The sequence below is a fragment of the Billgrantia lactosivorans genome (genome assembly GCF_003254665.1).
Taxonomy (GTDB): Bacteria; Pseudomonadota; Gammaproteobacteria; order Pseudomonadales; family Halomonadaceae; genus Halomonas; species Halomonas lactosivorans.
This window is the reverse complement of sequence record NZ_QHGY01000002.1, coordinates 111,518-168,302: the sequence shown is the minus strand read 5'-3', so window position 1 is coordinate 168,302 and position 56,785 is coordinate 111,518. Positions and strand designations below refer to the sequence as shown.

At 68.3% G+C, this 56,785-nt stretch carries 48 protein-coding genes and 3 tRNA genes (1 of these 51 only partly in view); 19 read left to right on the top strand and 32 right to left on the bottom strand.

Annotation, left to right across the window (positions count from 1 at the left end; genetic code table 11):
* Positions 1-923, top strand: partial view of a tRNA dihydrouridine synthase gene (locus tag DIS04_RS06335; RefSeq protein WP_111412938.1) — the 3' portion only. Its footprint begins 40 nt before the window's first position; the window shows 923 of its 963 coding nt (coding positions 41-963); its start codon lies off the left edge, out of view; the stop codon is at positions 921-923.
* Between the two features lie 175 nt (positions 924-1,098).
* On the opposite strand, the gene DIS04_RS06330 is transcribed toward DIS04_RS06335, so the two are convergent.
* From DIS04_RS06330 to DIS04_RS06290, 9 genes are all read right to left on the bottom strand, one after another.
* Positions 1,099-1,175: transfer RNA gene (locus DIS04_RS06330), tRNA-Arg, on the bottom strand.
* A gap of 99 nt (positions 1,176-1,274) precedes the next feature.
* Positions 1,275-1,351 (bottom strand) — tRNA-Arg (locus DIS04_RS06325).
* A gap of 51 nt (positions 1,352-1,402) precedes the next feature.
* Positions 1,403-1,495: transfer RNA gene (locus DIS04_RS06320), tRNA-Ser, on the bottom strand.
* Between the two features lie 99 nt (positions 1,496-1,594).
* Entirely contained in the window at positions 1,595-1,795 is a 201-nt protein-coding gene (gene csrA, locus DIS04_RS06315; RefSeq protein WP_111412937.1) for a carbon storage regulator CsrA, read from the bottom strand.
* A gap of 231 nt (positions 1,796-2,026) precedes the next feature.
* Positions 2,027-3,277 (bottom strand): aspartate kinase, encoded by a 1,251-nt coding sequence (locus DIS04_RS06310; RefSeq protein WP_111412936.1) that lies wholly within the window; start codon positions 3,275-3,277, stop codon positions 2,027-2,029.
* A gap of 98 nt (positions 3,278-3,375) precedes the next feature.
* The gene (gene alaS / locus DIS04_RS06305; RefSeq protein WP_111412935.1) at positions 3,376-5,988 is read right to left on the bottom strand and encodes an alanine--tRNA ligase; all 2,613 of its coding nucleotides are present in this window, start codon (positions 5,986-5,988) and stop codon (positions 3,376-3,378) included.
* A 173-nt stretch (positions 5,989-6,161) separates the two neighbouring features.
* Entirely contained in the window at positions 6,162-6,644 is a 483-nt protein-coding gene (locus tag DIS04_RS06300) for a regulatory protein RecX (RefSeq protein WP_111412934.1), read from the bottom strand.
* 3 nt (positions 6,645-6,647) lie between these two features.
* Positions 6,648-7,709, bottom strand: coding sequence for a recombinase RecA (gene recA / locus DIS04_RS06295; protein WP_111412933.1), 1,062 nt, complete (start codon positions 7,707-7,709; stop codon positions 6,648-6,650).
* A gap of 126 nt (positions 7,710-7,835) precedes the next feature.
* A complete protein-coding gene (locus DIS04_RS06290) occupies positions 7,836-8,357 on the bottom strand; it encodes a CinA family protein (protein WP_111412932.1) in 522 nt (173 codons plus the stop codon).
* A gap of 177 nt (positions 8,358-8,534) precedes the next feature.
* Between DIS04_RS06290 and mutS the strand changes: the two genes are divergently transcribed.
* On the top strand, positions 8,535-11,123 hold the full coding sequence (mutS, locus tag DIS04_RS06285; RefSeq protein ID WP_111412931.1) for a DNA mismatch repair protein MutS: 2,589 nt from the start codon (positions 8,535-8,537) through the stop codon (positions 11,121-11,123).
* Between the two features lie 164 nt (positions 11,124-11,287).
* Positions 11,288-11,611 carry a ferredoxin FdxA gene (gene fdxA / locus DIS04_RS06280; RefSeq protein WP_111412930.1) on the top strand — a complete coding sequence of 108 codons (324 nt, stop codon included), beginning with the start codon at positions 11,288-11,290 and terminating at the stop codon, positions 11,609-11,611.
* A 494-nt stretch (positions 11,612-12,105) separates the two neighbouring features.
* On the opposite strand, the gene eno is transcribed toward fdxA, so the two are convergent.
* From eno to pilM, 13 genes are all read right to left on the bottom strand, one after another.
* Complete coding sequence (gene eno, locus DIS04_RS06275) at positions 12,106-13,398, bottom strand: phosphopyruvate hydratase (RefSeq protein ID WP_111412929.1); 1,293 nt, start codon at positions 13,396-13,398, stop codon at positions 12,106-12,108.
* 92 nt (positions 13,399-13,490) lie between these two features.
* Complete coding sequence (kdsA, locus tag DIS04_RS06270) at positions 13,491-14,357, bottom strand: 3-deoxy-8-phosphooctulonate synthase (RefSeq protein ID WP_111412928.1); 867 nt, start codon at positions 14,355-14,357, stop codon at positions 13,491-13,493.
* Between the two features lie 4 nt (positions 14,358-14,361).
* Positions 14,362-16,017, bottom strand: coding sequence for a CTP synthase (locus DIS04_RS06265; protein ID WP_111412927.1), 1,656 nt, complete (start codon positions 16,015-16,017; stop codon positions 14,362-14,364).
* 112 nt (positions 16,018-16,129) lie between these two features.
* Complete coding sequence (locus DIS04_RS06260) at positions 16,130-16,684, bottom strand: cupin domain-containing protein (RefSeq protein WP_111412926.1); 555 nt, start codon at positions 16,682-16,684, stop codon at positions 16,130-16,132.
* 137 nt (positions 16,685-16,821) lie between these two features.
* Positions 16,822-18,243: an FAD-dependent oxidoreductase gene (locus tag DIS04_RS06255; protein ID WP_111412925.1), complete on the bottom strand. Its 1,422-nt coding sequence runs from the start codon at positions 18,241-18,243 to the stop codon at positions 16,822-16,824.
* A gap of 24 nt (positions 18,244-18,267) precedes the next feature.
* Positions 18,268-22,719, bottom strand: a complete 4,452-nt coding sequence (gene gltB / locus DIS04_RS06250; protein WP_111412924.1) for a glutamate synthase large subunit — start codon at positions 22,717-22,719, stop codon at positions 18,268-18,270.
* A gap of 465 nt (positions 22,720-23,184) precedes the next feature.
* Positions 23,185-24,291 carry a 3-dehydroquinate synthase gene (gene aroB, locus DIS04_RS06245; RefSeq protein WP_422667608.1) on the bottom strand — a complete coding sequence of 369 codons (1,107 nt, stop codon included), beginning with the start codon at positions 24,289-24,291 and terminating at the stop codon, positions 23,185-23,187.
* Positions 24,292-24,300: 9 nt separating this feature from the next.
* Positions 24,301-24,843: a shikimate kinase AroK gene (gene aroK / locus DIS04_RS06240; protein ID WP_111412922.1), complete on the bottom strand. Its 543-nt coding sequence runs from the start codon at positions 24,841-24,843 to the stop codon at positions 24,301-24,303.
* Complete coding sequence (locus tag DIS04_RS06235) at positions 24,843-26,975, bottom strand: type IV pilus secretin PilQ (protein ID WP_111412921.1); 2,133 nt, start codon at positions 26,973-26,975, stop codon at positions 24,843-24,845. The genes aroK and DIS04_RS06235 overlap by 1 nt, the downstream gene beginning before the upstream one ends.
* A gap of 54 nt (positions 26,976-27,029) precedes the next feature.
* Positions 27,030-27,554 (bottom strand): pilus assembly protein PilP, encoded by a 525-nt coding sequence (locus DIS04_RS06230; protein WP_111412920.1) that lies wholly within the window; start codon positions 27,552-27,554, stop codon positions 27,030-27,032.
* A complete protein-coding gene (locus DIS04_RS06225) occupies positions 27,551-28,177 on the bottom strand; it encodes a type IV pilus inner membrane component PilO (RefSeq protein WP_111412919.1) in 627 nt (208 codons plus the stop codon). The genes DIS04_RS06230 and DIS04_RS06225 overlap by 4 nt, the downstream gene beginning before the upstream one ends.
* A complete protein-coding gene (locus DIS04_RS06220; protein WP_111412918.1) occupies positions 28,174-28,749 on the bottom strand; it encodes a PilN domain-containing protein in 576 nt (191 codons plus the stop codon). The genes DIS04_RS06225 and DIS04_RS06220 overlap by 4 nt, the downstream gene beginning before the upstream one ends.
* On the bottom strand, positions 28,746-29,807 hold the full coding sequence (gene pilM / locus DIS04_RS06215) for a type IV pilus assembly protein PilM (RefSeq protein ID WP_111412917.1): 1,062 nt from the start codon (positions 29,805-29,807) through the stop codon (positions 28,746-28,748). The genes DIS04_RS06220 and pilM overlap by 4 nt, the downstream gene beginning before the upstream one ends.
* Before the next feature lie 276 nt (positions 29,808-30,083).
* On the opposite strand from pilM, the gene DIS04_RS06210 reads away from it, so the two are divergent.
* Positions 30,084-32,612 carry a penicillin-binding protein 1A gene (locus tag DIS04_RS06210; protein ID WP_111412916.1) on the top strand — a complete coding sequence of 843 codons (2,529 nt, stop codon included), beginning with the start codon at positions 30,084-30,086 and terminating at the stop codon, positions 32,610-32,612.
* Between the two features lie 111 nt (positions 32,613-32,723).
* Positions 32,724-33,470: a DUF481 domain-containing protein gene (locus DIS04_RS06205; RefSeq protein ID WP_111412915.1), complete on the top strand. Its 747-nt coding sequence runs from the start codon at positions 32,724-32,726 to the stop codon at positions 33,468-33,470.
* 79 nt (positions 33,471-33,549) lie between these two features.
* Here the strand turns inward: DIS04_RS06205 and DIS04_RS06200 are convergent, their stop codons facing one another.
* Together DIS04_RS06200 and rpmE are read right to left on the bottom strand one after the other, a co-directional pair.
* Positions 33,550-34,821 carry a malic enzyme-like NAD(P)-binding protein gene (locus DIS04_RS06200; protein WP_111412914.1) on the bottom strand — a complete coding sequence of 424 codons (1,272 nt, stop codon included), beginning with the start codon at positions 34,819-34,821 and terminating at the stop codon, positions 33,550-33,552.
* 257 nt (positions 34,822-35,078) lie between these two features.
* Positions 35,079-35,294 carry a 50S ribosomal protein L31 gene (gene rpmE / locus DIS04_RS06195; RefSeq protein ID WP_111412913.1) on the bottom strand — a complete coding sequence of 72 codons (216 nt, stop codon included), beginning with the start codon at positions 35,292-35,294 and terminating at the stop codon, positions 35,079-35,081.
* A gap of 176 nt (positions 35,295-35,470) precedes the next feature.
* Between rpmE and DIS04_RS06190 the strand changes: the two genes are divergently transcribed.
* The 13 genes from DIS04_RS06190 (at position 35,471) to tatC (ending at position 47,881) form a co-directional block, all read left to right on the top strand.
* The gene (locus DIS04_RS06190) at positions 35,471-37,705 is read left to right on the top strand and encodes a primosomal protein N' (RefSeq protein ID WP_111412912.1); all 2,235 of its coding nucleotides are present in this window, start codon (positions 35,471-35,473) and stop codon (positions 37,703-37,705) included.
* Positions 37,706-37,843: 138 nt separating this feature from the next.
* On the top strand, positions 37,844-39,529 hold the full coding sequence (argS, locus tag DIS04_RS06185) for an arginine--tRNA ligase (protein WP_111412911.1): 1,686 nt from the start codon (positions 37,844-37,846) through the stop codon (positions 39,527-39,529).
* Positions 39,530-39,532: 3 nt separating this feature from the next.
* Positions 39,533-40,258 carry an SPOR domain-containing protein gene (locus DIS04_RS06180; protein ID WP_111412910.1) on the top strand — a complete coding sequence of 242 codons (726 nt, stop codon included), beginning with the start codon at positions 39,533-39,535 and terminating at the stop codon, positions 40,256-40,258.
* Between the two features lie 170 nt (positions 40,259-40,428).
* The gene (gene hslV / locus DIS04_RS06175; protein WP_111412909.1) at positions 40,429-40,947 is read left to right on the top strand and encodes an ATP-dependent protease subunit HslV; all 519 of its coding nucleotides are present in this window, start codon (positions 40,429-40,431) and stop codon (positions 40,945-40,947) included.
* Positions 40,948-40,958: 11 nt separating this feature from the next.
* Complete coding sequence (gene hslU, locus DIS04_RS06170; RefSeq protein ID WP_111412908.1) at positions 40,959-42,281, top strand: ATP-dependent protease ATPase subunit HslU; 1,323 nt, start codon at positions 40,959-40,961, stop codon at positions 42,279-42,281.
* A gap of 136 nt (positions 42,282-42,417) precedes the next feature.
* Positions 42,418-42,801 carry a gamma-butyrobetaine hydroxylase family protein gene (locus DIS04_RS06165; RefSeq protein ID WP_111412907.1) on the top strand — a complete coding sequence of 128 codons (384 nt, stop codon included), beginning with the start codon at positions 42,418-42,420 and terminating at the stop codon, positions 42,799-42,801.
* 149 nt (positions 42,802-42,950) lie between these two features.
* Positions 42,951-43,718 (top strand): bifunctional demethylmenaquinone methyltransferase/2-methoxy-6-polyprenyl-1,4-benzoquinol methylase UbiE, encoded by a 768-nt coding sequence (gene ubiE / locus DIS04_RS06160; RefSeq protein ID WP_111412906.1) that lies wholly within the window; start codon positions 42,951-42,953, stop codon positions 43,716-43,718.
* Between the two features lie 7 nt (positions 43,719-43,725).
* Positions 43,726-44,364, top strand: a complete 639-nt coding sequence (locus DIS04_RS06155; RefSeq protein WP_111412905.1) for a ubiquinone biosynthesis accessory factor UbiJ — start codon at positions 43,726-43,728, stop codon at positions 44,362-44,364.
* Positions 44,364-45,986 carry a ubiquinone biosynthesis regulatory protein kinase UbiB gene (gene ubiB / locus DIS04_RS06150; protein ID WP_111413302.1) on the top strand — a complete coding sequence of 541 codons (1,623 nt, stop codon included), beginning with the start codon at positions 44,364-44,366 and terminating at the stop codon, positions 45,984-45,986. Before DIS04_RS06155 ends, ubiB begins: the two co-directional genes overlap by 1 nt.
* Before the next feature lie 30 nt (positions 45,987-46,016).
* On the top strand, positions 46,017-46,352 hold the full coding sequence (locus DIS04_RS06145; RefSeq protein WP_111412904.1) for a phosphoribosyl-ATP diphosphatase: 336 nt from the start codon (positions 46,017-46,019) through the stop codon (positions 46,350-46,352).
* A 48-nt stretch (positions 46,353-46,400) separates the two neighbouring features.
* Complete coding sequence (gene tatA, locus DIS04_RS06140) at positions 46,401-46,670, top strand: Sec-independent protein translocase subunit TatA (RefSeq protein ID WP_111412903.1); 270 nt, start codon at positions 46,401-46,403, stop codon at positions 46,668-46,670.
* Positions 46,671-46,676: 6 nt separating this feature from the next.
* Positions 46,677-47,105, top strand: coding sequence for a Sec-independent protein translocase protein TatB (gene tatB / locus DIS04_RS06135; protein ID WP_111412902.1), 429 nt, complete (start codon positions 46,677-46,679; stop codon positions 47,103-47,105).
* A complete protein-coding gene (gene tatC / locus DIS04_RS06130) occupies positions 47,102-47,881 on the top strand; it encodes a twin-arginine translocase subunit TatC (RefSeq protein ID WP_111412901.1) in 780 nt (259 codons plus the stop codon). The genes tatB and tatC overlap by 4 nt, the downstream gene beginning before the upstream one ends.
* A 73-nt stretch (positions 47,882-47,954) precedes the next feature.
* On the opposite strand, the gene elbB is transcribed toward tatC, so the two are convergent.
* A complete protein-coding gene (gene elbB / locus DIS04_RS06125) occupies positions 47,955-48,617 on the bottom strand; it encodes an isoprenoid biosynthesis glyoxalase ElbB (RefSeq protein ID WP_111412900.1) in 663 nt (220 codons plus the stop codon).
* 242 nt (positions 48,618-48,859) lie between these two features.
* On the opposite strand from elbB, the gene hemB reads away from it, so the two are divergent.
* Complete coding sequence (hemB, locus tag DIS04_RS06120; protein WP_422667696.1) at positions 48,860-49,858, top strand: porphobilinogen synthase; 999 nt, start codon at positions 48,860-48,862, stop codon at positions 49,856-49,858.
* Here the strand turns inward: hemB and DIS04_RS06115 are convergent.
* The 7 genes from DIS04_RS06115 to rho form a co-directional block, all read right to left on the bottom strand.
* Positions 49,855-50,367 carry a DUF3087 family protein gene (locus DIS04_RS06115; protein ID WP_111412898.1) on the bottom strand — a complete coding sequence of 171 codons (513 nt, stop codon included), beginning with the start codon at positions 50,365-50,367 and terminating at the stop codon, positions 49,855-49,857. The genes hemB and DIS04_RS06115 overlap by 4 nt on opposite strands.
* Before the next feature lie 72 nt (positions 50,368-50,439).
* Positions 50,440-51,522 carry a 3-deoxy-7-phosphoheptulonate synthase gene (locus tag DIS04_RS06110; protein WP_111412897.1) on the bottom strand — a complete coding sequence of 361 codons (1,083 nt, stop codon included), beginning with the start codon at positions 51,520-51,522 and terminating at the stop codon, positions 50,440-50,442.
* A 484-nt stretch (positions 51,523-52,006) separates the two neighbouring features.
* Positions 52,007-52,132, bottom strand: a complete 126-nt coding sequence (locus DIS04_RS20830; protein ID WP_281270172.1) for a hypothetical protein — start codon at positions 52,130-52,132, stop codon at positions 52,007-52,009.
* A 37-nt stretch (positions 52,133-52,169) separates the two neighbouring features.
* Positions 52,170-52,883 carry a dihydromonapterin reductase gene (gene folM, locus DIS04_RS06105; protein ID WP_111412896.1) on the bottom strand — a complete coding sequence of 238 codons (714 nt, stop codon included), beginning with the start codon at positions 52,881-52,883 and terminating at the stop codon, positions 52,170-52,172.
* Positions 52,880-53,659: an NAD(P)H-flavin reductase gene (locus DIS04_RS06100; RefSeq protein ID WP_111412895.1), complete on the bottom strand. Its 780-nt coding sequence runs from the start codon at positions 53,657-53,659 to the stop codon at positions 52,880-52,882. The genes folM and DIS04_RS06100 overlap by 4 nt, the downstream gene beginning before the upstream one ends.
* Positions 53,656-55,155 carry a 4-hydroxy-3-polyprenylbenzoate decarboxylase gene (gene ubiD / locus DIS04_RS06095; protein ID WP_111412894.1) on the bottom strand — a complete coding sequence of 500 codons (1,500 nt, stop codon included), beginning with the start codon at positions 55,153-55,155 and terminating at the stop codon, positions 53,656-53,658. Before ubiD ends, DIS04_RS06100 begins: the two co-directional genes overlap by 4 nt.
* Positions 55,156-55,227: 72 nt before the next feature.
* Complete coding sequence (gene rho / locus DIS04_RS06090) at positions 55,228-56,487, bottom strand: transcription termination factor Rho (RefSeq protein ID WP_111412893.1); 1,260 nt, start codon at positions 56,485-56,487, stop codon at positions 55,228-55,230.
* Between the last annotated feature and the right edge of the window lie 298 nt (positions 56,488-56,785).

Here is a 56,785-nt window from a genome sequence, read left to right as displayed (position 1 = left end):
CCCGCCGCCCCGGCTTCGACTGGACGGTGACGGAATTCGTCCGCGTGGTCGATGCCCGGCTGCCGCCGCGGGTCTTCCGCCGCCACTGCCCCGAGCTCGACGAGGGGGTGACGACACCCTCCGGCGTTCCGGTGGCGCTGCAGCTGCTCGGCAGCGACCCGGCCGCCCTCGCGGCCAACGCCGAGCAGGCGCGCAAGCTCGGCGCCAGCACCATCGATCTCAATTTCGGCTGCCCGGCCAAGCTGGTCAACCGTCACGATGGCGGCGCCTCCCTGCTGCGCGACCCGCGCCGCGTGCAGGCGGCCGTGGCGGCCGTCCATGCGGCCGTGGGCGGCGAGATCCCGGTCACGGCCAAGATCCGCCTGGGCTTCTCCCACCGACGCCTGGCGCTCGACTGCGCCAAGGCCGCGGAGGACGGCGGCGCCTCTCAGCTCGTCGTGCACGCCCGTACCCGTGACGAGGGCTACCGCCCGCCGGCCCACTGGGAGTGGATCGGCCGCATTCGCCGTCATCTGGGCATTCCCGTCGTCGCCAACGGCGACATCTGGAGCCTGGAGGATTACTGGAAGGCGCGCACCTTGTCGGGCTGCCGTGACGTCATGCTCGGGCGTGGCGCCCTCGCCGACCCCTGGCTGGCCCCGCGCATTCGCCACTGGCTGTCGACCGGGGAGCAGCTGCCCGCCACGCCGTGGCAGGCACGGGCCGAGATATTGGCCGAATTTGCTGCATTGCAGCGTATCACACTTCCCGAGCGCGTTGTCGCGTCCCTGGTGAAGCAGTGGCTGAACCACATGCGTCAGCGCGACGTCGAGGCCGCCCGGCGCTTCCAGGCGGTGAAGCGCATCACCGAACTGGAGGCGTTGCTGAAGGGGCTCGGCGGCGCTGCGGTGGCGCGCGACCGCGGCCGCCTCGAACTCGCCTGATCGTCGCCGGGCTGCGGGCATAAAAAAGGGTGCCCATCGATTCACGAGGGCACCCAAACGATCGCGCGACCGGCATCATCCCGCGCCGGCTCGGCTAGTCGACATGTATGCCCCGATGGCAGGACGCCGGGGCCAAAGCAGAAGACCCGCCCTCGCATGAGGACGGGTCGCAATCTGGCGCGCCCGGGAGGATTCGAACCTCCGACCACCTGATTCGTAGTCAGGTACTCTATCCAGCTGAGCTACGGGCGCTGACGGCAAGCTTGTCGATCTTGCAGCGATGCCCTGTTCGAACCGCGTGACGAGAAACTATGCACCCTGACCCGAATGCTGTGCCTGCTTCGTCAACCGTGGCGCGCCCGGGAGGATTCGAACCTCCGACCACCTGATTCGTAGTCAGGTACTCTATCCAGCTGAGCTACGGGCGCATCTTAACGCTTAGAACTGCATCACGTTTCGAACAACGGCAACATGTCGCATGGCGGAGAGGGAGGGATTCGAACCCTCGATGGGGCTATAAACCCCATACTCCCTTAGCAGGGGAGCGCCTTCAGCCACTCGGCCACCTCTCCCTCAACGACACGGCGCATATCCTATCGTTTCCCCTCCCCTTTGTCCAGCGTATTCAAAGATTTGTTTCGCTACGCCAGACGACCGGTTGTGGAACGAACTCACGAGGAGGAGCTGCTTCCCCCCTCATCGTCGGACTTCTCACGCTGTATGCGCTGGTAGATCTCTTCTCGATGTACGGCGACATCCTTGGGCGCGTTGACGCCTATACGGACCTGGTTGCCCTTGACGCCAAGGACGGTCACGGTGATGTCATCACCGATCATCAGCGTTTCTCCGACTCGGCGGGTCAGGATGAGCATGACTGATCTCCTTCTCAGACGACTAGCAACGGGATGCGCGTCGATCCCCGACGCTTAGTTGCTGCTTGCATTATGTAACAGAATATCCGCTGTGCACCACCACCAACCCCACCATGACACCATGACAGCGTTGAAGGGAAGCCAGGCTGCTCATCGCAGCAGACTCCCCCAGCGTAGAACAGGCACCGCCTGCAAGTCGTCCGTACCTTGTTAATTTTCTTGTTGCTTGCCTTATTCGCTCTCGATATCGGCCTTGTCCAGGCCGAAAGCGGTATGCAGGGCACGCACGGCGAGTTCCATCTGCTTCTCGTCGATCACCACCGAGATCTTGATCTCGGAGGTGGAGACCATGCGGATGTTGATGTTCTCATCGGCGAGGACGCGGAACATCTTGGAGGCCACGCCCGCATGCGAGCGCATGCCGACACCGACCAGCGAGACCTTGGCGATGTTGTCGTCGCCGTTGACCTCGCCGCCGCCCAGGTCGGGAATCACCTGCTCCTCGAGGATCTTCAGGGTCTTCTTGTAGTCGCCCTTGGCCACGGTGAAGGTGAAGTCGGTGTAGTCGCCGGCCGGCGCCACGTTCTGCACGATCATGTCGACTTCGATGTTGGCGTCGGCGATCGGGCCGAGGATGCGCGAGGCCACGCCGGGCACATCGGGCGTGTTGAGCAGGGTCAGCTTGGCCTCGTTGGCGGTGAAGGCGATGCCGGAGATCAGCGGTTCTTCCATGGAGTCCTCGTCTTGGTCGGATTCAGCAACGATCAGGGTGCCGGGGCCGTCCTGGAAACTGGACAGCACGCGCAGCGGGACATTGTACTTGCCGGCGAACTCCACCGAGCGGATCTGCAGCACCTTGGAGCCGAGGCTGGCCAGCTCGAGCATCTCCTCGACGGTGATGGTGTCGAGGCGCTGTGCCTTGGAACAGACCCGCGGGTCGGTGGTATAGACGCCGTCGACGTCGGTGTAGATCTGGCATTCGTCGGCACCCAGCGCCGCGGCCAGCGCCACCCCGGTGGTATCGGAGCCGCCACGGCCCAGCGTGGTGATGTTGCCCTCCTCGTCGACGCCCTGGAAGCCGGCCACCACGACCACCTTGCCTTCGTCCAGGTCCTCGCGCATCTCGTCGGTCTCGATGCGCTGGATGCGCGCCTTGGTGTGGGCGCTGTCGGTGAGGATGCCGACCTGGGAGCCGGTGTAGGAGGTCGCGGGCACGCCGAGCTTGTGCAGGGCCAGCGCCAGCAGCGAAATGGTCACCTGCTCGCCGGTGGAGACCAGCATGTCCATCTCGCGCGGCGTGGGCTCGTCGTTGATCTCGTTGGCCATGCCGATCAGGCGGTTGGTCTCGCCGCTCATGGCGGAGACCACCACCACGACCTGGTGGCCGTCATCGCGGAAGCCCTTGACCTTCTCGGCCACGGCCTTGATGCGCTCCACCGAGCCCACCGAGGTGCCGCCGAACTTCTGTACGTAAAGTGCCATCTACGCTTTTCCCTCGCTTGTCGGGCGCTACGCGCCCGGATGAGTGAAAGTCCTCAGAGTCGAAGGGCCGGGACATCACGTCGCCGGCCCTGGAGACATCATGCGAGACGCTGCTCGACCCAGGCGGGAACGCTCTCCAGCGCCCCCGACAGCGCCGTCACGTCGCTGCCGCCGGCCTGGGCCATGTCGGCACGCCCGCCGCCCTTGCCGCCGACCTGGGCGGCCACGTGATTGACCAGCTCACCGGCCCTGACCCTGCCGGTCAGGTCGTCGGTGACGCCGGCGATCAGGCTCACCTTGCCGGCCGCCTCATCGGCCACGCCGAGCACCACGATGCCCGAGCCCAGCTTGTTCTTGAGCTGGTCGAGGACGCCGCGCAGTTCCTTCGCCGAGACGCCCTCGAGTCGGGTCGCCAGCACCTTGATGCCGCCGATCTCGCGGGCCTGGCTCAGCATGTCGCTGCCGGCGGCGCTGGCCAGCTTGGCCTTGAGCCGCTCGAGCTCCTTCTCCAGGCTGCGGTTGCGCTCGACCAGCGACTCGACGCGCTCCTCGACCTGCTCCGGCTTGGCCTTGAGGCGCTCGCCGATGCGCACCAGGCGCGCCTCCTGCTCGTGGAAGTGGGCCAGCGCCCCCTCCCCCGTGATTGCCTCGATGCGACGCACGCCCGACGCGATACCCTGCTCGCTGACGATGTGGAAGCAGCCGATATCGCCGCTGCGGGCGACGTGGGTGCCGCCGCACAGCTCGATCGAGAAGTCGTCGGCACCGATGGTCAGTACGCGCACGCTGTCGGCGTACTTGGCCTCGAACAGCGCCGCCGCCCCCTTGGCCTTGGCCTGGTCGAGGGTCATCTGCTCGATGCGGGTCGGTGCGTTGGCCAGCACCTGCTCGTTGACCAGGCGCTCCACCTCGGCGAGCTGCTCCGCCGTCATCGGCTCGAAGTGGCTGAAGTCGAAACGCAGGCGCTCGGCGGTGACCAGCGAGCCCTTCTGCTGCACGTGGTCGCCCAGCACCAGGCGCAGCGCCTTGTGCATCAGGTGGGTGGCGGAGTGGTTGCGCACGGTGGCGGCACGCAGGCCGGCATCGACCTCGGGGCGCACCTCGGCGCCCACGGCGAGGCGGCCCTCGAGCAGCACGCCGTGGTGCAGGTGGTGGCCGCCCTGCTTCTGGGTGTCGGTGACCTGGAAGCGGCCGCCGTCGAGATGCAGGTAGCCGGTGTCGCCCACCTGGCCGCCGGATTCGCCGTAGAACGGCGTGCGATCGAGCACCACGATGCCGCGCTGGTCGGGTTCGAGCGCCGCCAGGGCGTTGCCCTCGTTATCGACGATGGCGGTGACGGTGGCGCGGTCCTCGAGCCGGTCGTAGCCGGTGAAAGCGGTCTCGCCCTCGAGCTCCAGTGCCGCGCCCTGGCTGGCACCGAACTGACTGGCGGCACGGGCGCGCTCGCGCTGGGCCTCGAGCTCGCGCTCGAAGCCGGCTTCGTCCAGGCTGACGCCGCGCTCGCGGCAGACGTCGGCGGTCAGGTCGTAGGGGAAGCCGTAGGTGTCGTAGAGCTTGAACACCGTATCGCCCGGCAGCACGTCGCCCTGGAGGCCGGCAAGCGCTTCCTCGAGCAGGCCCATGCCGTGCTCCAGCGTGCGGGCGAACTGCTCCTCCTCCTTGAGCAGGATACGTTCGACCTGGCCGCGGGCTTCGCGCAGCTCGGGGTAGGCCTCGCCCATCTCGGCGTCCAGGGCCGCCACCAACTTGTGGAAGAACGGCTCCTTGGCGCCCAGCTTGTGGCCGTGACGAATGGCGCGACGGATGATCCGGCGCAGCACGTAGCCGCGCCCTTCGTTGGAGGGCAGCACGCCGTCGGCGACCAGGAAGGCGCAGGAGCGGATATGGTCGGCAATCACCCGCAACGAGGGCGTCGTGGTGTCGCCGTGGCCGGTGGCGTCGGCCGCCGCCTTCAACAGGTTCTGGAACAGGTCGATCTCGTAGTTGGAGTGGACGCCCTGCAGCACCGCCGCCACCCGCTCGAGGCCCATGCCGGTATCGATGGAGGGCTTGGGTAGCGGGTTCAGGTTGCCGGCCGCATCGCGGTCGAACTGCATGAACACCAGGTTCCAGATCTCGATGTAGCGATCGCCGTCCTCCTCGGGGGTTCCGGGAGGGCCGCCCCACACCTCGGGGCCATGATCGTAGAAGATCTCCGAGCAGGGCCCGCAGGGGCCGGTGTCGCCCATCTGCCAGAAGTTGTCCTTGGCGCCGATCCGCGCAATACGCTCGTGAGGCACGCCGATTTCGTCGGCCCAGATGTTGTAAGCCTCGTCGTCCTCGGTGAACACGGTGACCCACAGCTTTTCGGCGGGCAGACCCAGGCGCTGGGTGAGGAACTCCCAGGCGAAGCGGATGGCGTCGCGCTTGAAGTAGTCGCCGAAGCTGAAGTTGCCCAGCATCTCGAAGAAGGTGTGGTGGCGCGCGGTGTAGCCGACGTTGTCCAGGTCGTTGTGCTTGCCGCCGGCACGCACGCAGCGCTGGGACGAGGTGGCGCGCACGTAGGGCCGCGGGTCACGACCGAGGAAGACGTCCTTGAACGGCACCATGCCGGCATTGGTGAACAGCAGCGTCGGGTCGTTGCCCGGCACCAGGGAGCTCGACGGCACGATGGTGTGGCCGTGCTCCTCGAAGTAACTCAGAAAGGCCTGTCTGATGTCTGCGCTTTTCATGGCATATCCGTGGCGATGAGCGTGGTCACCCGACGGGCAGGCGCGTCCAGTACCGTGTCAACATGGCCGAATCGCACGCCTTGACGTGTCAGGAGCGCCACCAGGGCGTTCGCAAAGGGAGGCATTATAACGTAGTTGTCAAGCGACTGAAGGGTGGGCGCGCCCGCCCGCGCTCAGTCGGAGCGGGCGAGCCGCTCCAGGGCGTGACGGATCTGCTCGAAATCGAAGCCGCGAGAGGCCAGGAAGCGCTCGCGCCGGGCGCGCTCACGCGGGGTATCGCCAGGGCCGGAGAAGCGGCGCTCGAGCACTTCGCGAGCGAGCTCGAACCAGTCGACCTCGCCCTCCCGCTCGGCCCCGGCCAGCGCCGCCGCGATCAGGCCGCGTGCGATGCCGCGCCGCTCGAGCTCGGCGCGTACCTTGAGCGGCCCCTGGCCGCGCGCCACCCGCGAGCGCAGGAAGCTCTCGACGAAGCGGGTGTCGGACTGCAGGCCCTCGGCGGCCAGCGCATCGAGGCAGGCCTCGATCGCCTCGGGGGAATGGGCCCGTGCCGCCAGCCGTTGCCCCAGTTCGGCGCGCGCATACTCGCGCCGGGCCAGCAGGCGGATGGCGTCGTCCCGCGGCGACGGGGCAGGTGCGGCTTCGGCCCGGGCTGGCATGGCTTAGAGCAGGTCGTCCTCGCGCTCGGCGTCGGCGGCCACCGGCTCCTCGGCCTCCTCCTTGGGCGCCACCGTGGCCAACAGCTGGCCGCGGATCTGGCTCTCGATCTCCTCCATCACCGCCGGGTTATCCTCGAGGAACTGGGCGGCATTGGCCTTGCCCTGGCCGATCTTGTTGCCCTGATAGCTGTACCAGGCCCCGGCCTTGTCGATCAGGTTGCACTGCACGCCCAGGTCGACCACTTCGCCGGCGTGGTAGATGCCCTTGCCGTAGAGGATCTGGAACTCGGCCTGACGGAACGGCGGTGCCACCTTGTTCTTGACCACCTTGACCCGGGTCTCGTTGCCGACCACCTCGTCGCCCTGCTTCACCGAGCCGGTGCGACGGATGTCGAGGCGCACGCTGGCGTAGAACTTGAGCGCGTTGCCGCCGGTGGTGGTCTCGGGGCTGCCGAACATCACGCCGATCTTCATGCGGATCTGGTTGATGAACACCACCATGCAGTTGGCGTTCTTGATGTGCCCGGTGATCTTGCGCAGCGCCTGGGACATCAGGCGCGCCTGCAGGCCGACGTGGGAGTCGCCCATCTCGCCCTCGATCTCGGCGCGCGGGGTCAGCGCCGCCACCGAGTCGATGATGATCACGTCGACGCCGCCGGAGCGCACCAGCATGTCGCAGATCTCCAGCGCCTGCTCGCCGGTGTCGGGCTGGGACACCAGCAGGTCGTCGAGGTTGACGCCGAGCTTCTCGGCGTAGCTCGGGTCGAGCGCGTGCTCGGCGTCGATGAAGGCGCAGGTCTTGCCCTGGCGCTGGGCCTGGGCGATCACCGACAGGGTCAGGGTGGTCTTGCCCGACGACTCCGGCCCGAAGATCTCCACCACGCGACCGTAGGGCAGGCCGCCGATGCCGAGCGCGATGTCGAGCCCCAGCGAGCCGGTGGAGACCGACGGCATCACCACCCGCGGCGCATCGCCCAGGCGCATCACGGTGCCCTTGCCGAACTGGCGCTCGATCTGGGAAAGGGCGGCATTCAATGCCTTGGAACGGTTTTCATCCTGTGCCATGAGGCTCTCCTCGCAGAACTCGCAGACGCTTGCAGGTGCAGTTGGTAGGCGGCCACCGTGGGGAGCTCGCCCGGACACTGTATGGTTGGCCAGTAGTATGACGAAAAAAACGCCGCGCGCCTAGCACTACGAATGCGGCTCGGCTTCGAGATAGCGGATCAGCCCGACGATGGCCTCGCGTACCGCCCGTTCACGCACCGCGCGGCGGTCGCCGGGAAAGTGGAAGCGCTCGGCCCGCTGGCGCGCCTCGCTGCCCCAGGCCAGCCAGACGGTGCCCACCGGCTTCTCCGGTGTGCCGCCGTCGGGTCCGGCCACGCCGCTGATCGCCACGCCGAGCTTGGCCCCGCTGTCGCGGCAGGCGCCCGCCACCATGGCCTCCACCACCGCCTGGCTGACGGCGCCATGCTGGGCGATCGTTGCCTCGGGGACGCCGAGCAGGCGCGCCTTGGCCGCGTTGGAGTAGGTCACGTAGCCGGTCTCGAAATAGTCCGAGCTGCCGGCCACCGAGGTAATCGCGCTGGATACCCCGCCGCCGGTGCACGATTCGGCGGCGGTGACGCTGACGCCGTGCTCGTGACAGCGCCGCCCGAGCCGTTCGGCAAGGGTCGCGAGGTCGAGGTTGGCCAGGCTGGAAGCGCTATGAGGCATTGGTATCGCTCCTGATCGAGAGGGGGACTGCCTGCAACCATAGCGCATCCTTCCCGCCACGACAGGCCATCGGTTCGCCCCCCGTGCTCAGCGTTCCGTGCGGCGTGTCGACGCCGGCGGCGCGTGGTAACCTTGCCCTTTCGATGCCCACGCAACCGACGAGCCAGCCGAGAAAGCATGAACGACGCGGTCAAGACGGACGTGCCGAGCCATACGCCGATGATGGCCCAGTACCTCAGGATCAAGCGCGAGCACCCCGACGTGCTGCTGTTCTACCGAATGGGCGATTTCTACGAGCTGTTCTTCGACGACGCCCGGCGCGCCGCGGCCCTGCTCGACATCACCCTGACCCAGCGCGGGCAGTCCGCGGGCAAGCCGATCCCCATGGCCGGCGTGCCCTACCACAGCGCCGAGGGCTACCTGGCGAGGCTGGTGAAGGCCGGCGAGTCGGTGGCGATCTGCGAGCAGATCGGCGACCCGGCAACCAGCAAGGGGCCGGTGGAGCGCCGCGTGGTGCGTATCGTCACGCCCGGCACGCTGCACGACGAGGCGCTGCTCGACGCCCGTCGCGACAACCTGCTGGTGGCCGTGCACCCCGCCGGCGAGTGCTGGGGCATCGCCTGGCTGGAGCTCTCCAGCGGGCGCTTCAGCGTGCTCGAGGTGGAGGGCGACGGCGACATGCTGGCCGAGCTTCAGCGCCTCGATCCCGCCGAGCTGCTGATCGCCGAGAGCGTGTCGCTGCCGCCCGCGCTGGAAGGGCGCCAGGGGCTGCGCCGCCAGAGCGACTGGCTGTTCGACCTCGAGTCCGCCACCCGCCTGCTGTGCGACCAGTTCCAGGTGCAGGACCTGCGCGGCTTCGGCTGCGCCCACCTGGAGGCCGCCCTCACCGCCGCCGGGGTGCTGGTGGAGTACGCCCGCGACACCCAGCGTTCGCGCCTGCCCCACGTCACCGCGCTGGGCGTGGAGAGCCGCGACGAAGCCGTGGTGATCGATGCCGCCAGCCGGCGCAACCTGGAAATCGACGTCAACCTCGGCGGCGGGGGCGACAACACCCTGGCCAGCGTGCTCGACACCACCGCCACCGCCATGGGCTCGCGGCTGCTCAAGCGCTGGCTCAACCGCCCGCTGCGCGACCGTGGCCAGGTGCAGGGGCGCCAGGCGGCGGTTGCGTTGCTGCTCGAACGCGAGGGCTTCGTGGCCCTGCGCGAACTGCTCAAGGCGATCGGCGACGTCGAGCGCATCCTCGCCCGGGTGGCGCTCTACAGCGCAAGGCCCCGCGACCTCGCCCGCCTGCGCGATGCCCTGCTGGCGTTGCCGGAGCTCGAGCGCGAGCTGCAGGGCTACAGCGAAGGCACCGCGCTCGACGACCTGGCCCACCATATCCGCCCCTATCCGGAGCTGGCCGATACGCTGTCCCGGGGACTGGTCGACAACCCGCCGGTGGTGCTCCGCGACGGCGGCGTGATTCGCGAGGGCTTCGACGCCGAACTCGACGACTACCGCGGGCTCGCCGAGCACGCCGGCGACTACCTGCTGCAGCTCGAGGCCCGCGAGCGCGAGCGCACCGGCCTGGCCGGCCTCAAGGTGGGCTACAACCGCGTGCACGGCTACTACATCGAGATTCCCCGCGCCCAGGCCCGCGAGGCGCCGGTCGACTACATCCGGCGCCAGACCCTGAAGAACGCCGAGCGCTTCATCATTCCCGAGCTCAAGGAGTTCGAGGACAAGGCGCTGTCCGCCAAGTCGCGTGCGCTGGCCCGCGAGAAGCTGCTCTACGATGGCCTGCTCGACTCGCTCAATGCCGAGCTTGGCGCCCTGCAGGGCACCGCCCGTGCGCTGGCCGCGCTGGACGTGCTGGCGGCCTTCGCCGAACGTGCCCAGGCGCTCGGCTTCTCGCGCCCGCGGCTCGCCGAGGCGCCGGGCATCGAGATCCGCGGCGGGCGCCACCCGGTGGTGGAGCACGTCAGCGACGCCCCCTTCGTGCCCAACGACCTGGTGCTCGACGACAGCCGCCGCATGCTGGTCATCACCGGCCCCAACATGGGCGGCAAATCGACCTACATGCGCCAGGCGGCGCTGATCGTGCTGCTCGCCCATACCGGCAGCTTCGTGCCGGCGGACGAGGCCTGCATCGGTCCGGTGGACCGCATCTTCACGCGCATCGGCTCGTCGGACGACCTGGCCGGGGGCCGCTCGACCTTCATGGTGGAGATGACCGAGACCGCCAGCATCCTGCACAACGCCACCGACCACAGCCTGGTGCTGATGGACGAGATCGGTCGCGGCACCAGCACCTTCGATGGCCTGTCGCTGGCCTGGGCCAGCGCCGAGCACCTGACCGGCACGCGCGCCTTCACCCTGTTCGCCACCCACTACTTCGAGATGACGGCCTTGGCCGACCAGGCCGAGGGGGTGGCCAACGTGCACCTCACCGCCGCCGAGCACCGCGACGGCATCGTCTTCATGCACCGCGTGGAGGAGGGGCCGGCCAGCCAGAGCTACGGCCTGCAGGTGGCCCAACTGGCCGGCGTGCCGCAATCGGTCATCGCGCGGGCCCGCGACAAGCTGGCCCAGCTCGAGCAGCAGGAGGTCGACCAGAGCCATCGCGGCGTGCCCCGCCGGGGTGGCGGGCCGGCCCCCATGCAGAGCGACCTCTTTGCCACCGCGCCCCACCCGCTGCTCGACGAACTGGCCGGCCTCGACCCCGACGAATTGACGCCGCGTCGTGCGCTGGAGTTGATCTATGGCTGGCGCGAACGGCTCTAGGCGCCGCGCCGCTTGCTCAGGCCTTTGGGCATGTCTAGAATGTAGCGTTCAACGAAATACATTCTTATAAGAAGTTGTTTTTTTATAACTATCAGGATTAAGACTGATACCGAATATCACCAACCGGGAAGGGCACGACCCGGCTGCGAGGAGGGAGACAGGCAATGACTTTTGTCGTCACCGAAAACTGCATCAAGTGCAAGTACACCGACTGCGTCGAGGTCTGCCCGGTGGACTGTTTCTATGAGGGTCCCAACTTCCTGGTGATCCATCCCGACGAGTGCATCGACTGCGCCCTGTGCGAGCCGGAATGCCCCGCCGAGGCGATCTTCTCGGAGGACGAGCTGCCGGAGGGCCAGGAGGAATTCATCGCCATCAATGCGGAGCTCTCCGAGGTGTGGCCCAACATCGCGGAGAAGAAGGACCCGCCGGCCGACGCCGAGGAGTGGGACGGCAAGCCCGGCAAGCTGCAGTACCTGGAGCGCTGAGCCCGCTACCCGCCCCCACCCTCCTCTCTCGCGCCGAAAGCCTGCCAGCCTGCCTTCGGCGCGTGGCCCACGCCGCGCCCAAGGCAAAAAAAAGGCGACCCAAAGGTCGCCCGGCTCCCAGCATTTCCCTGGGCGGTTCCCTCCGCCCTCTCTCCTGTGGCAACGTCCGTGCCCGGAGGCGACTTCCTGTCACACCGGGCGTGCCACGAAAACAGCATCCCGTTGCATCCTGCCGGAGAGCCTCCCGCTCTGCCTTGTCCCATTCGCATTCTGGCATTTCCGCCAAGGGACGCAAGCGAGCCCCTGGCAACCCAACGCCTCCTCGCCGGTTGACTGCAAGCCAGGCAAAATCAATAAAATCATAGAGATAAAAAAGGCCGACCCCGAGAGGATCGGCCTTCCGACTCCTATGTTGGCTTAGATCGTCGCCTTTTTGTGGTCAATTTCCTACAAGAATGTCAGCGATATCGTCGGCCAGGTGGACAGGTACGCCCTTATTGCCCCTTGATCGCCGAGCGACCCGGATAGACGACGCGCTCGCCGAGCTGCTGCTCGATCACCAGTAGCCGGTTGTACTTGGCGACCCGGTCGGAGCGGCACAGCGAGCCGGTCTTGATCTGGCCAGCCGAGGTGCCCACCGCCAGGTCGGCGATGGTGGTGTCCTCGGTCTCGCCGCTGCGGTGGGAGATCACCGCGGTGAAGCCGGCGTCCTGGGCCATCCTGATGGCGTCCAGCGTTTCGGAAAGCGAGCCGATCTGGTTGAACTTGATCAGGATGGAGTTGCCGATCTGCTCGTCGATGCCGCGCTTGAGAATGCGCGTGTTGGTCACGAACAGGTCGTCGCCGACCAGTTGCACCTTGTCGCCGAGCTTGTCGGTCAGCGCCTTCCAGCCGTCCCAGTCGGACTCGTCCATGCCGTCCTCGATGGAGACGATGGGGTACCGATCGCACAGCTCGGCCAGGTAGTCGACGAAGCCCGCGGCATCGAAGGACTTGCCCTCGCCGGCGAGGCGGTACTGGCCGTCCTGGTAGAACTCGGAAGAGGCACAGTCGAGCGCCAGGGTGACGTCGCGGCCGAGCTCGTAGCCGGCATCGGCGACGGCCTGCTTGATCACCGCCAGCGCCTCGGCGTTGGACTCCAGGTTCGGCGCAAAGCCGCCCTCGTCGCCCACGGCGGTGGAGAGGCCCTTGGCGGAGAGCACCTTCTTCAGGGCGTGGAAGATCTCGGCGCCGACCCGCAGCGCCTCGCGGAAATTGGGCGCCCCCACCGGCTGGATCATGAACTCCTGGATGTCGACGTTGTTGTCGGCGTGCTCGCCACCGTTGAGGATGTTCATCATCGGTACCGGCATGCGGTACTGGCCCGGCTGGCCGTAGAGCTCGGCGATATGGGCGTAGAGCGGCATGCCCTTGGCGTTGGCCGCGGCCTTGGCCGCGGCCAGCGACACGGCGAGAATGGCGTTGGCGCCGAGGCTGGCCTTGTTGTCGGTGCCGTCGAGCTCGAGCATGGCGTTGTCGAGGCCACGCTGGTCGCGGGCATCCATGCCGACCAGGCGCTCGCGGATGGCGCCGTTGACGGCCTCCACCGCCTTCAACACGCCCTTGCCCAGGTAGCGCGACTTGTCGCCGTCGCGCAGTTCCAGGGCCTCGCGCGAGCCGGTGGAAGCGCCGCTCGGCGCGCAGGCCACGCCCACGGCGCCGCTCGCGAGGCGAACTTCGGCCTGCACGGTGGGGTTGCCGCGGGAGTCGAGTACCTCGAGGGCGTGGATGTCGACAATCTTGGTCATCGGTGTCGTCCTTTGGTTCTGTCAGCGTTGATTGAGTCGATCGGGGCTAATGTCTCTCTCGGCTTATAGCGCCACTGCCTGGGTAACCGCCGTTATTCGATGTTCAGTGCCGGGAAGCCCTTGACCAGCTCGTCGAGCGCCTTGAGCTGGGCCAGGAAGGGCTCGAGCTGGTCCAGCGGCAGCGCGCAGGGGCCGTCGCACAGGGCGCTGTCGGGGTCCGGGTGGGCTTCCAGGAAGAGCCCCGCCAGCCCCACGGCGACGCCGGCGCGTGCCAGCTCGGCGACCTGCTGGCGGCGCCCGCCGGCGCTGTCGGCGCGTCCGCCGGGGCGTTGCAGGGAGTGGGTGACGTCGAAGAAGACCGGGCAGCCGGTCTGCTTCATGTCGCCGAAGCCGAGCATGTCGACCACCAGGTTATTGTATCCGAAGCTCGAGCCGCGCTCGCACAGCAGCACGCGGTCGTTGCCGGCCTCCTCGCACTTGCGAATGATGTGGCGCATCTCGTGGGGGGCCAGGAACTGCGGCTTCTTGATGTTGATCACCGCGCCGGTCCGGGCCATGGCCACCACCAGGTCGGTCTGGCGCGCCAGGAATGCCGGCAGCTGGATGATGTCCGCCACCTCGGCCACCGGCTCGGCCTGCCAGGGCTCATGCACGTCGGTGATCACCGGCACGCCGAAGCGCTGCTTGATCTCGGCGAGAATCTCGAGCCCCTTCTCCAGGCCGGGGCCGCGGAACGAATGGATCGAGCTGCGGTTGGCCTTGTCGAAGCTGGCCTTGTACACGTAGGGCATGCCGAGCCGTCCGGTGACGTCGACATAGGTCTCGGCGACCTCGAGGGCCAGCTCGCGGGACTCCAGCACGTTCATGCCGCCGAGCAGCATCAGAGGCAAAGAATTGCCGGCGGTGAGGCCGGCAATGGAAACGTGACGTTCGGGTGCGGACGGGGCCTTCTCGGACATGGTCTCACTCCTGATGCGAGGTCAGTGCGCGAGTGCGCGCCGCCTTGTGCTCCAGCGCCGCATTGACGAAGCCGGTGAACAGCGGGTGGCCGTCGCGCGGGGTGGAGGTGAACTCGGGGTGGAACTGGCAGGCCACGAACCAGGGGTGATCGGGCAGCTCGACCATCTCCACCAGGGAGTTGTCGACGCTCTTGCCGGAGACCACCAGGCCGGCCTTCTGCAGCGCCTCGACGAACTGGTTGTTGACCTCGAAGCGGTGGCGGTGGCGCTCGACGATCTCCTCGCTGCCGTAGGCCTCGCGCGCCTTGGTGCCGGGCTCGAGACGGCAGACCTGGCCGCCGAGGCGCATGGTGCCGCCCAGGTCGGAGGCCTCGCTGCGCAGCTCGATCTTGCCCTCGGCGTTGATCCACTCGGTGATCAGGCCCACCACCGGGTGCTGGGTGTCGTGGGTGAATTCGGTGGAGTTGGCGTCCTCCCAGCCGGCTTTGTTCCGGGCGAACTCGATCACCGCGACCTGCATGCCGAGGCAGATGCCGAGGTAGGGGATGCCGTTCTCGCGGGCGTAGCGGGCGGTCTCGATCTTGCCCTCCACGCCGCGCTCGCCGAAGCCGCCCGGCACCAGGATGGCGTCCTTGCCGGCCAGCCGCTCGGTGCCGTGGCGCTCGATGTCCTCGGAATCGATGTAGTCGACGTTGACCTTGACCCGGGTCTGGATGCCGGCGTGGATCAGCGCCTCGTTGAGCGACTTGTAGGCGTCGAGCAGCTCCATGTACTTGCCGACCATGGCGATGTTGATCGACTTGAGCGGGTTGAGCTTGGCGTCGAGCACGCGGACCCATTCGGCGAGATCGGCCGGATCGGCCTCGAGGCGCAGCTTGTCGCAGACGATCTCGTCGAGGCCGTGCTCGTGGAGCATCAGCGGAATCCGGTAGATGGTGTCGGCATCCTGCAGCGGGATGACCGCGCGCTCCTCGACGTTGGTGAACAGCGCGATCTTGCGCCGCTCGGTCTCCTCGAGCTCGACCTCGCTGCGACAGATCAGGATGTCGGGCTGGATACCGATCGAGCGCAGCTCCTTGACGCTGTGCTGGGTCGGCTTGGTCTTGGTCTCGCCGGCGGTCTTGATGTAGGGCACCAGGGTCAGGTGCATGAAGATCGCCCGGCTCGCCCCCAGCTCGCTACGGATCTGGCGGATCGATTCGAGGAACGGCAGCGACTCGATGTCGCCCACGGTGCCACCGATCTCCACCAGCGCCACGTCGAAGCCCTCGCCGCCGGCATAGACCCGGCGCTTGATCTCGTCGGTGATGTGCGGAATCACCTGCACCGTGCCGCCCAGGTAGTCGCCGCGGCGCTCGCGGCGCAGCACGTGCTCGTAGACGCGCCCGGTGGTGAAGTTGTTGCCCTGGGTCATCTTGGTGCGGATGAAGCGCTCGTAGTGGCCCAGGTCGAGATCGGTCTCGGCGCCATCTTCGGTGACGAACACCTCGCCGTGCTGGAACGGGCTCATGGTGCCCGGATCCACGTTGATGTAGGGATCGAGCTTGAGCATGGTGACCTTGAGGCCGCGCGCCTCGAGAATCGCCGCCAGCGAGGCCGACGCGATGCCCTTGCCGAGAGAGGACACAACGCCGCCGGTCACGAAGATATATCGTGTCATGAAGAACCTGTCGAAACGTGATCATGAGGCGCGGCAGAAAGCCGCGCCAGGATGGGACGACAGCGTAGCAGATTACGACCAATGGCTCAATTTCGCCGCCGCCGGGCGCGGCTCATGGCCACCAGCGCGCGGTCTCGCCACCCAGCGGGTCGCGCGGCGGCCGCGAGACCTTGGCGATGCGTGCCACCGCCGCGTCGTGCTCGGCGGGGTCTGCCCGCAGCAGGTCGAGCTCGCGCTGGTCCTCGGGGTAGGCGGCGAGCAGCAGGAAATCGGCGCTGGCCTCGAGGTGGCAGTGGCCGGTGCCCGCCGGCAGCACCAGGGCGTCGCCGGTGCGCAGCTCGACGTCGTCGCCTTGCTCGCCGCCCAGGCGCAGGCTGCCCCAGCCCGAGAGCACGCCGAAGGCTTCGTGGGCGATGGAGTGGTAGTGATGGTAGTCATAGACCCCGCCGCGCCAGCTCGGCCGCCAGCCGTTGGCACCGAACAGGCGCTCGAAGCGCTCGCCGATGGCCTCGCGGTCGAGCACCGGGTTCACCCCCCGCGAGCGGAAGAGCAGCGTCGCCAGCGGCGAGTTGGGGATGCGTCCGTCGTCGGCGAAGATCAGCCGCTCGGGGGCCACCGGTTCGCCTCGCGCCTCGGCGAGCCCCAGGTCATGTCGCGTGTCGTCCATGCTCGCTCCTCCTCGCGATAGCGCGTCTCCAGAACCTGCCCCAGAGTCTAGGAAAGGACGCCGCAGAACGACAACGCCCCGGCCTGGGCCGGGGCGTTTGCCTGCCGAGCCGACGCCACTGGGCGTCGGAAAAGGGCTCACACGCCGAGGTAGTCGAGGATGCCCTCGCCGGCCTCGCGCCCCTCGTACACGGCGGTGACCACCAGGTCCGAGCCGCGCACCATGTCGCCGCCGGCAAAGATCTTCTCGTTGGTGGTCTGGAAGCGATAGGCGCCCTGCTCCGGCGCCAGCACGCGACCGCGCTCGTCGAGTTCGATGCCGAAGCGGTCGAACCAGGGCGCCGGGCTCGGCTGGAAGCCGAAGGCGATGACCACGGCGTCGGCGGGCAGGATCTCCTCGGAGCCCGGCACCACCTCGGGACGCTGGCGGCCGTTCTCGTCGGGCTCGCCCATGCGCGTGCGCACGACCTTGACGCCCTCGACCCGGCCCTCGCCGACCACCGCCACCGGCTGACGGTTGAACAGGAACTCGACGCCCTCCTCGCGGGCGTTGGCCACCTCGCGCTTGGAGCCCGGCATGTTCTCCTCGTCGCGGCGGTAGGCGCAGGTCACCGTGGCCGCGCCCTGGCGGATCGCCGTGCGGTTGCAGTCCATGGCCGTGTCGCCGCCGCCCAGCACCACCACCTTCTGCCCCTCGAGGGAGACGAAGTCGGCCGGGTCCTTCTCGAAGCCGAGGCAGTGGTTGACGTTGGCGATCAGGTAGTCGAGCGCCTTGTGCACGCCGGGCAGATCCTCGCCGGGAAAGCCGCCGGTCATGTACTTGTAGGTGCCCATGCCGAGGAACACCGCGTCGTACTCGGCGAGCAGCGTGTCGAAGTCGACGTCCTTGCCCACCTCGACGCCCAGGCGGAACTCGATGCCCATCTCCTCGAACACCGCGCGGCGCCGCTCCATCACCGTCTTGTCGAGCTTGAACTCGGGGATGCCGAAGGTCAGCAGGCCGCCGATCTCGGGGTACTTGTCGTACACCACCGGCCGCACGCCGTTGCGTACCAGGATGTCGGCGCAGCCGAGCCCCGCCGGGCCGGCGCCGACGATGGCGACCTTCTTGTCGGTCCAGGTGACCTGGGACATGTCGGGACGCCAGCCCATGGCGAAGGCGGTATCGGTGATGTACTTCTCCACCGAGCCGATGGTCACCGCACCGAAGCCGTCGTTGAGCGTGCAGGCGCCCTCGCACAGACGGTCCTGCGGGCACACCCGCCCGCACACCTCGGGCAGCGAGTTGGTCTTGTGCGACAGCTCGGCGGCTTCGAGGATGTTGCCCTCGGCGACCAGCTGCAGCCAGTTGGGGATGTAGTTGTGCACCGGGCACTTCCACTCGCAGTAGGGGTTGCCGCAGTGCAGGCAGCGGTGCGACTGGCTGGCCGCCTCCTGCGGCTTGAACGGCTCGTAGATCTCGCCGAACTCGCGCGAGCGGGTCCGGGCATCCTTCTTCTGCGGATCCTGACGCCCCACGTCGATGAACTGGAAGTCGTTTCTGGTCAAACGGTTGGCCATACTCGTGTCTCCTGGAATTCCGGCTTACTCGGGACGTCTGCGCGATTCGTCGAGCAGGCTGTTCAGGCTCGCCGCCTTGGGCTTGACCAGCCAGAAATGGCGGGCGAAGTCGCTGAAGTCGTCGAGTATCTCGCGCCCGCGGGCGGAGCCGGTCTCGGCCACGAACTCCTCGATGATCTCCCGCAGGTGACGCCGATAGGCCTCCATGGCCTCGGTATTGACCCGGTGGATCTCCACCAGCTCATGGTTGTAGCGGTCGACGAAGGAGCGGTCCTCGTCGAGCACGTAGGCGAAGCCGCCGGTCATGCCGGCGCCGAAGTTGACGCCGGTCTCGCCGAGCACGCAGACCAGGCCGCCGGTCATGTATTCACAGCAGTGGTCGCCGGCCCCTTCGATCACCGCATGGGCGCCGGAGTTGCGCACGGCGAAGCGCTCGCCGGCGGTTCCGGCGGCGAACAGCTTGCCGCCGGTGGCGCCGTACAGGCAGGTGTTGCCGATGATCGCCGTCTTGTGGCTCTCGAAGCGGCTGCCGCGCGGCGGCACCAGCACCACCTTGCCGCCGTTCATGCCCTTGCCGACATAGTCGTTGGCATCGCCCTCGAGATAGAGGTTGAGACCGCGGGCGTTCCACACGCCGAAGCTCTGCCCGGCCACGCCGGTGAAGCGCAGCGTGATGGGGGCGTCCTCGAGGCCGGCCTCGCCGTGGTGCTTGGCCACCGCGCCCGAGGAGAGCGCCGGCACCGAGCGGTCGCAGTTGGTGATGGCGAAGGTGAACTCGCCGCCGCTCTTGTCGGCGATGGCCTGCTCGATGGCGGCCAGAACTTCCTGGTTCTTGGCGCCGGGGTCATGCGGCACGTTGCGGCTGACCTGGCAGAACTGCGGCGCGTCGGCCGGCACGAAGTCGTTGGCCAGCAGCGGCGTGAGGTCGAGCTTGCGCTGGGAGGCGGTATCGCCCTCCAGCACCTCGAGCAGGTCGGTGCGACCGATCAGGTCGGTCAGCTGGCGCACGCCCAGCATCGCCAGCAGCTCGCGCACCTCCTCGGCGATGAAGCGGAAGTAGTTCTTGACCATGTCGACGGTGCCGCGGAAGTGCTCGTCGCGCAGATACTGGTGCTGGGTGGCCACCCCGGTGGCGCAGTTGTTGAGGTGGCAGATGCGCAGGTACTTGCAGCCCAGGGCCACCATCGGCGCGGTGCCGAAGCCGAAGCTCTCGGCGCCGAGGATCGCCGCCTTGACCACGTCGAGACCGGTCTTCAGGCCACCGTCGGTCTGCAGGCGGATCTTGTCGCGCAGGCCGTTGATGCGCAGCGCCTGGTGCACCTCGGGCAGACCCAGCTCCCAGGGGCTGCCGGCGTGCTTGATCGAGGTCAGCGGGCTGGCCGCGGTGCCGCCGTCGTAGCCGGAGACGGTGATCAGGTCGGCATAGGCCTTGGCCACGCCGGTGGCGATGGTGCCGATGCCCGGCTCGGAGACCAGCTTCACCGACACCTGCGCTTCGGGGTTGACCTGCTTGAGGTCGAAGATCAGCTGCGCCAGGTCCTCGATGGAGTAGATGTCGTGATGCGGCGGCGGCGAGATCAGCGTCACGCCGGGCACCGAGTAGCGCAGCCGCGCGATCAGCTCGTTGACCTTGCCGCCGGGCAGCTGGCCGCCCTCGCCGGGCTTGGCGCCCTGGGCCACCTTGATCTGCAGCACCTCAGCGTTGACCAGGTAGGCCGGGGTGACGCCGAAGCGGCCCGAGGCGATCTGCTTGATCTTGGAGGAGCGGATGGTGCCGTAGCGCGCCGGGTCCTCGCCGCCCTCGCCGGAGTTGGAGCGGCCGCCGGCCTCGTTCATGGCCTGGGCCAGCGCCTCGTGCGCCTCCGGCGACAGCGCGCCGAGCGACATGCCGGCGCTGTCGAAGCGCGGGAGCAGCGTGTCGACCGGCTCCACCTCGTCGAGCGGCAGCGGCGTCTCGGCGGCCTTGAGCCCCAGCAGGTCGCGGATGGTCGCCGCCGGACGCTCGTTGACCAGCTGGGCGAATTTTTTCCACTTGCGGTAGTCGCCCTCCTGCACGGCCTCCTGCAACGCCTTGATCACGTCGGGGTTGTAGGCGTGGTACTCGTGGTCGTGGACGTACTTGAGCAGGCCGCCCTGGGCGATGCCCTTGCGCGGCGTCCAGGCGTCGCGCGCCAGCAGTTCCTGCTGCAGCTGCAGCTCGCTGAAGCCGGTGCCCTCGATGCGCGAGGCCATGCCGGTGAAGCACAGCTCGACCACCTCGGAGGAGAGCCCCACCGCCTCGAACAGCTGCGAGCCGCGGTAGGAGGCGAGCGTCGAGATGCCCATCTTGGAGAGGATCTTGTAGAGCCCCTTCTGCATGCCCTTGCGGTAGTTCTCGCGGGCGTCGGCCGGGTTGCCGGTGAGCTCGCCGGTGCGGTGCATGTCGGCCATCACCTGGTAGGCCAGCCACGGGAACACCGCGGTGGCGCCGACCCCGAACAGCACCGCCATCTGATGGGCGTCGCGGGCATAGCCGGTCTCGACCACGATGTTGGCCCGCGGGCGCAGCGCCAGCTTGCCGAGGTGATGGTGCACCGCGCCCACGGCGAGCGCGGCATGGATCGGCAGCTGACCCTGCTCGAGGCTGGCGTCCGACAGCACCAGGATCACCTTGCCCTCGTGCACCGCGGCCTCGGCCTGGCGGCACAGTTCGAGCAGCGCAGCCTTGAGCCCCATCTGCTCCGGGTCGTAGCCCAGGCTCAGGCGGTGATGGGAGAAGGCTGGGTCGTCCTGCTCGAGCAGCGCGGTGAACTTGCGCGGCGACAGCACCGGCGTGGTCAGGATGATGCGGTGGGCGTGCTCGGGGGTGGCCCTGAAGACGTTGAGCTCGGCACCGATGCAGGTCTCCAGCGACATCACGATCGACTCGCGCAGCGGGTCGATGGGCGGATTGGTGACCTGGGCGAACTTCTGGCGGAAGAAGTCGGTCAGCAGGCGCTGCTTGCGCGACAGCACGGCCATGGGCGTATCGTCGCCCATGGAGCCCACCGCCTCCTGGCCGCTCTCGGCCAGCGGGCGCAGCACCTGGTCGCGCTCCTCGAAGCTGACCTGGAACATCTTCTGCCAGGTCTTGACCTGCTCGGCGTCCATGTTCTGGAAGCTGGCCAGCTCGGTCAGCGCCGACTCCAGGTAGTGCGCCTCCTCCTTCAGCCAGCGCTTGTAGGGGTAGGCCGACTGCAGGCGCTCGTCGATGTCCCGGGTGTGCAGCACCTCGCCGGTCTGGGTGTCCACGGCGAGGATCTGGCCCGGGCCGACGCGACCCTTGGCCACCACGTCCTCGGGCTGGTAGCCGTAGGTGCCGATCTCCGAGGCCAGGGTGATGTAGCCGTTCTTGGTGATCACCCAGCGCGCCGGGCGCAGGCCGTTGCGGTCGAGCATGCAGATCGCCTGGCGGCCATCGGTCATGACCACGCCGGCCGGGCCGTCCCACGGCTCCATGTGCATGGAGTTGTACTCGTAGAAGGCACGCAGCTCGCCGCTCATGGTCTCGACGTTCTGCCACGCCGGGGGCACCATCATGCGCACCGCCCGATGCAGCTCCATGCCGCCCATCAGCAGCACTTCGAGCATGTTGTCCATGCTCGAGGAGTCGGAGCCCACGGTGTTGACGATCTCGTCGAGCTCGGCGATGTCGGGCAGCCGCTCGTTGACGAAGTTCTCCTTGCGCGAGTTCGCCCAGCTGCGGTTGGCCTCGACGGTGTTGATCTCGCCGTTGTGGGCCAGCAGGCGGAACGGCTGGGCCAGCGGCCAGCGCGGCTCGGTATTGGTGGAGAAGCGCTGATGGAAGACGCAGATGGCGGTCTCGAGACGCTCGTCGCCGAGGTCGCCGTAGAAGGTCGGCAGGTCGACCGGCATCATCAGGCCCTTGTAGGAGATCACCCGGGACGACAGCGAGCAGACGTAGAAGTCCTCTTCGTCACGCAGCATCTGCTCGGCGCGGCGGCGCGCCATGAACAGGTCGACGTCGAAGCGCGCGGCATCGCCGAGCTTGCCCGGTTCGACGAACAGGTGACGGATGCGCGGCAGGCAGGCACGCGCGATGGGGCCGCAGCAGGAGGCGTCCACCGGCACCTCGCGCCAGCCGCGAATCACCAGGCCGCAGGCCCGCAGCTCGCCCTCGAGGATGCCGCGCGCCCGCGCTTCCTTGGCGTCGTCGTCGGGCAGGAACACCGCGCCCACGGCAAACTGCTCGCCGAGGTCGACGCCGAGCGCCTCGGCGGCGACCTCGCGCATGAAGCCCTCCGGCATCTTGAGCAGCAGGCCGCAGCCGTCGCCGGTCTTGCCATCGGCGGCAATGCCGCCACGATGGGTCATGCAGGTGAGCGATTCGATGGCAGTACGCAGCAGGTCGTGGCTGGCCTGTCCCTCCATGTGCGCGATCAGGCCGAATCCACAGTTGTCGCGGAACTCGCCTGGATGATGAAGGCCTTGGTTCATGGGCGTGCCTCAAGAAAGTCTATTGACCAGACGGCAGTGCTTATGTATTCTATTGGGTTTTCTTTTTATTTTTCCTGCCAGCAGTAGCCTGGTGCCGTCACGAGAAAAAGGACGCCCAGCATAGACACTTTCCCCCGCATCGCGCAATCTCCCGGCCGCAGCACCTCCCCAAAACCTCCACGAAATCCGCAACTTGCTGGACAAGGCAAAGCAAAAAAAACCATCATCTCAAGGACTTGCGCGACACATAAACGGTTTTCAAACGACGCCGCCTCAATATGCGACTTTAGTCTAATTTTGCCCGTTTCCCCCATACCGATCCGGCATGAGGCATGCGAATTTGATGCCGCCAGCTTGGCCAGGCACCCCGCCGCACTCGCAGCGTGCGCATGAAAAAGCCGCATGAATCGCTTCGTGCGGCCTTGTCGTGGGGTTTCGACCGGTCCGAGGGACCCGGCTGGCAGGTCAGCGCCGGGGGAAGGTGGCCAGCAGCGTCTCGAGCAGTGGCTGAGGGGTCTCGTCGTGGACCACCGCCCGGCCCAGCGCCTCGAGCAGGACGAGGCGCAGGCGCGCGTCGACGTTCTTCTTGTCCAGGCGCATGCGGGCGAGGAAGTCCTCCACTCCCATGTCGGCGGGGGCCGCCAGCGGGAGGCCGGCGGCGGCGATGATGGCGGCGGTGCGCTCGACGTCGGCGCGTGACAGCCAGCCGAGGCGCTGCGACAGCTCGGCGGCCATCAGCATGCCGGCCCCCACCGCCTCGCCGTGCAGCCACTTGCCGTAGCCCTGGTGCGCCTCGATGGCGTGGCCGAAGGTATGGCCGAGGTTGAGCAGCGCGCGCACCCCCTGCTCGGTCTCGTCCTCGGCGACGATCTCGGCCTTGAGCCGGCAACTGCGTTCGATGGCCCAGGCCAGCGCCTGGGGCTCCAGCGCCCGCAGGGCCGCCATCTCTGCCTCGAGCCAGACCAGGAACTCGATGTCGCGGATCAGCCCGTACTTGATCACCTCGGCCAGCCCCGCCGAGAACTCCTTGGCCGGCAGGGTGGCCAGGGTATCGGTGTCGATCAGCACCGCCCGCGGCTGCCAGAAGGCACCGATCATGTTCTTGCCCAGCGGGTGGTTGACGCCGGTCTTGCCGCCCACCGAGGAGTCCACCTGGGAAAGCAGCGTGGTGGGCACCTGGATGAAGGCGACGCCGCGCTGGTAGCAGGCGGCGGCGAAGCCGACCATGTCGCCGATCACGCCGCCGCCCAGGGCGATCAGCGTGCAGCGGCGATTGAAGCCGGCCTCGAGCAGGGCGTCCCAGATGCGGCCGACGCTGGCCAGGGTCTTGGTCGCCTCGCCGTCGGGCAGGATCAGCTCGCGAACCTCGGCGTCACTCGGCAGGCCCGCGCGCAGCCGCGCCAGGTAGTGAGGCGCCACCGTCTCGTTGGTGACGATCATGACCTGGCGTCCGGCCAGGTAGGGCGCCAGCCAGGCGGGGTCGCCCAGCAGCCGCGCGCCGATATGGATGGGATAGCTGCGCTCGCCCAGCGCCACCTGCAGGCTTCGCCGGGTCGGGGAAGGTTCGCTCATGGACATGGTTCAGGCCTTGGCTTGTAGGGGATCGACCAGACGCTGCACGCGGCGCACGATCTCGTTGACCACGGCGCGGGGGCTGCGCCGGTCGGTCCGCACCACAATATCCGCCGTGGCACGATAGAGGGGGTCGCGCAGCTCGAACATCTCGCGCAGCACCTGCTCGCGATCGGGGCGCTGCAGCAACGGGCGGTTGCGGTCCTTGGCGACGCGCTTGAGCTGCTGCTCGACGGTGGTGTACAGGTAGACCACGGTGCCCCGCTCGCGCAGGCGCCGGCGGTTCTCCTCGCGCAGTACCGCGCCGCCGCCGGTGGCGAGGACCACGCCCTCGAGGGCGGTCAGCTCCTCGATCATCTGCACTTCGCGCAGGCGAAAGCCCGCCTCGCCCTCGACGTCGAAGATCCAGGGAATGTCGGCACCGCAGCGGGCCTGGATCTCGTGGTCGCTGTCGAGGAAGTCGCGGGAAAGCTCGGCCGCCAGAAGGCGGCCGATGGTGCTCTTGCCGGCCCCCATGGGGCCGACCAGTATCAGATTGGGCAAGTCCTGCATCAGCGAATCGCCAGGCCGTCCTCGAGTATCCGTGGAGTGATGAACACCAGCAGCTCCACTTTCTGGTTGCTCGACTCATTGTACCGGAAAAGCCTACCCAGCACAGGCAGGTCGCCGAAGAACGGCGTCTTGGCCAGGCGGCTGAGCTGCTCGGTGGTAAGGATGCCGCCCAGCACCACCGTCTCGCCGTTGTCGACCAGCACCTGGGTCTCGATGCGGTTGGTGTCGATCGGCGGCGCCTGGCCCGCCGCGGCCTCGCGGAAGCTGTCGTTCTTGATCACCAGGTCCATGATGATGCGGTTGTCGGGAGTGATCTGCGGTGTGACCTCGAGCGACAGCTCGGCCTCCTTGAACTCGGTCTGCGGCACGTTGCCCTCGCCGATGGACTGGTAGGCACGCTCTTCGCCCTGGATGATGGTCGCCTTGCGCTGGTTGGCGGTGATCACCCGCGGCTGCGAGATGGTCTGGCTCTTGTTCTCGCTCTCCAGCGCGCGCAGCTCCAGGTCGAGCAGGATGTCGCCCGAGAGGTAACCGAAGCTGAAGCTGGTCATGGGGTTGGCGCTGCCCAGGTCGACCGCCAGCCCGCCGCGCTCGAAGCGACTTCCGGTGGGGTCGTCGAACTCGCCGGTGAACTGGCCGCGGCTGTCGCGCTGACCCGTGAGGCCGTCGCCGAAGCCGGCGATCGGCGTGCCGCTCGAGGCGCCGCCCAGGTTGAAGCGACTGCCGCCGCCGGAGGCCCCCCAGTTGACCCCCAGCTCCTGGGTCACGCCGTCGCGGGCGATGACGATACGCGCCTCGATCTGCACCTGGCGCACCGCCACGTCGAGCTGGTCGAGGGTGGCGAGGATCTCCTGGATCTGGTCGGCGGTGTCCTGGATCAGCAGCATGTTGGTGCGCGCGTCCACCGCCACCCGGCCACGCTCCGAGAGCAGCCCGAAGCCCTCGCCGCCTCGCAGCAGCTGGGCCAGGTCCTCGGCCCGGGCGTACTTGACCTGGACGTACTCCGACTCCAGCGGCGCCAGCGTCTCGGCCTGGGCCCGCGCCTCGAGCTCCTGGCGCTCGATGTTGGCCAGCTCGCCGGCCGGCGCCACCACGATCACGTTGCCTTCCTGGCGGCTGGCCAGCCCGTGGCTCTTGAGCACCAGGTCCAGCGCCTGGTCCCAGGGCACATCCTCCAGGTTGAGGGTCACCTCGCCGGTGACGCTGTCGCTGGCGACCAGGTTGAGGCCGGTGAAGTCGGCGATGATCGCCAGCACCGAGCGCACCTCGATGTCCTGGAAATTGAGCGTGATGCGCTCGCCGGTATAGGGGAACTGCTGGCGTACGCGCTGCTCGCGCTCCTGCTGCGTGACCGGCTGGGCCTCGATGGTGAGCTGCCGCCCGCTCTGGGTGGAGAGCATGGCGTACTCGCCGCTGCCTTCGATGTCCAGGGTGACCCCGTCGCGGCCGGCGCGCGGCGTGATGCGCCGCAGCGGGGTGCCGAAGTCGCTGACGTCGAGGACCTGGTTGTGCGCCTCGGGCAGCTCGACGCCGCTGAGTTCGGCGACGATACGATGGCGGCCCGACTCCCGCACGCGGGCATCGACCCCGGCACGGTCGAAGGTGACGATCAGGCGGCCGGCACCCTCCTCGCCGCGGCGGAAGTCGATATCGCTGATGGACGGCACGCTGCGGGACGCCGCCTCGGATGCCGGCTCGGACGGCGCCGTGGAAGCGGGCTCGGCACGCGCCGCCGGGGCGCCGTCGGCGGACGCACTGCCGCCGATGGCCAGCCGCAGCCGGTCGCCCTGCTGCACCGTGTCGTAGGGCAGCGGGCCTTCCATGTTGAACACCAGGCGCGTGCGCGAACCGGCTTCCAGCGCCGTGACCTGCTCGACGCCGCCGATCCCCAGGTCGATACGGCGCTGTTCCAGCGCGTTGGTCGTGTCCGCCAGGTCGATGGTCAGTCGCGCGGGCTCGTCCAGCCGATAGCCGCGGACCTCGGGCACCCCGCCACTGAAGCTCAGGTCGACCAGCAGCTCACCGCGCTCGCCCTGGCGGAAGTCGAGGTCGGTCAGCGCGGTTGCCGCCAGGACAGGCATCGCCGTCAGCGCCAGGCAGAGTGCTCCCAGTGTGCGAATCACGTCTTTCATCGTTACCTACTCCTGCCTGTTACCCGCGCCCTGCCACGAGCTACCGCGATGTTCTCAGCGCCGCGTCTCTTCCAGCGCCATGTGAGTCGTGCGTTCCGTCCAGCCGCCTCCGCCGGTGGGCACCAGCTCCACCAGTTGCACCGTCGAACCGGTGATGCTGACGATCCGGCCATGGTTGCGGCCCAGGTAGTTGCCGGGGCGCAACCGGTGCACCTCGCCCTCCGGCGCCCTGACCAGGGCGTGTGTCTGGCCGCCCATGGTCAGGATGCCCACCAGCCTCAGCGCGTCGAGATCATACGCCTCGAGCGGTTCGCGCTCACGCTCGAGATCGGGCGCCAGGTCGCTGTCGCCAGCCGGCGCCCCCTCCGGCTCCGGCAGCTGGGGGCGGAACGGGCTGCGGCGATCGCTGGCCTGATAGGGCACCGGCGCATAGCTGGGGATCTCCGGCATCTCGAGCACTCGCGGCGCCCCCGGGTTGGCACGGATGTCGTTCAGCCGACGGTCGAGCTCGCCCAGCCGGGGATCGGCACAGCCCGCCAGCAGCAGGCCGGCCGCCAGCGCCATGGCCTGACGCATCATGGCGGCGCCTCCTCGTCGGCCCGGGATCGATAGCTGTAGGTGCGCGCCAGCATCGACAGGCGCAGGCGATCGCTGCCCTCCACCGGCGCCAGCACGAAATCGTGCAGTGTCACGATACGCGACAGCGACGCGACGCTGGCGAGGAAGCCGGCGATGTCATGGTATTCGCCCTCCACCTGCAGGTCGAACGGGCGCTCGACGTAGAAGTCGCGCTCGACGGTGCTGCGCAGACGAATGAAGTCGATGCTCAGGTGGTGATCGAGGGCGCTCTCGCTGATGCTGTCGATCAGCGAGGGAATCTCGGCACCGGAGGGCAGCATCGCCATCAGCTCGTCCATGCGTGCCTCGAGGCTGGCCATCTGCTCGAGCATGTCGGGCAGCCGCGCGGCCTGGGCGGCGCGGTTGCGATAGTCGAGCAGCAGCCGCTCCTCCTCCGCCTCGGCGAGACGCAGCTCGGCCGCCTTGGGACCGGCCAGGTACCAGTGCGCGGCGGCAAAGGTCAGGCCCAGCACCAGCAGGCAGCAGAGCCACTGCAACAGCAGCGGCCAGGAACCCGACTCCTTCAGGTCCAGCCCGCGCCAGTCGAGCTCGCGGAGGCGGCGCATCTCGGCCCGCAGGTTCATGGCTCGTCCTCCTCTCGCGCCTGGGGAGGCGACACGCCTTGGGTGAGCTGCGTCACGCCGAGGCTGAAGCGGCGCCGCTCACCGCCGTCGGCCTCCACCTCCGACAGCACCGGCTCGGAGAAGGCGGGCGAACCGTCCAGCGCCCGCATCTGCTCCGAGACACGGTGATTGCTCTCGGCGCGACCGGTCAGGCGCAGCTGGTCGCCCTGGCGGCTCATCTGGGTGTAGTGCACGCCGTCGACCAGGCTCAGGGTGAGGTCACGAAAGACCCGGACCGTCTGCGAACGCCCCTGCTGCAGGTCGCTGAAGACCTGGACCTGGCCGATCATGCGCTCGCGGATGGCCTCGTACTCGCCGATCGAACGGATGTCGCCGTCGAGCTGCTGCATGCGCTCCTCAACATGGGCATTGCGCTCGCGCTGAGCCGCCAGCGCGGCATCGTAGTGGTAGGTCAACCCCAGGCCGCCCGCCGCTCCGAGCAGCGCCATGACCGCCAGGGCCAGGTAGAAGCGCCGGCTGCGGCGCGCCCGCCGCTGCTCGCGCCAGGCCAGCAGGTTGATTTCGATGGTCATGCCGGCGACCTCATTGCCAGCCCGCAGGCGGTCACCATGGCCGGCGCATCGCTGGCCAGGGTCTGGACGTCGATGCGCGCGTTGATCCTCATGCGCAGGAAGGGGTTGGCAATGACCACCTGCATCGCGCTCTCGCGGGCGAGCCGCTCTGCCAGGCCGGGAATGACGCTGGAGCCGCCGGCCAGCACCATGCGCCTGACTTCCTGCTTGCGCCCCGCGGTGTAGTAGAGCTGCAGCGAACGTCCGACCTGCTGGACCAGGGTATCGATGAAGGGCTCGAGCACGCTGGTCCGATAATCTTCCGGCAGGCCGCCACGCTTCTTGGCCAGGCCGGCCTCCTCCAGCGTCAGCCCGTAGCGGGCACGGATCTCCTCGGTGAGCTGGCGCCCGCCGAACACGGTGTCGCGGCTGTAGACGATGCGCCCGCCGCGCAGCACGTGAAAGGCGTTCATGGTGGCGCCGATGTCGACCAGCGCCACGCAATCGTCGTCGCCGGCGGCCGGCGGCAGCTGCTGGCGCAGTTCGCCGAAGGCGCGCTCCATGGCGAACGTCTCGACATCCACCGCCGCCGGCGACAGGCCGGATTGCTGCAGGGCATCGGTGAGCTGGTTGACGTCCTGCTGGCGGCAGGCGACCAGCAGGACGTCCTGCTGGTCGCCGTAGCGGGCGTTGAGCCCCAGGCGCTGGAAGTCGAAGGCCACCTCGCTGAACGGAAACGGAATGTGCTTGTCTGACTCGAGTTGAATCCGCGCTTCGATCTCGTCATCGTTGAGCGATGCGGGTAGGGTCAGGGTCTTGGTGATGGCCGCGCTGGCCGGTACCGCGGCCGCGGCCAGCCGCGAGGAGGGCCGCGCGCTCTCGACCGCGCGCCGCAGCGCATCGGCCACCTCGCCCATGTCGCGGATGCGTCGCTCGACCACGGCGCCTTCGCGCAGGGGCCTGACGGCATAGCTTTCGATCTGGTAGTGGGAGCCGATTCGCTTGAGCTCGATCAGCTTGACCGTTGCCGAGGTGATATCGACACCGATGAACCCCTTGCCGGAGGGTCTGAGTCGCATCAATCGTTGCCCTTGCGTAAGCCGTCGCGATAATTGCTGGTTACCATCTTGCTCTTGTATGCCTGCTGCGCCTGAGCGAGGGGACTGATAAAGACCATACTCGCATGACCAGGAATGAGGTTACATGATATTTCGCCAGCGCACACAAAGATGGACGGCGTGCTGCCTCAACGCTGGTGGCGAGCGGCTCGGGTTCTCTATAATGGCCACCACGCCAGTGAAGGCTCTCTTTCATCGCCATTCCCTTCCTGCTCTCACCACGGATAACGCCCTTTCATGAAGTGGATCAAGACTCTGGTTTTCTCGGCCTTCTGGCTGCTGGTGTCGCTTTCCGCCGCGGCCCTGCTCAGCGTCGCCGGCGCGGCACTGTACTTCTCCCCTGGCCTGCCCGACGTACGCCAGCTGCAGGACTTCGAGCTGCACACCCCGCTGCGCATCTTTACCCGTGACGGCAAGCTGATCGGCGAGTACGGCGATGAGCGGCGCATGCCGGTCACATTCGACGAGATCCCCGAGGACTTCCTGCTGGCCCTGCTGGCCGCCGAGGACGCCTCCTTCTTCGATCATCGCGGCGTCGACCCCAAGGGTCTGGCGCGCGCCGCCGTGGAACTCGTCTCCAGCGGCGGCGACATCCAGTCGGGGGGCTCCACCATCACCATGCAGGTGGCGCGCAACTACCTGCTGACCCTCGACCGCACCTTCACGCGCAAGATCCGCGAGATCCTCCTGGCCCTGCAGATGGAGAAGATCCTGTCCAAGGAGGAGATCCTCGAGCTCTACGTCAACAAGATCTTCCTCGGCCATCGCGCCTACGGCATCGCCGCCGCCGCGGAGGTCTACTACAACAAGCCGCTCGACGAACTCACCCTGGCGCAGAAGGCGATGATCGCCGGCCTGCCCAAGGCGCCCTCGTCGTTCAACCCGCTGGCCAATCCGGAGCGCTCGCTGATCCGCCGCAACTGGATCCTCTACCGCATGCGCGAACTCGGTCACATCGACCAGGAGACCTACGAGGCGGCCGTGCAGGAACCCACCACCGCCCGCCGCTACGTGGCGCAGGTCGAGGTGGATGCGGACTACGTGGCGGAGATGGCACGCCAGTACGCCCTCGAGCGCTTCGGCGAGGACGCCTACACCGGCGGCTACCGCATCCACACCACCCTGGACAGCGAGCTGCAGCCCTTCGCCCGCCAGGCCCTGGCGCGCGGCCTGATCGACTATGACACTCGCCACGGCTGGCGCGGGCCGGAGGAGCGCGACATCCCGGCCAGCCTCGCCGAAGCGCAGGAGCGTACCGAACGCCGCGGCCTGGAGGAGGAGCTCGACGAATCCCCCGAGATCATGCAGACCGCGCGCCAGGCCGCGGAGCGCAGCCAGACCCGCGTCGAAGGCATCGAGGGCGACGTCAGCAACTGGCTGCGGGTGCTCGAACGCACGCCGGGCTTCGGCCCCCTGCAGCCCGCCATCGTGGTCGAGAGCGAGGGGCGCGAGATGCGCGTGCTGAGCGGTGAGGGCGAGCTCGTCACCCTCGACTGGGAGGGGCTCTCCTGGGCGCGCGAGTACCGCAGCCCGCGGGCGCGCGGCGCCGAGCCGACCTCGGCCGCCGAGATCGCCGACACCGGCGACCTGGTGCGGATCCTGCAGCGCGAAGACGGTAGCTGGCGGCTCTCCCAGCGCCCCGACGCCGAAGGTTCGCTCGTCGTGATGAACCCCACCGACGGCGCCATCCTCGCCCTGCAGGGCGGCTTCAGCTTCAATGCCAGCAAGTTCAACCGCGCCGTGCAGGCGCAGCGCCAGTCGGGCTCGATCTTCAAGCCCTTCGTGTTCCTCGCCGCGCTGGACACCGGCCTGATGACCGCCTCCTCGGTGGTCAACGACGCGCCGGTGGTGATGCAGGACGGCAGCAACGAGATCTGGCGGCCGGTCAACTCCAGCGGCGACTTCCTCGGTCCGATCCGGCTGCGGGTCGCCCTGGCCATGTCGCGCAACCTGGTGACGATCCGCATCCTGCAGACCCTGGGCCTCGACAACACCATCGACTACCTGGAGGGCTTCGGCTTCAGCCCGAACCGGCTGCCCCACGGCCTGTCGCTGGCGCTGGGCAGCGCCGACCTGACGCCGCTGGAGATGACCAACGCCTACGCGGTACTGGCCAACGGCGGCTTCCAGGTTGCCCCCTGGTTCATCGAGCGCATCACTCGCGGCAGCGACGAGCAGGTCATCAGCGAGGCCCGGCCGGCGGTCGCCTGCCGCGACTGCCGCGAGGGCCAGACCGAAGTGGAGATCGACGGCAAGCGCTACGAGGTGGCGCCGAGGGTCGCCGACCCCACCGCCGTCTACATCCTGCGCGACATGCTGCGCGACGTGATCGAGAGCGGCACCGGACGCGCCGCCCTGTCGCTCGATCGCGACGACGTGGTGGGCAAGACCGGCACCACCAACGGCTTCCGCGACGCCTGGTTCGCCGGCTACAACGACGACCTGGTCGCCACCGTATGGATCGGCAAGGACAACAACGAATCGATCGCCGAGTACGGCGGCAACGCCGCCCTGCCGATCTGGATCGACTTCATGGGCAACGCCCTGGAGGGTCGCCCCGAAGCCAGCCCGGAAGAGCCCGAGCAACTGGTCAGGATGCGCATCGACGAGCAGACCGGGCGACGCCTGGCCGACGGCCAGCCCGGCGGGATCACCGAGATCTTCCACCCCGACTACCTGCCCGACATGGAGCCGCGCCGGGTCGAGCAGGAGATCGAACAGCGCAGCGGCTCGCAGGGCACCGGCAGCTACGAGGCGATCTTCTAAGCGAAAGGTACGCCAGGGGGCGGCAGGGACGCCGCCTGCCGTCTTGCCAACCGCCAGACAGCCGCCCATCGAGGCGGCCCGTTACCGGGACAACAGGACAGGTTCGTTGCCATGCCACGACTGACCCCATGGAGCCTCATAGGCCTGATGCTCTTGCCGGGCGCCGCCCTCGCCGCCAGCGTGTTCTATGCACCTCCCCCACCCGAGGAGGACAGCCCCACCTTCAGCGGCGAAGCCGAGCTCGGCTACACCCACCTCTCCGGCAATACCGACAGCCAGACCCTGATCGGCAAGAGCCGGCTGACCTGGCTGACGGGGCGCCTGACCCACACCCTGCGCGGCGAGGTCCGCAACGTGGCCCGCGACGGCGAGACCAGCGCCGAGCAGTACCTGCTCTCGGGGCGGGAGCGCTACGATTTCGACGGGCCGCACTACCTGTTCGGCTTCGCCCGCTGGGAGAAGGACCGTTTCAGCGGCTACGACCAGCAGGTCACCACCATCGGCGGCTACGGACGCGACGTCATCGATACCGACCGGCACCGCCTCTCGCTCGAAGGCGGCCCCGGGTTTCGCCATGATCGGGTCGAGGGCGAAGAGAACGACAGCCTCGGCGTGGCCTACAGCGCCCTCGACTATCAGTGGACGCTCTCCGATTACTCGAACGTGCGCCAGGAGTTGTCGGTGGAGGCGACCGACGAGAACACCACCTCGCGCTCGGTATCCTCGCTCACCGCCCGGCTCAACTCGCGCCTGTCGCTGCGCCTCTCCCACGAGATCAAGCACAACTCCAACCCGCCCGAGATCGCCGACGCCCGCACCGACCACACCAGCAACGTGACCCTGCTGTACACCTGGTGAGGCCGCGACATGCCACGTCTGAACGCAGCGCGCCGGCCCTTGGGCCGGCGCGCTTGCATGTGGCGTGGAATTCCCGGCCTCAGCCGCCGTAGACGTCGTCCACCGTCTTCAGGGGGTAGTGGGCCGGGTAGGGGCGGCGCGCCACGCCGGAGTCCACCGCCGCCTGGGCCACGGCCGCGGGGATGCGCTCCAGCAGGCGCACGTCGACCGGAGTGGGAATGATGTACTCGGGGCCGAACGTCATGTGGTCACGCTCGTAGGCGTCGAGCACCGCCTGGGGCACCGGCTCCCGCGCCAGGTCCTTGAGCGCATGGACGGCGGCGATCTTCATCTCCTCGTTGATGCGCGTGGCGCGCACGTCCAGCGCCCCGCGGAAGATGAAGGGAAAGCCCAGCACGTTGTTGACCTGGTTGGGGTAATCGGAGCGCCCGGTGGCCATGATGACGTCGGGCCGCGCCTCCCGCGCCACGTCGGGATGGATTTCCGGGTCGGGGTTGGTGCAGGCGAAGACGATGGGGTTCGGCGCCATCTTGCGCATGTGCTCGGCGGTCATCAGGTTGGGCCCGGAGAGCCCGATGAAGACGTCGGCGCCATCGATGGCGTCGTCCAGCGTGCGCTTGTCGGTTTCCACCGCGAACATCGCCTTGTAGGGGTTGAGCCCCTCGCGGCCGGCGTGAATCACGCCGCGCCGGTCCAGCATCACCAGGTTCTCCGAGCGGGCGCCACAGGCCACCAGCAGCTTCATGCAGGCGATGGCCGCCGCCCCGGCCCCCAGGCAGACGATCCTGGCCTCCTCGAGGCGCTTGCCGGCGATCTCCAGAGCGTTGAGCATGCCGGCCGCCGTGACGATGGCGGTGCCGTGCTGGTCGTCATGAAAGACGGGGATGCTGCACTGCTCGATCAGCGCCTGCTCGATCTCGAAGCACTCGGGCGCCTTGATGTCCTCGAGGTTGATGCCGCCCCAGGTATCGGCAATGCGGGCCACGGTGTCGATGAACGCCTGCGGGCTCTCGGCGTTCACTTCGATGTCCACCGAGTTGATGCCGGCGAAACACTTGAACAGCACGCCCTTGCCCTCCATGACCGGCTTGCTCGCCAGCGGGCCGAGGTTGCCCAGGCCGAGGATGGCGCTGCCGTCGGAAATCACCGCCACCAGGTTGCCCTTGGCGGTGTAGCGGTAGGCGTTCTCCGGGTCGCGCGCGATCTCGCGCACTGGCTCGGCGACACCAGGACTGTAGGCAAGGGAGAGATCACGAGCGGTAGCGGTGGGCTTGGTCAGCTCCACGGAGAGCTTTCCGGGGATGGGCTTGGCGTGATAATCCAGCGCTGCCTGCTTCTTGGCGTCTGTCATGCTGAGAATCCGGTATCCATACTTGGGGAAGGGCCACCTACAATATAGAAAAACCTTCCATTACTCAACAGCCGCCCCGTTCGGCGCTTTTGAACGCTCGTTCGACGCCTTTCGCCACCATTTGCTGCAACTTATGCCAGGCGCCACCTCCATAACCCTTTCCTTATCGCAGCCGCCCGCCGCCATCTTCCGACACAAACAGAAAACCCGCCATGTCGGCGGGTTTTCCAGCGTTGCGTGACCGCAGCGGGAGCGAATCAGCCACGCTTGATGGCGGCACCGAAGCGCTTGTTGAAGCGCTCGACACGACCGCCGGTGGTCGCCTGCTTCTGCTTGCCGGTGTAGAAGGGGTGGCACTGGGAGCAGACGTCCAGCGACAGGTCATGGCCGGCGGTGGTGCCGACCTCGAAGGTGGCACCGCAGGAGCAAGTCGCGGTGACCATCTTGTAATCCGGGTGAATACCTTGTTTCATCTTGAGCCTCATGGAGCGGTATGCCGCCACCTGATCCATTGCCAGGCACCGCATACGGGGTTGTCTGTCGTCGCTATTCGTCAAGTCGTTCAACCAACCGGTAGCCGCCAGGCCTGCCTCGAGAGCCAGGCGCCACGACGGCCGGACATTCTAGCAGAGTCGATGCCGGAGGCCAATTGCCCGATCCCTTCCCACCGCCGCCGCGCGTGCTGCGCGTGGCGGTGCCCACGCCGCTGAGACGCCTGTTCGACTATCGCCCGGGCCGCGAGGCCCCGCCCGGAGGGTGGCGCGCCGGGCTGCGAGTGCGCGTGCCGTTCGGCCGCCGCCAGGTCGTCGGCGTGGTAATGGAGTGCGGCGAGCGCAGCGACTTCCCGCTGGAGCAGCTGAAAGCGGTGGAGGCCTGGCTGGACGCCGAGCCGCTGCCCGAGGACTGGCTGTGGCTGTGCCGTTTCACCGCGCGCTACTACCAGCACTCGCTCGGCGACACGCTGCACCAGGCGATGCCCGTGCTGCTGCGCCAGGGCCGCCCCCTGGCCGGGCGCATGCGCGAGCGCTGGCAGGCCCTGCCGCCTCCCGGCGAGGACGACGCACGCCTGCGCAGGGCGCCGCGCCAGGCCGAACTGCTGGCCATGTTGCGCCAGCACCCGCACGGCTTGCCTACGCAAGCGATAGTGGCCCAGGGCTTCTCCCGCGAGCAGCTGCTCGCGCTGGTGGCGAAGGGGCAGGTCGCTCGGCACGAGACGCCGCTGACCGCCGCCGAGCCAGCCACCGCCGGGCTGCTCGCCGAACCGGCGCTGCCGCTCAATCGCGAGCAGGCCCAGGCGCTGGCGGCCATTCATGAGCGTCTCGACGCCTTTCACCCCTGCCTGCTGCACGGGGTCACCGGCAGCGGCAAGACCGAGGTCTACCTGCAATTGATCGAGGCCGTGGTCGCCCGCGGCCGCCAGGCGCTGCTGCTGGTGCCCGAGATCGGCCTGACGCCGCAGACCCTGGCCCGCTTCCGCAGCCGTTTCCGGGTCCCCGTGGTGGCGCTGCACTCGGGACTCACCGACAACGAGCGACTCGACGCCTGGGAGGCGGTGGCCAGCGGCCGGGCGCCGATCGTGATCGGCACCCGCTCGGCGATCTTCACGCCGCTGGCGCGACCCGGCGCGATCATCGTCGACGAGGAGCACGACGGCTCGTTCAAGCAGCAGGAGGGGCTGCGCTACCATGCCCGCGATCTCGCCGTGGCTCGCGCCAAGCATCACGCCATTCCCCTCGTGCTGGGCAGCGCCACGCCATCGCTGGAGAGCCTCTACCACGCCGAGCGCGGCAACTACCGCCACCTGCGCCTGACCCAGCGCGCCAGCCGCCATGCCCCGGCCCGGCTGGAGCTCATCGACCTGCGCGGCCGGCCGCGCCAGGGCGGGCTGATCCCGCCGGCGATCGAGGCGATCCGCGAGACCCTCGCGGCCGGGCATCAGGTGCTGGTGTTCATCAACCGCCGCGGCTTCGCCCCCACCCTGGCCTGCCACGCCTGCGGCTGGCTGGCCGACTGCGACCACTGCGACGCCCGCATGACCCTGCACCGCCAGCCGGCGGTGCTAGCCTGCCACCACTGCGACAAGCACCGCCCGGTGCCGGACGCCTGCCCCGAGTGCGGCAGCGCCGACCTGCGCCCGCTGGGCAGCGGCACCGAACGCACCGAGGAGACCCTGGCGGCGCTCTTCCCCAAGCTGCCGGTGCATCGCATCGACCGCGACAGCACACGCCGCCGCGACGCCTTCGAGCAGGTGCTCGGCGAGATCAGGCGCGGTGCGCCCTGCCTGCTGGTGGGCACCCAGATGCTGGCCAAGGGGCACCACCTGCCCCACGTCACCCTGGTGGTGGTGGTCAACGCCGACGCCGGGCTCTACGCCAGCGACTTTCGCGCCCTGGAGCACAGCGCCCAGCTGCTGGTGCAGGTGGCGGGCCGCGCCGGGCGTGCCTCACACCCGGGACGCGTACTGGTGCAGACCCTGCACACCGACGACCCGCACCTGCGGCTGCTCGCCGGGCGCGGCTACGATGCCCTGGCCGAGCAGCTGCTTGCCGAGCGCCGCGCCGCCGCCCTGCCCCCCTTCCGCTTCCTCGCCCTGCTGCGCCTCGAGAGCCCCCGCGAGGAGACGGCCACCGCCCTGGGCCGCGAAGCGGCGGCCATGCTGCGCCAGTGGAACGCCGGCCACGCCCCCGACGTGAGCTGCCTGGGGCCGGTACCGGCGCCCATGGAGCGGCGCCAGAACCGCTACCATGTCCAGCTGATGCTCAGCGCCGGGCGGCGCAGCCAGCTGCACGCCGCCTGTGCCCGCCTCACCGCCTGGCTGGAGGCGTGCCCCGAGGCGCGCCGGGTGCGCTGGTCGCTGGACGTCGACCCGCAGACCCTGAGCTGAACGCGGCCTTTAAAGCGTCGGCACAATTGCCGATAATGGCCGACCAGCCCAACTTTCGTGGCCGCGCCTTTTCGTTCGCGAGTGCCTCAGGCTTCGTCGTCACCTCGTGCGCCCGCCGCTACAGGACATAACCGCTTCATGAAAGAGACGATCATCTCCCTGCTCGAGAACGCCCTCGACACGCTCAAGCAGCAGGGCACGCTGCCCGCCGACACCGCGCCGACCATCAAGGTCGACCCGACCAAGGACAAGGCCCACGGCGACTACGCCAGCAACCTGGCGCTGATGCTGGCCAAGCCGGCCGGCCGCAAGCCCCGGGAACTGGCCGAGGCGCTGATCGCGGCGCTGCCCGCGAGCGATGCCGTGGAGAAGGTGGAGATCGCCGGCCCCGGCTTCATCAATTTCTTCACCGCCACCGACGCCGCCGCCCAGATCGTGCGCCAGGTGCTCGACGCCGGCGATGCCTTCGGCCGCAGCCTGACCGGGCGCGGACAGAAGGTCCAGGTCGAGTTCGTCTCCGCCAACCCCACCGGGCCGCTGCACGTGGGCCACGGCCGCGGCGCGGCCATCGGCGACTGCATCGCGCGGCTGCTCGAGGCCACCGGCCACGACGTCACCCGCGAGTTCTACTACAACGACGCCGGCGCCCAGATCGCCAACCTGGCGCTGTCGGTGCAGGCCCGCGCCAAGGGCCTCACGCCCGACGACGACGGCTGGCCCGAGGACGGCTACCGCGGCGACTACATCGTCGAGGTGGCCAACGACTACCTGGCCGGCGAGACGGTGCATGCCGACGATCGCCACGTCGTCGCCAAGGCCGACCCCGAGGATCTCAACGCCATCCGCGAGTTCGCCGTGGCCTGGCTGCGCCGCGAGCAGGACCTGGACCTCAAGGCCTTCGGCGTCTCCTTCGACGTCTATTTCCTCGAGTCCTCGCTCTACCGCGAGGGCAAGGTCGAGGAGGTGGTCCAGCGCCTGATCGAGAAGGGCCACACCTACGAGCAGGACGGCGCGCTGTGGCTGCGCACCACCGATTTCGGCGACGACAAGGATCGGGTGATGCGCAAGTCCGACGGCAGCTACACCTATTTCCTGCCCGACGTGGCCTACCACCTGAACAAGTGGCAGCGCGGCTTCGAGAGCGTGATCAACGAGCAGGGCGCCGATCACCACTCCACCGTGACCCGGGTACGCGCCGGCCTGCAGGCGCTGGAGGCAGGCATTCCCCAGGGTTGGCCCGACTACGTGCTGCACCAGATGGTGATGGTGACCCGCTCCGGCGTGGAGGTGAAGCTCTCCAAGCGCGCCGGCAGCTACGTCACCGTGCGCGACCTGATCGACGAGGTCGGCCGCGACGCCACGCGCTTCTTCCTCGCCGCGCGCCGCGCCGACTCGCAGCTCACCTTCGACATCGACCTGGCCCGCTCGCAGTCCAACGACAACCCGGTCTACTACGTGCAGTACGCCCACGCCCGGGTCTGCAGCATGCTGCGCAAGGCCCAGGCGCAGGGACTCGGCTTCGACCACGACCTGGCGATGGTCAGCCTGGCGAGGCTCGAGGAGGACCAGGAGAAGGCGGTGATGAACCGGCTGGCGCGCTTCCCCGAGGTGGTCGATCACGCCGCGGCGTCGCGCGAACCGCAACAGGTGGCCCAGTACCTGCTCGACCTCGCCGCCGAGTTCCACTCCTGCTACAACGCGGTGAAGGTCATGGTCGACGACGACGAGCGGCGCAACGCCCGCCTGGCGCTGGGCCTGGCCACGCGCCAGGTGCTGCGCAACGGCCTCGACCTGCTGGGCGTCAGCGCCCCGGAGGAGATGTAGACCATGGCCGCCCGTCGCACGCCCAAGAAACGTGGCGCCACCACCAGCCGCAAGCGCGCTCCCGCCCGGCGCCAGGGCTTCCGCCTGCCCGGCTGGCTGTGGGGGCTGGGCGGCATCGTCGCGGGCTTCCTGCTGGCCCAGCACCAGCACGGTACCGCACCGTGGCAGGCGGGCAGCGACTCGCCGCTGGCCAAGCTGCTCCCGCGCCCCCCCACGGAGGTGAGCGAACCCGCGCCGACCGTCGAACCGCGTGAGCCGCCCATGCCCACCTTCGAGTTCTACACCCTGCTCCCCGAGGAAGTCGTGGCGCCCCAGGAGGTCGCCTCGACCGCCTCGCCGCCCGAGCCGACGGTCGAGGTGCCGCCGCCCATCGACGCCAACGCCGCCAGCGAGTCGACGCCGGCCGAGGACCCCATCGCCCAGGTGATCGCCGCCAATCAGCGCGACGAGGTGAACGCCACCCCCGCCAGCGAAGCGGAGGCGACGGCGGGCACACGCTACATGCTGCAGGCGGCCTCGTTTCGCCAGCCGGAGGATGCCGAGCAGCTGCGCGAGCGCCTGCGCAACCTGAGCCTGGTGGCCCAGGTCAGCCAGGTGCAGTCCGCCGACGGCGAGACCTGGCACCGGGTGATGGTGGGGCCCTACGACGACACCCGGGAACTCAACCGCGCCGAGGACCTGATGACCACCCAGGGGATCACGCCGCTGCGCCACCGCGCCACCAACTGAGCGGCGAACGCGCGGACCGACAGCCCACCGGCGCAGCGCCAGACGGGCTGTCGGCGCTTGAATTCGCCTGCCGCCGCCCGCACCTTGCATGGACGTTCCTGTCCGGCCCCCGCGACCCGGGGCGCCGAAAGTCACCGGGAGCCACGGCTCCCCGTTACGGAGTTCTCTCCATGACCACGATCGTTTCCGTTCGCCGCGGTGAGCAGGTTGCCCTGGCCGGCGACGGCCAGGTATCGCTGGGCAATACCGTGATGAAGGGCAACGCCAGCAAGGTGCGCCGCCTCTATCGCGGCCAGGTGCTGGCGGGCTTCGCCGGCGGCACCGCCGACGCCTTCACCCTGTTCGAGCGCTTCGAGGCGCAGCTGGAGAAGTACCAGGGCAACCTGGTCAAGGCGGCCGTGGAGCTGGCCAAGGACTGGCGCACCGACCGCGCCCTGCGCCGGCTCGAGGCGCTGCTCGCCGTGGCGGACAAGAACGCCTCGCTGATCATCACCGGCAACGGCGACGTGGTGGAGCCCGAGCGCGGCATCATCGCCATCGGCTCGGGCGGCAACTTCGCCCTGGCGGCGGCCCGGGCGCTGCTCGAGAACACCGATCTCTCGGCCAGGGAGATCACCGAGAAGTCGCTCGATATCGCCGCCGACATCTGCGTGTTCACCAACCACCACGTCACCCTCGAAACGCTCTGAAGGCCGCCACCATGTCCCACATGACCCCCCGCGAGATCGTCCATGCCCTGGATCAGTACATCGTCGGCCAGCAGGATGCCAAGCGCGCCGTCGCCATCGCCCTGCGCAACCGCTGGCGGCGCATGCAGCTCGACGACGACCTGCGCCCCGAGGTGACGCCCAAGAATATCCTCATGATCGGCCCCACCGGGGTGGGCAAGACCGAGATCGCCCGGCGCCTGGCCAAGCTCGCCCGCGCCCCCTTCATCAAGGTCGAGGCGACCAAGTTCACCGAGGTGGGCTACGTCGGCCGCGACGTCGAGTCGATCATCCGCGACCTCACCGAGGCCGCCATCAAGCTGGTGCGCGAGCAGGCCAAGGACGAGGTCCGCCACCGCGCCGAGGACGCCGCCGAGGACCGCATCCTCGACGCCCTGCTGCCGCCACCCCGCGGCCAGGAGGACAGCCCCCGCAGCGACAGCTCGACGCGCCAGATCTTCCGCAAGAAGCTGCGCGAGGGCGACCTCGACGACAAGGAGATCGACATCGAGATCACCCCCCAGGGGCCGGGCATCGACATCATGACCCCGCCGGGCATGGAGGAGATGACCAGCCAGCTGCAGAGCCTGTTCTCCAACATGGGCCGCCACAAGACCGAGACCCGCCGGGTCAAGGTCAAGGACGCCTTCGCCCTGCTGCGCGACGAGGAGGCCGCCAAGCTGGTCAACGAGGAGGAGATCAAGCACCGCGCCATCGACGCCGTGGAGCAGAACGGCATCGTCTTCCTCGACGAGATCGACAAGGTGGCCAAGGGCAGCGGCCAGTCGAGCGGCGGCGAGGTCTCCCGCGAGGGGGTGCAGCGCGACCTGCTGCCGCTGATCGAGGGCTCCACGGTGTCCACCAAGTACGGCATGGTCAAGACCGACCACATCCTGTTCATCGCCTCCGGCGCCTTCCACCTGTCGCGCCCCTCCGACCTGATCCCCGAACTGCAGGGGCGACTGCCGATCCGTGTCGAGCTCGAGGCGCTGACGCCGGAGGACTTCAAGCGCATCCTCACCGAGCCCTCCGCCGCCCTGACCAAGCAGTACAAGGCGCTGCTGGCCACCGAGGGGCTCGAAGTCGAGTTCACCGAGGACGGCATCGAGCGCATCGCCGAGATTGCCTGGAAGGTCAACGAGGGCACCGAGAACATCGGTGCGCGGCGCCTGCACACGGTGATGGAGCGGCTGCTGGAAGACGCCTCGTTCAAGGGCGCCGACTTCGGCAGCCCCTTGTCGATCGACGCCGCCTACGTCGACTCACAGCTCGGCGAGCTGGCCATGGACGAGGACCTGTCGCGGTATATTCTGTAAGCCATGTGCTACGGGCTTCGGGCCACGAGCCGCTCGAAGCTCGAAGCTCGAAGCTCGAAGCTCGAAGCTCGAAGCTCGAAGCTCGAAGCTCGAAGCTCGAAGCTCGAAGCTCGAAGCTCGAAGTCAGGAGTCTGTCATGACCGCCCCCATCCCCAGCAAGATCCACTACCACAAGAAGGCCCGCGAGCTGGAGCTCACCTACGCCGGTGGCGAGAGCCACCGCCTGCCGGTCGAGTACCTGCGGGTCTACTCGCCCTCCGCCGAGGTGCGCGGCCATCATCCCAGCCAGGCCGTGCTGCAGGTGGGCAAGAAGCACGTCGGCCTCAAGAACATCGAGCCGGTGGGCCGCTACGCCGTCAAGCTCGCCTTCGACGACGGCCACGACAGCGGCCTCTACAGCTGGGACTACCTTCACGAGCTGATCGAGCACCGCGAGGCATACTGGGCCGACTATATCGCGCGCCTGGAGAAGGCCGGCGCCAGCCGGGAACCGCTGGGCATCGAGATCAAGCAGCTATAGCCGTCGCACGCCGAAGTTCTCGCGACGAGCGCTCAAGTCCGACAGGCGGCCAGCAGGTCAAAGACAAGCGCGCCGGGGGAAGGCTACAATGTGGCGCACCAAGAGGCCCTGCCCTCACCTTTCCGCAGCGATTCGGGAGCCCTTCACGCATGAGCCCTCACTCCACCCCCGGGGACCAGCGCACCACGCATTTCGGCTACCAGGAAGTGCCGGTCGAGGAAAAGGCCTCTCGCGTGGCCGACGTCTTCCACTCCGTGGCGGCGCGCTACGACGTCATGAACGACCTGATGTCGTTCGGCATCCACCGGCTGTGGAAACGCCTCACCATCGAGCGCAGCGGCGTGCGCCCCGGCCATAGCGTACTCGACATCGCCGGCGGCACCGGCGACCTGACGCTCAAGTTCTCACGCATGGTCGGCCCCCGCGGTCGCGTGGTCCTGGCCGACATCAACGCCTCGATGCTGCGGGTCGGCCGCGACAAGCTGCTCGACAACGGTGTCGGCGGCAACGTCGAGTACGTGCAGGCCAACGCCGAGTGCCTGCCGTTCCCGGCCAACAGCTTCGACTGCATCACCATCGCCTTCGGCCTGCGCAACGTCACCGACAAGGACGCCGCGCTGCGCTCCATGGCCCGCGTGCTCAAGCCAGGCGGCCGGCTGCTGGTGCTGGAGTTCTCCAAGCCCAACAACCCCGTGCTGACCCGCGCCTACGACGAGTACTCCTTCCGCCTGCTGCCCAGGATGGGCCAGATGGTGGCGGGCGATGCCGACAGCTACCGCTACCTGGCCGAATCGATCCGCATGCATCCCGACCAGGAGACGCTCAAGGCGATGATGGAGGCGGCGGGGCTGGAGCGGGTCGAGTACACCAACCTGACCGGGGGCATCGTCGCCCTGCATCGCGGCATCAAGCTCTGAGGTCCCGATGACGCTGACCCCGCCCCTGCTGCTGGCAGGCATCGAGCGCACCCTCAACGCCCTGCTCGCCCGCGACCTGGCCGCCCCTTCGCGCCTGGCGCGGCTGGCCGGCAGCCGCTTGCTGCTGCGCCTGGAACCCCCCACCCTGACGCTGCTGCTGAGCTTCCATGCCCACGGGGTCGACCTGATGCGCCAGGACGAACCCGACGAAAACGCCGCCGACGCCGTGGTCGAGCTCGACACCGAGGCCCTCGTCGAGCTGCTCGGCGGCGAGCCGATGGAGCGGCTGATGTTTCGCGGCCGCCTGGCGGTTCGCGGTCGGGTCCACCTGCTCGAGGAGGTCCGCGAGCTGTTCTTCGACCTCGACATCGACTGGGAGGCGGAGCTCGCCCGCTGGCTCGGCGAGGTGCCCGCCCACAGCCTGGCCGAAGGGCTCAGGCGCATGGTCCGCTGGGGACTGCGCGCCCAGCAGGAGCTGCGCGCCGACATCGCCGAGTACGTGTTCGAGGAGGCGCGCCTGCTGCCCGGACGGCACCAGTTCGAGGCCCTGCGCGACCACCTCACCGAACTGGAAGTGGCCGCCGACCGCCTCGACGCCCGCCTGGCCCGGCTGCGCCGTCGACTGGAACACGAGGCCACGCCATGATGGGGCTCCGCCTGCTGCGCATCATCTGGGTGATCACCCGCTACCGCCTCGATACCCTGCTGCCGCTAAAGCGCCTGCCGTGGTGGCTGCGCCTGGCGTTCCTGCTCTCGCCGCTGCGCCTGGTGCCGGTTGGCCGGCGCACGGGCGGCGCGCGCCTGCGCCTGGCGCTCGAGTCGCTGGGCCCGATCTTCGTCAAGTTCGGCCAGCTGCTCTCGACCCGCCGCGACCTGCTGCCCGAGGAGATCGCCGACGAGCTGCGCCGCCTGCAGGACCAGGTCCCCCCCTTCCCCGGCGAAGACGCCAGGGCGCTGGTCGAGACCGAGCTGCGCATGCCCCTCGACCTCGCCTTTGCCCACTTCGAGGCCGAGCCGCTCGCCTCGGCCTCGATCGCCCAGGTGCACGCCGCCCGCCTGCACAGCGGCGAGGACGTGGTGGTCAAGATCATCCGCCCCGCCATCGACCGCGTGATGCGCCAGGACATGGCCCTGATGTACCGCGTGGCCGGTCTGCTGAGCCTGATTCCCGAGGCACGCCGCCTGCGCCCGGTGGAAGTGGTACGCGACTACGAGGCCACCCTGTTCGACGAGCTCGACCTGCACAAGGAGGCGGCCAACACCTCGCAGCTCAAGCGCAACTTCAAGGATTCGCCGCTGCTCCACGTACCCACCGTCCACTGGTCGCATACCCGCCGCCGGGTCATGGTGCAGGAGCGCATCCACGGCATCCCGGTGGCCGACATCGCCGCGCTGCGCGCCCAGGGCACCGATCTCAAGCGGCTCGCCGAGCGCGGCGTGGAGATCTTCTTCACCCAGGTGTTCCGCGACAACTTCTTCCATGCCGACATGCACCCGGGCAACATCTTCGTTTCCCGCGAGCACCCCCACGATCCCCAGTACATCGCCATCGACTGCGGCATCGTCGGCAGCCTCACCCGCGAGGACCAGGACTACCTGGCGCGCAACCTGCTCGCCTTCTTCCACCAGGATTACTACGAGGTCGCCGCGCTGCACATCGAGTCGGGCTGGGTCGGCGAGGACACCCGCGCCAACGAATTCGCCGCCGCCATCCGCACGGTGTGCGAGCCGATCCTGGAGAAGCCGCTCAAGGACATCTCCTTCGGCCAGGTGCTGCTCGGGCTGTTCCAGACCGCACGCCGCTTCAACATGGAGGTACAGCCGCAACTGGTGCTGCTGCAGAAGACCCTGCTCAACATCGAGGGCCTGGGGCGCCAGCTCTATCCCGACCTCGACCTGTGGAGCACCGCCAAGCCCTACCTGGAGCGCTGGATGCACGAGCGCGCCGGGGCGGTAGGGCTGTGGGAATCGCTCAAGCGCCAGGCGCCGGAGCTGTCGCGCCAGCTGCCCGAGCTGCCCTCGGTGGCCCACCAGGCGCTCAGCCGCATCGAGCACGAGCATCGCCAGCGTCGCCGCCAGGCCCAGGCCCTGGGTGACATCCAGCACCAGCTGCGCGAGAAGCGGCGCAGCTGGCGCCGGCTGCGCCTGGGCCTGCTGCTCGCCGGCCTGGCGCTGGCCTGGCAGCCGCTGGCCGAATGGAGCGCCAACCAACCCTGGCCGCTGCTGCTGATGGCCGGGCTGGGCCTGGCGCTGCTGGCCTGGCAATGATCTTGACCTATCGCAATCGGAGCCGCCCGCATGCGTGATATTCTCGATGAACTCTTCGACGTTGTGAGCCAACGACGCAGCGCCGATCCCGACGAATCCTACGTAGCCGCCTTGCACGACAAGGGGCTGAACAAGATACTCGAGAAGGTCGGCGAGGAAGCCACGGAGACCCTGCTGGCGGCCAAGGACGCCGAGACCGGTGGCGACGCCGAACGCAAGGCACTTGTCGCCGAAACCGCCGACCTGTGGTTTCATAGCCTGGTGATGCTGTCGCATCTCGGTCTCGACCACCGGGACGTGCTTGACGAGCTGGCCCGTCGTTTCGGAATTTCCGGGCACGAAGAGAAGGCCGCAAGGTCAAAGTGAACATTGTCTTCCGGATTCGCCGGAAACCCGACTCAGAGGTAACCCTTCATGTTAGGTGGCATCAGTATCTGGCAACTGCTGATCGTACTCGGCATCATCATCCTGATCTTCGGCACCAAGAAGCTGCGCAACGTCGGCTCCGACCTGGGCGGCGCGGTCAAGGGCTTCAAGCAGGCCGTCAACGAGGAAGACAAGGCGGGCAAGGACGACCAGCCGCAGGCCAAGGTGACCCACGAAGAGCAGCCCAACACGTATGACGTTCGCGCCGAGGAAAAGAAGGCGGCGGACAGCGTCGAGGAACGGGAAGAGCGCAAGTAAGCCTCCATGTTCGATATCGGCTTCCTCGAACTCCTGGTCCTCGGGATCGTGGGTCTGCTCGTGCTCGGCCCGGAGCGCCTGCCCAAGGCGGCGCGCACCGTGGGGCTGTGGGTCGGCAAGATCAAGCGCACCGTGTCGAGCATGCAGCGAGAGATCAACTCGCAGCTCGAGGCGGAGGAGCTGCGCCAGAAGCTCAAGGAGCAGCAGGCCAAGCTCGACGAGAGCCTGAGCAAGGCCAAGCGCGACGTGGAGAGCATCGCCGACCCCGCTCCGACGCCAGGCCAGGGCGATGCCAAGCGACCCACCTCGGCCGAGGGCGGCGGCGAGGCGCCACCGCCGGCCTCCGCTCGCCTCGACGACGCCCTGGCCGACGCCCGGACTGCCGGCAGCGAGCCCACCCCCTCCGACGATGACAAGGACGCCGCTTCCCGATGAGCGACTCCGACGACAAGCAGGAACTTGGCCAGGCCCCGCTGATCGAGCACCTGATCGAGCTGCGTTCGCGCCTGCTGCGGGCCGTGGTGGCGATCTTCGTGATCTTCCTGGGGCTCTACCCCTTCGCCAACGAGATCTATACCTTCGTGGCGCAGCCGCTGATGGGCATGCTGCCGGAAGGCTCGCAGATGATCGCCACCGAGGTGGCCTCGCCGTTCCTGGCCCCGTTCAAGCTGACCCTGGTGGTGGCGGTGTTCGTCGCCATCCCCTACGTGCTGCACCAGGCCTGGGCCTTCGTCGCCCCCGGGCTGTACGACAACGAGAAGGCCCTGGCGCTGCCGCTGCTGGCGTCCAGCGTGGGGCTGTTCTATGCCGGCGCCGCCTTCGCCTACTACGTCGTCTTCCCGCTGCTGTTCCAGTTCTTCACCCAGACAGGGCCGGAGAACGTGGCGGTGATGACCGACATCAACCAGTACCTCAACTTCGTCCTCAAGCTGTTCTTCGCCTTCGGCGTGGCCTTCGAGATCCCCATCGCCACCTTCCTGCTGATCCTCTCCGGCGCCACCACGGTGGAGAGCCTGACGAAGAAGCGGCCCTACATCATCCTCGGCTGCTTCGTGGTCGGCATGCTGCTGACGCCGCCCGACGTGATCTCCCAGAGCCTGCTGGCCATCCCGATGTACCTGCTCTACGAGGTAGGGATTCTGTTCGGCCGCCTGGTGCGCCGGCGTCGGCAAGACGCAGCGATGTCGGCCGAGGAGCAGGACGACGCCTGAACCGGTCGGCGAGCCATAGCGCAAGCGCCCCCGCTTCCGGCGAAGCGGGGGCGCCTTGCATCGCCGCGATGGGTCACAGATCCATCAGCTCGTCGATGCGCTCGACCAGCTTGAAGATCCCGGTGGCGGCCTCGCCAATGCGGGTGGCGAGCATGTAGGCCGGCGTGGTCACCACGCGGTTCTCGAAATCGACCACGATGTCCTCGACGCCGCAGCTGCGGTGCAGGCCGCCCATCGAGCTGATCGCGCCGGAGACGCCCGGATCGTGACCGATGGTCACGGCGATGCCCGGCCCCAGCAGCTTGGGCACCAGCGCCGGCGCGATGCACATCAGGCCGATGGGCTTGCGCGCCTCGTGGAACGGTGCCAGCGCCTCGACCAGCTCGGGCAGTGGCTCCATGTCGCTGCCGGCCTCGGCGAAGTTGGACAGGTTCTTGGCCGCGCCGAAGCCGCCGGGCAGGATCACCGCGTCGAATTCGTCGGCCTCGAGCTCCTCCAGCGGCGCGATGTTGCCCCGCGCCAGGCGGGCCGACTCGGTCAGCACGTTGCGCGGTTCGCCCTCGGCCACCTCGCCGCTGCGGTGGTCGACCACATGGTGCTGCAGGATGTCCGGCGCGAAGCAGCGATGGCCGATGCCCAACTGATCGAGCCGCAGCAGCGTCAGGGTGGTCTCGTAGATCTCCGAGCCATCCTGCACGCCGCAGCCCGACAGGATGACCGCCACTTGTTTGCTCATGCCCTTCTCCTTGTTGTGAAGGCGCCTCGAACGAAAGGCTCTGCCTCGAATCCCGAAGCCCACACTTTAGAGAGTCGCGACGGGTGCGACAAGGCGCGACTTTCCGCACGGGGCGGCACTGATATACTCGACCCAACGCAATCGAGCGCCGTTGCGCAGTCACCCTTGCCGGGGCCCTGGGAACACGTCATGGCGATTGACGCGACGGGGCCCCACAGCCGGAGTAGAACATCTTGAGTTTCATGACCACGCGCCAGTTCCCCGCCACGCGCATGCGACGCATGCGCCGCGACGACTTCTCGCGCCGCCTGATGCGCGAGTCGACCCTGACCGCCGCCGACCTGATCTGGCCGGTGTTCGTGCTCGATGGCGAGCAACGACGCGAGGCCGTGCCCTCGATGCCGGGGGTGGAGCGGCTGTCGCTGGACCTGCTGATCGAGGAGGCGCGCGAGGCCCGCGACCTCGGCATTCCCGCCCTGGCCCTGTTCCCGGTGGTGGAACAGGCGCTGAAGAGCGAGCTCGCCGAGGAGGCCTACAACGCCAACGGCCTGGTCCAGCGCAGCGTGCGCGCGCTGAAGGCCGCCGTGCCGGAGCTCGGCATCATCACCGACGTGGCCCTCGACCCCTACACCATCCACGGCCAGGACGGCATCATCGACGACGCCGGCTACGTGCTCAACGACCGCACCGTGGAGACCCTGCTCAAGCAGGCGCTGTCCCATGCCGAGGCCGGCGCCGACGTGGTCGCGCCCTCGGACATGATGGACGGCCGCATCGGCGAGATCCGCCAGGTGCTCGAGCAGGAACACCTGCACAACGTTCGCATCATGGCCTACAGCGCCAAGTACGCCTCGCGCTACTACGGCCCGTTCCGCGACGCGGTGGGCTCGGCCGCCAACCTCGGCAAGGCCGACAAGCGCACCTACCAGATGGACCCGGCCAACAGCGACGAGGCGCTGCACGAGGTGGCGCTGGACCTGGCCGAGGGGGCCGACATGGTGATGGTCAAGCCCGGCATGCCCTATCTGGACGTCGTCAGGCGCGTCAAGGACGAGCTGCGGGTGCCCACCTACGCCTATCAGGTGAGTGGCGAATACGCCATGCACATGGCCGCCTTCGACAACGGCTGGCTCGACGCCGACGCCGTCATCCTCGAATCGCTGACGTGCTTCAAGCGCGCCGGCGCCGATGGCGTGCTGACCTATTTCGCCAAGCGCGCCGCGCGCCTGCTCGCCGGCTAGCCTCGCTTGAAGGCCGCCAGGTCGTGGGGGTCGAAGCCGTCGACCCGGGAAGCCAGCCCGCGCTCCTCGCGCAGCTGGCGGATCCGGGCGCGCTCGCCGAGCAGTTCGGCATCGTCGTCCAGGGTGCGGCCGTTGAACTCGGCCAGTTGGGCCATGCCCTGGTGATAGGCGGTCATCAGGTGAAGGGCGACCGCGTTGCCCTGGTCCATCTCACGACGCAGGGTGGCGAGGTAGCCGCTGAGCCGCGAGAGGTGATGCTTGAGCTGCCAGACGTAGCGCATCTCGCGCATCCACGGGCGCTCGCGCAGCACGGCAAAGGTCAGGCTGGTGGCCAGCAGCCCGAGGAACACCCCGAGCGCATTGAGCCACAGGCTGGAGCCGAAGGTGGCCACCAACAGCTGCGAAAACACCAGGCCGAAGACGATCAGCTGGCCGGCCATGGCCACGCTGATGATCCTGGCCTTGCGACGGTAGGTCTCGGGGTCGTGGTGTTCGAAGGCGAACGGCATGCAGGGCTCCTGTGGCGGCACGATGGCGGGATTATCCCGACATCGCGCGCCGAGGTACAGTCGCCCCCTCGCTCAGCGTAGCCGCTCGGCCGACTCCAGCAGCAGCGCCTCGGTGGCTTCCCAGCCCAGGCAGGGGTCGGTCACCGACACGCCATGGCGCAGCGCACCCGGCGCCAGGGGCTGCTTGCCCTCCTCGAGGTGGCTCTCGAGCATCAACCCCATGAGGGACGTCTCGCCCGCCGCCCGCTGCGCCACCACGTCGCGCAGCACCTCGGCCTGGCGGCGGTGATCCCGGCACGCATTGGCGTGGCTGCAGTCGACCATCAGCCTGGCCGGCAGGCCGGCGCCCTCGAGTACCTCGCGCGCGGCACGGACCGAGGCGCTGTCGTGGTTGGGCCCGCGGTGGCCTCCGCGCAGCACCACGTGGACGTGGGGGTTGCCGGCGGTCTCGCGCAACACGGGGCGCCCCTGGTCGTCGAGGCCGAAATGCTGGTGCGGCTGGGCGGCCGCGCGAAGGGCATCCACCGCCACGCCCACGTCGCCGCTGGTGGCGTTCTTGAAGCCCACCGCCGCGTCCAGGCCGCTGGCCAGTTCGCGATGCAGCTGCGACTCGGTGGTGCGGGCGCCGATGGCGACCCAGGCCAGCAGGTCATCGAGGTAGCCGGCCAGCATCGGCTGCAGCAGCTCGGTGGCCACCGGCAGGCCCAGCGCGGCGATTTCGTGCATCAGGTGACGGGAGAGATGCAGGCCGCGGGCCATGTCGCCGCTGCCGTCCAGGTCGGGATCGTAGGCGAGCCCCTTCCAGCCCACCGTGGTGCGCGGCTTCTCGACGTAGACGCGCATCACCGGCAGCAGGCGATCCTCCACCTTCGGCACCAGCTCGACCAGGCGCCGGGCATACTCCAGCGCCGCCAGGGGGTCATGGATCGAACAGGGACCGACGACCACCAGCAGGCGATCGTCGCGGCCGGCAACGACATTTCGGATGGCGCGGCGCTGGGTCGCGAGGCGTTGCGCCACTCGGGGCGATACGGGCAGGCGCTGGCGCAGTTCGCCGGGCGTCGGCAGGGTCATCCCGACCCGGCTGGCGACGGTGATGGCAGGGTCGCCTTGGCGCGCGTCCAGGCATTCGGCTAGCGATGCGGGGGCATTCATGGTCTCAACTCCGTGGGATCGGCAAACATCGTGTCGTCATGCCACCGGTCATCTCACGGTCGGAGGTGGCGCACTGGACCGACCGCGCGGCGCTAAATCGCCAGCCATAGTCCCAGCCATGATAGGCGTGACGGGCGTGGGCGGCGAAGGTGGCGCGGTACGCGGTCATGGTGCATCTCTCCTGTGGTTGCATTCTAGCGGGCCGAAAACGCGAAACCCCCGGTCGGGTTGCCGACCGGGGGTTTCTGGGGAGGCAACCCGGTTAGGGTGTGCCTGGGTGGCTGTCCTCGCTCAGGACCCGGCCACGGGCACACCGGCACTAAACCAGTACCAGTACTGACCGCCGAAGCCGACACCAGGCGCCGCCGCGCACGGGGCGCGGTTGCAGGCGATGGCTGTCGAGTGTCGGTTCGGTGTCATGGGGGGTCTCCCGTAGTAGTGGTCTCATCGTGCCCGATCCGGGCAGGCTTGGCAAGCGGGGCCGTCAGCCGGTGATCACCTGGTACCAGCCGATCGTCGCCGGCAAGGCCGCCATGCTGACCAGCACCACCAGGCCCAGCACGATCGACAGCAGGCCGCTGTCATCCTTGAAGTCATGGTCGTTCGCCATGTCGACTCCTCTCGAGTTGTCAGGGGGAAGTACCATTCTAGCGAAGGTGGCGGCCGCCATCGACCGGTAGCGTGATGCCGGTGACGTAGCGGTTGTCGAGCAGGTAGCGCAGGCTCTGGTAGATCACCCCGGGGCCGGGCACCATCCCCATCGCCGACTTGGCCCGCGCCTTCTCGGCGTAGGCCTCGTCATCGCCCTCGCCCAGCATGATCAGCGCGGGGGCGATGGCGTTGACCTGGATCTCGGGAGCGTACATCGCCGCGAAGGAGAGCGTCAGGTTGGCCAGCCCCGCCTTGGTCGCGGCATAGGCCGCATGCCGCCTGGAGCCCTTCTGCACCACGTAGTCGGTCATGTGCACGATGTCGCGCTGGGGCTCGCTGCAGGCGTCGAGCAGCTCTCGCCCGTGCAGGTTGATCAGGTAGGGGGCGAGCATGTGCACGCGGAAGAGCCGCTCGAAGTTGGCTCCGGCAGCCTCCCCCTGGGCATCGGGCGCCCAGTCGCTGGCGTTGTGCACGATGGCCCGCAGCGCCGGGGTCACAGCCTTGAGCCGACTGATGAAGTCGAGGATGCCCGTCTCGCTGGCGAAATCCGCCTGCAGGGTGACGATGCCCCGGCGGCGCATGGCCTCGAGCTCGTCTCGTTCGCGGCGGTAGCTGACGATCACCGGGTGGCCGTCGTCCACCAGTCGCTCGGCGCAGTGGCGACCCAGGCGCTGGGCGCCGCCGGTGATCAGGATCGGCGCGGCACTCACCGTACGCCCCCTCGCCGCAGCACGCCGGCGGTGGGCACCAGCGGCCGGCGCGGCGCATAGGCGAAGACGTCGGAGAACACTCGCGACGGCTCGAGCCCCAGCGAGGCCAGCACGTCGACGCAAGCGTAGACCATGCCCGGCGAACCGGACAGGTAGACGTCGTGGCCGCTGACGTCCTCGAGCCCCGTCGCCAGGGCCTGGTCGATGCGTCCCAGGTGGCCCAGGGTGCGCTCGCCCGTCACGGCAGGCTCCGGCCTCACCTCGGTGACCACATGGAAGCGCAGGTTGTCGTGCTGCTCGGCCCAGCTGCGCGGCAGGCTCTCGAGGTAGAGGTCGCGCCGCTCGCGAGCCGCCCACCACAGCTCGATGGGGCGCTCTGGCGCCTCGTGCAGCGAGGCCTCGACGATCGCCTTCATCTGGGCGAAGCCGGTGCCGGCAGCGACCAGCAGCAGCGGCCGCCGGCTGGTGGTATCGAGTACGCAGTCGCCGCCGGGAAGGCGCACCGTCAGGTGATGCGCCACCACGATCATCTCGCGCAGCCGGGCGGAGTTCTCGCGCTCCGGCCAGTGCTGGATGTGCAACTCCAGGGTGCCGTCGCCGGCATGCGCGCTGGCAATGGAGAACGGCACCCAGGTCTCGTCGTCCAGCTTGAGTTCGAGATACTGGCCGGGCGCGTGGGCCATGGCCTCGGCGCGCCCTTCCAGGCGCACACGGAACACGTCGGGGGTCAGGTCCTCCACCGCCGTCACCTGACAGCTCAGGGTCCTCGGGGTCATGCAAGCCTCGTGTCGTCAGGGTGTGGGGGCAGGTCGATGCCCAGCTCGTTCCAGCGTTCGCTGACGCGGGCCTTGACGGCCTCGTCCATGACGATGGGCGTGCCCCATTCTCGCTCGGTCTCGCCGGGCCACTTGCTGGTGGCGTCGAGCCCCATCTTCGAGCCCAGCCCCGCCACCGGCGAGGCGAAGTCGAGGTAGTCGATGGGGGTGTTCTCGACCATCACGGTGTCCCGGGCCGGGTCCATGCGGGTGGTGATGGCCCAGATCACGTCCTTCCAGTCGCGCGCGTCGACGTCGTCGTCGAGCACCACCACGAACTTGGTGTACATGAACTGGCGCAGGAAGCTCCATACCCCCATCATCACGCGCTTGGCGTGCCCCGGGTACTGTTTCTTCATGGTCACCACCGCCATGCGGTAGGAGCAGCCCTCCGGCGGCAGGTAGAAATCGACGATCTCGGGAAACTGCCTGCGCAGGATCGGCACGAACACTTCGTTGAGCGCGAGGCCGAGGATCGCCGGCTCGTCGGGCGGCCGACCGGTGTAGGTCGAGTGGTAGATGGCGTCGCGGCGCAGGGTCATGCGCGTCACCGTGAACACCGGGAACTCGTCGACCTCGTTGTAGTAGCCGGTATGGTCGCCGTAGGGGCCTTCCGGCGCCGTGTCGCCGGGATGGATGAAGCCCTCGAGGATGATCTCGGCCGAGGCCGGTACCTCGAGGTCGGCGTGGCCGCACTTCACCAGCTCGGTGCGCGAGCCGCGCAAGAGCCCGGCGAAGGCGTACTCGGAGAGCGAATCCGGTACCGGGGTCACCGCGCCGAGGATGGTGGCCGGGTCGGCGCCCAGCGCCACCGCCACCGGGAAGGGCTCGCCCGGGTGGGCCTGCTGGAACTCCTGGAAATCCAGCGCGCCGCCGCGGTGCGACAGCCAGCGCATGATCAGGCGGTTCTTCGACAGCTTCTGCTGGCGGTAGATGCCCAGGTTCTGGCGCTTCTTGTGCGGCCCGCGGGTCACCACCAGCGGCCAGGTGACCAGCGGTGCCGCATCGCCGGGCCAGCAGTGCTGGATCGGCAGCCGGTCGAGGTCGACCGCGTCGCCCTCGAGCACCACCTCCTGCACCGGCGCGCTGCGCACCGTCCTCGGCCCCATGCTCATCACCTGCTTGAAGATCGGCAGCTTGTCCCAGGCGTCACGGAAGCCCTTGGGCGGCTCGGGCTCCTTGAGGAAGGCCAGCAGCTCGCCCACCTCGCGCAGCGCCGCGACCGAATCCTGGCCCATGCCCATGGCGACCCGCCTGGGCGTGCCGAACAGGTTGCCCAGCAGCGGCATGTCATGGCCCTTGACGTTCTCGAACAGCAGCGCCGGCCCCCCGGCGCGCAGGGTGCGGTCGCAGATCTCGGTGATCTCGAGGTAGGGGTCCACCTCGGCAGACACCCGTATCAGCTCGCCCTGGGCCTCCAGAGCGGCGATGAAGTCGCGCAGGTCCTTGTACTTCATTCCAATTCTCGTTTCCGGAACGACGAAAGGGGCAGCTTAGCACGCCGCCCCTTTGCGCACCGCCGATCCAGCCTAGCGGCGTTTCATGGCTTCGAAGAACTCAAGGTTGGTCTTGGTATCTTTCAGGCGGTCGATGAGGAACTCGGTGGCCGCGGTATCCTCCATCGGGTTGAGCAGCTTGCGCAGGATCCACATGCGCTGCATCTCGTCCTCGGAGGCGATCAGGTCCTCGCGGCGGGTGCCGGAGCGGCGAATGTTGATTGCGGGGTAGACGCGGCGCTCGGCCAGCTTGCGGTCGAGGTGGGCCTCCATGTTGCCGGTACCCTTGAACTCCTCGAAGATCACCTCGTCCATCTTCGAGCCGGTGTCGACCAGCGCGGTGGCGATGATGGTCAGGCTGCCGCCCTCCTCGATGTTGCGCGCGGCACCGAAGAAGCGCTTGGGCTTCTCCAGGGCGTGAGCGTCGACGCCGCCGGTGAGCACCTTGCCGGAGCTCGGCACCACGGTGTTGTAGGCGCGCGCCAGGCGGGTGATGGAGTCGAGCAGGATGACCACGTCCTTCTTGTGCTCGACCAGGCGCTTGGCCTTCTCGATGACCATCTCGGCGACCTGCACGTGGCGTGCCGGCGGCTCGTCGAAGGTCGAGGCGACCACCTCGCCGCGCACGGTGCGCGACATCTCGGTCACTTCCTCCGGGCGCTCGTCGATCAGCAGCACGATCAGGTGGCACTCGGGGTTGTTGCGCGTGATCGAGGTGGCGATGTTCTGCAGCATCAGCGTCTTGCCCGCCTTCGGCGGCGACACGATCAGGCCGCGCTGGCCCTTGCCGATGGGGGCGGTGAGGTCGATGATGCGCGCCGTGAGATCCTCGGTGGAACCGTTGCCGATCTCCATGCGCAGCCGCTCCTGGGGGAACAGCGGCGTGAGGTTCTCGAACAGGATCTTGTGCTTGGCGTTTTCCGGCTTGTCGAAGTTGATCTGGCTGACCTTGAGCAGCGCGAAGTAGCGCTCCCCTTCCTTCGGCGGACGAATCTTGCCGGAGATCGAATCCCCCTTGCGCAGGTTGAAGCGACGGATCTGCGACGGCGAGACGTAGATGTCGTCGGGGCCGGCCAGGTAGGAGCTGTCGGCGCTGCGCAGGAAGCCGAAGCCGTCCTGGAGGATTTCCAGGACGCCATCGCCATAGATGTCCTCGCCGCTCTTGGCGTGCTTCTTGAGGATGGCGAAGATGATGTCCTGCTTGCGCGAGCGGGCCAGGTTGTCGATGCCCATCTCGCGGGCGATCTCCAGAAGGTCTGGCACGGATTTTTGCTTGAGTTCGGTAAGATTCATCGGTGCGTTCGGAAGTTGCTCATGTCAGCGTGGCGGCACGGCGGCCGTGGGAATGGTGCGGAGAAAGAACGGTACGCCGCTTGGGTGCGTTCAGAGCCCGGCAAGCTGTCGCTCATGAGCGATGCCCGTCGCGATACGACCACTCTGCGCAAGGGTCGCCGGCACGGTATCGTGTTCGAGGGAGCAGCGCTTCTTGTCGCCTGGAATCTTCGCCTGGTGCATTTCGCGTGCCACCAAGGCAAACGGCACATGACAGAGCGACAAGAAGGGGGCTGACTGACGACTTGATGTTGACCGC

Excerpts from the sequence above, each read along its gene's own strand:
- DIS04_RS06260 (WP_111412926.1), bottom strand. The coding sequence starts at position 16,684 with ATGGACGACACGCGACATGACCTGGGGCTCGCCGAGGCGCGAGGCGAA.
- DIS04_RS06165 (WP_111412907.1), top strand. The coding sequence starts at position 42,418 with ATGACCGCCCCCATCCCCAGCAAGATCCACTACCACAAGAAGGCCCGC.
- DIS04_RS20830 (WP_281270172.1), bottom strand. The coding sequence starts at position 52,132 with ATGGCGAACGACCATGACTTCAAGGATGACAGCGGCCTGCTGTCGATC.
- ubiE (WP_111412906.1), top strand. The coding sequence starts at position 42,951 with ATGAGCCCTCACTCCACCCCCGGGGACCAGCGCACCACGCATTTCGGC.
- DIS04_RS06310 (WP_111412936.1), bottom strand. The coding sequence starts at position 3,277 with ATGGCACTTTACGTACAGAAGTTCGGCGGCACCTCGGTGGGCTCGGTG.
- elbB (WP_111412900.1), bottom strand. The coding sequence starts at position 48,617 with ATGAGCAAACAAGTGGCGGTCATCCTGTCGGGCTGCGGCGTGCAGGAT.
- hemB (WP_422667696.1), top strand. The coding sequence starts at position 48,860 with ATGACCACGCGCCAGTTCCCCGCCACGCGCATGCGACGCATGCGCCGC.
- ubiB (WP_111413302.1), top strand. The coding sequence starts at position 44,364 with ATGGGGCTCCGCCTGCTGCGCATCATCTGGGTGATCACCCGCTACCGC.
- aroK (WP_111412922.1), bottom strand. The coding sequence starts at position 24,843 with ATGCAGGACTTGCCCAATCTGATACTGGTCGGCCCCATGGGGGCCGGC.
- DIS04_RS06265 (WP_111412927.1), bottom strand. The coding sequence starts at position 16,017 with ATGACACGATATATCTTCGTGACCGGCGGCGTTGTGTCCTCTCTCGGC.
- DIS04_RS06110 (WP_111412897.1), bottom strand. The coding sequence starts at position 51,522 with ATGAATGCCCCCGCATCGCTAGCCGAATGCCTGGACGCGCGCCAAGGC.
- DIS04_RS06155 (WP_111412905.1), top strand. The coding sequence starts at position 43,726 with ATGACGCTGACCCCGCCCCTGCTGCTGGCAGGCATCGAGCGCACCCTC.
- aroB (WP_422667608.1), bottom strand. The coding sequence starts at position 24,291 with ATGAGCGAACCTTCCCCGACCCGGCGAAGCCTGCAGGTGGCGCTGGGC.
- eno (WP_111412929.1), bottom strand. The coding sequence starts at position 13,398 with ATGACCAAGATTGTCGACATCCACGCCCTCGAGGTACTCGACTCCCGC.
- fdxA (WP_111412930.1), top strand. The coding sequence starts at position 11,288 with ATGACTTTTGTCGTCACCGAAAACTGCATCAAGTGCAAGTACACCGAC.
- DIS04_RS06145 (WP_111412904.1), top strand. The coding sequence starts at position 46,017 with ATGCGTGATATTCTCGATGAACTCTTCGACGTTGTGAGCCAACGACGC.
- csrA (WP_111412937.1), bottom strand. The coding sequence starts at position 1,795 with ATGCTCATCCTGACCCGCCGAGTCGGAGAAACGCTGATGATCGGTGAT.
- DIS04_RS06230 (WP_111412920.1), bottom strand. The coding sequence starts at position 27,554 with ATGATGCGTCAGGCCATGGCGCTGGCGGCCGGCCTGCTGCTGGCGGGC.
- mutS (WP_111412931.1), top strand. The coding sequence starts at position 8,535 with ATGAACGACGCGGTCAAGACGGACGTGCCGAGCCATACGCCGATGATG.
- DIS04_RS06200 (WP_111412914.1), bottom strand. The coding sequence starts at position 34,821 with ATGACAGACGCCAAGAAGCAGGCAGCGCTGGATTATCACGCCAAGCCC.
- argS (WP_111412911.1), top strand. The coding sequence starts at position 37,844 with ATGAAAGAGACGATCATCTCCCTGCTCGAGAACGCCCTCGACACGCTC.
- DIS04_RS06290 (WP_111412932.1), bottom strand. The coding sequence starts at position 8,357 with ATGCCTCATAGCGCTTCCAGCCTGGCCAACCTCGACCTCGCGACCCTT.
- rpmE (WP_111412913.1), bottom strand. The coding sequence starts at position 35,294 with ATGAAACAAGGTATTCACCCGGATTACAAGATGGTCACCGCGACTTGC.
- DIS04_RS06100 (WP_111412895.1), bottom strand. The coding sequence starts at position 53,659 with ATGACCCCGAGGACCCTGAGCTGTCAGGTGACGGCGGTGGAGGACCTG.
- DIS04_RS06205 (WP_111412915.1), top strand. The coding sequence starts at position 32,724 with ATGCCACGACTGACCCCATGGAGCCTCATAGGCCTGATGCTCTTGCCG.
- tatC (WP_111412901.1), top strand. The coding sequence starts at position 47,102 with ATGAGCGACTCCGACGACAAGCAGGAACTTGGCCAGGCCCCGCTGATC.
- tatB (WP_111412902.1), top strand. The coding sequence starts at position 46,677 with ATGTTCGATATCGGCTTCCTCGAACTCCTGGTCCTCGGGATCGTGGGT.
- tatA (WP_111412903.1), top strand. The coding sequence starts at position 46,401 with ATGTTAGGTGGCATCAGTATCTGGCAACTGCTGATCGTACTCGGCATC.
- DIS04_RS06210 (WP_111412916.1), top strand. The coding sequence starts at position 30,084 with ATGAAGTGGATCAAGACTCTGGTTTTCTCGGCCTTCTGGCTGCTGGTG.
- kdsA (WP_111412928.1), bottom strand. The coding sequence starts at position 14,357 with ATGTCCGAGAAGGCCCCGTCCGCACCCGAACGTCACGTTTCCATTGCC.
- DIS04_RS06225 (WP_111412919.1), bottom strand. The coding sequence starts at position 28,177 with ATGAACCTGCGGGCCGAGATGCGCCGCCTCCGCGAGCTCGACTGGCGC.
- DIS04_RS06300 (WP_111412934.1), bottom strand. The coding sequence starts at position 6,644 with ATGCCAGCCCGGGCCGAAGCCGCACCTGCCCCGTCGCCGCGGGACGAC.
- rho (WP_111412893.1), bottom strand. The coding sequence starts at position 56,487 with ATGAATCTTACCGAACTCAAGCAAAAATCCGTGCCAGACCTTCTGGAG.
- DIS04_RS06115 (WP_111412898.1), bottom strand. The coding sequence starts at position 50,367 with ATGCCGTTCGCCTTCGAACACCACGACCCCGAGACCTACCGTCGCAAG.
- DIS04_RS06255 (WP_111412925.1), bottom strand. The coding sequence starts at position 18,243 with ATGGCCAACCGTTTGACCAGAAACGACTTCCAGTTCATCGACGTGGGG.
- hslV (WP_111412909.1), top strand. The coding sequence starts at position 40,429 with ATGACCACGATCGTTTCCGTTCGCCGCGGTGAGCAGGTTGCCCTGGCC.
- hslU (WP_111412908.1), top strand. The coding sequence starts at position 40,959 with ATGTCCCACATGACCCCCCGCGAGATCGTCCATGCCCTGGATCAGTAC.
- DIS04_RS06235 (WP_111412921.1), bottom strand. The coding sequence starts at position 26,975 with ATGAAAGACGTGATTCGCACACTGGGAGCACTCTGCCTGGCGCTGACG.
- pilM (WP_111412917.1), bottom strand. The coding sequence starts at position 29,807 with ATGCGACTCAGACCCTCCGGCAAGGGGTTCATCGGTGTCGATATCACC.
- DIS04_RS06220 (WP_111412918.1), bottom strand. The coding sequence starts at position 28,749 with ATGACCATCGAAATCAACCTGCTGGCCTGGCGCGAGCAGCGGCGGGCG.
- ubiD (WP_111412894.1), bottom strand. The coding sequence starts at position 55,155 with ATGAAGTACAAGGACCTGCGCGACTTCATCGCCGCTCTGGAGGCCCAG.
- gltB (WP_111412924.1), bottom strand. The coding sequence starts at position 22,719 with ATGAACCAAGGCCTTCATCATCCAGGCGAGTTCCGCGACAACTGTGGA.
- DIS04_RS06180 (WP_111412910.1), top strand. The coding sequence starts at position 39,533 with ATGGCCGCCCGTCGCACGCCCAAGAAACGTGGCGCCACCACCAGCCGC.
- recA (WP_111412933.1), bottom strand. The coding sequence starts at position 7,709 with ATGGCACAGGATGAAAACCGTTCCAAGGCATTGAATGCCGCCCTTTCC.
- alaS (WP_111412935.1), bottom strand. The coding sequence starts at position 5,988 with ATGAAAAGCGCAGACATCAGACAGGCCTTTCTGAGTTACTTCGAGGAG.